At 65.3% G+C, this 57128-nt stretch carries 50 protein-coding genes, 1 other RNA gene and 1 riboswitch (1 of these 52 running past the window's edge); of the genes, 27 read left to right on the top strand and 24 right to left on the bottom strand.

What is annotated here, in order from left to right:
• A protein-coding gene (locus tag AWB68_RS08410; RefSeq protein ID WP_087643893.1) for an FG-GAP-like repeat-containing protein crosses the window boundary here: on the top strand, window positions 1-2165 show its 3' portion. The gene continues 229 nt to the left of window position 1, outside the view; the window shows 2165 of its 2394 coding nt (coding positions 230-2394); its start codon lies beyond the left edge, outside the window; the stop codon is at window positions 2163-2165.
• Between the two features lie 95 nt (window positions 2166-2260).
• Here the strand turns inward: AWB68_RS08410 and AWB68_RS08405 are convergent, their stop codons facing one another.
• The 3 genes from AWB68_RS08405 to AWB68_RS08395 all read right to left on the bottom strand — a co-directional run bounded on the left by AWB68_RS08405 (window position 2261) and on the right by AWB68_RS08395 (window position 5209).
• On the bottom strand, window positions 2261-3334 hold the full coding sequence (locus tag AWB68_RS08405; RefSeq protein ID WP_087643892.1) for a glycosyltransferase: 1074 nt from the start codon (window positions 3332-3334) through the stop codon (window positions 2261-2263).
• Window positions 3335-3720: 386 nt separating this feature from the next.
• A complete protein-coding gene (locus AWB68_RS08400) occupies window positions 3721-3987 on the bottom strand; it encodes a hypothetical protein (protein WP_087643891.1) in 267 nt (88 codons plus the stop codon).
• Between the two features lie 148 nt (window positions 3988-4135).
• Window positions 4136-5209 (bottom strand): substrate-binding domain-containing protein, encoded by a 1074-nt coding sequence (locus AWB68_RS08395; protein ID WP_087643890.1) that lies wholly within the window; start codon window positions 5207-5209, stop codon window positions 4136-4138.
• Between the two features lie 128 nt (window positions 5210-5337).
• Here AWB68_RS08395 and AWB68_RS08390 point away from each other — a divergent pair, with 128 nt between their 5' ends.
• The 4 genes from AWB68_RS08390 to AWB68_RS08375 all read left to right on the top strand — a co-directional run bounded on the left by AWB68_RS08390 (window position 5338) and on the right by AWB68_RS08375 (window position 10759).
• The gene (locus tag AWB68_RS08390; RefSeq protein WP_087643889.1) at window positions 5338-5835 is read left to right on the top strand and encodes an NAD(P)H-dependent oxidoreductase subunit E; all 498 of its coding nucleotides are present in this window, start codon (window positions 5338-5340) and stop codon (window positions 5833-5835) included.
• Window positions 5832-7388: an NADH-ubiquinone oxidoreductase-F iron-sulfur binding region domain-containing protein gene (locus tag AWB68_RS08385; RefSeq protein ID WP_087643888.1), complete on the top strand. Its 1557-nt coding sequence runs from the start codon at window positions 5832-5834 to the stop codon at window positions 7386-7388. The genes AWB68_RS08390 and AWB68_RS08385 overlap by 4 nt, the downstream gene beginning before the upstream one ends.
• Window positions 7389-7565: 177 nt before the next feature.
• Window positions 7566-10511: a formate dehydrogenase subunit alpha gene (fdhF, locus tag AWB68_RS08380; protein WP_087643887.1), complete on the top strand. Its 2946-nt coding sequence runs from the start codon at window positions 7566-7568 to the stop codon at window positions 10509-10511.
• Between the two features lie 2 nt (window positions 10512-10513).
• A complete protein-coding gene (locus AWB68_RS08375) occupies window positions 10514-10759 on the top strand; it encodes a formate dehydrogenase subunit delta (RefSeq protein WP_087643886.1) in 246 nt (81 codons plus the stop codon).
• 29 nt (window positions 10760-10788) lie between these two features.
• On the opposite strand, the gene AWB68_RS08370 is transcribed toward AWB68_RS08375, so the two are convergent.
• The 3 genes from AWB68_RS08370 to AWB68_RS08360 all read right to left on the bottom strand — a co-directional run bounded on the left by AWB68_RS08370 (window position 10789) and on the right by AWB68_RS08360 (window position 13926).
• The gene (locus AWB68_RS08370) at window positions 10789-12510 is read right to left on the bottom strand and encodes an FAD-dependent monooxygenase (RefSeq protein WP_087643885.1); all 1722 of its coding nucleotides are present in this window, start codon (window positions 12508-12510) and stop codon (window positions 10789-10791) included.
• 91 nt (window positions 12511-12601) lie between these two features.
• Window positions 12602-13597: a cation diffusion facilitator family transporter gene (locus AWB68_RS08365; protein WP_087643884.1), complete on the bottom strand. Its 996-nt coding sequence runs from the start codon at window positions 13595-13597 to the stop codon at window positions 12602-12604.
• A complete protein-coding gene (locus tag AWB68_RS08360) occupies window positions 13594-13926 on the bottom strand; it encodes an ArsR/SmtB family transcription factor (RefSeq protein ID WP_087643951.1) in 333 nt (110 codons plus the stop codon). Before AWB68_RS08360 ends, AWB68_RS08365 begins: the two co-directional genes overlap by 4 nt.
• Window positions 13927-14051: 125 nt before the next feature.
• Between AWB68_RS08360 and AWB68_RS08355 the strand changes: the two genes are divergently transcribed.
• From AWB68_RS08355 to AWB68_RS08340, 4 genes are all read left to right on the top strand, one after another.
• Window positions 14052-15902, top strand: a complete 1851-nt coding sequence (locus AWB68_RS08355; protein ID WP_087643883.1) for a tetratricopeptide repeat protein — start codon at window positions 14052-14054, stop codon at window positions 15900-15902.
• A 291-nt stretch (window positions 15903-16193) separates the two neighbouring features.
• Complete coding sequence (locus AWB68_RS08350) at window positions 16194-16730, top strand: GNAT family N-acetyltransferase (protein ID WP_235028257.1); 537 nt, start codon at window positions 16194-16196, stop codon at window positions 16728-16730.
• A 243-nt stretch (window positions 16731-16973) separates the two neighbouring features.
• Window positions 16974-18155: a hypothetical protein gene (locus AWB68_RS08345; RefSeq protein ID WP_125482900.1), complete on the top strand. Its 1182-nt coding sequence runs from the start codon at window positions 16974-16976 to the stop codon at window positions 18153-18155.
• Between the two features lie 107 nt (window positions 18156-18262).
• Complete coding sequence (locus AWB68_RS08340) at window positions 18263-18994, top strand: DUF2968 domain-containing protein (RefSeq protein ID WP_087643950.1); 732 nt, start codon at window positions 18263-18265, stop codon at window positions 18992-18994.
• Between the two features lie 112 nt (window positions 18995-19106).
• Here the strand turns inward: AWB68_RS08340 and AWB68_RS08335 are convergent, their stop codons facing one another.
• The 4 genes from AWB68_RS08335 to apbC all read right to left on the bottom strand — a co-directional run bounded on the left by AWB68_RS08335 (window position 19107) and on the right by apbC (window position 24001).
• Window positions 19107-21395, bottom strand: coding sequence for an arginine/lysine/ornithine decarboxylase (locus AWB68_RS08335; RefSeq protein ID WP_087643880.1), 2289 nt, complete (start codon window positions 21393-21395; stop codon window positions 19107-19109).
• 119 nt (window positions 21396-21514) lie between these two features.
• The gene (gene dcd / locus AWB68_RS08330) at window positions 21515-22084 is read right to left on the bottom strand and encodes a dCTP deaminase (protein ID WP_087643879.1); all 570 of its coding nucleotides are present in this window, start codon (window positions 22082-22084) and stop codon (window positions 21515-21517) included.
• Between the two features lie 184 nt (window positions 22085-22268).
• Window positions 22269-22802 carry a superoxide dismutase family protein gene (locus AWB68_RS08325; protein ID WP_087643949.1) on the bottom strand — a complete coding sequence of 178 codons (534 nt, stop codon included), beginning with the start codon at window positions 22800-22802 and terminating at the stop codon, window positions 22269-22271.
• Between the two features lie 110 nt (window positions 22803-22912).
• Window positions 22913-24001: an iron-sulfur cluster carrier protein ApbC gene (gene apbC, locus AWB68_RS08320; RefSeq protein WP_087643878.1), complete on the bottom strand. Its 1089-nt coding sequence runs from the start codon at window positions 23999-24001 to the stop codon at window positions 22913-22915.
• A gap of 267 nt (window positions 24002-24268) precedes the next feature.
• Between apbC and AWB68_RS08315 the strand changes: the two genes are divergently transcribed.
• Entirely contained in the window at window positions 24269-24925 is a 657-nt protein-coding gene (locus AWB68_RS08315) for a YiaD family glycine zipper/OmpA-like lipoprotein (RefSeq protein ID WP_087643877.1), read from the top strand.
• Window positions 24926-25148: 223 nt separating this feature from the next.
• Here the strand turns inward: AWB68_RS08315 and AWB68_RS08310 are convergent, their stop codons facing one another.
• Both AWB68_RS08310 and AWB68_RS08305 read right to left on the bottom strand, forming a co-directional pair.
• Window positions 25149-25568, bottom strand: coding sequence for a type II toxin-antitoxin system HicB family antitoxin (locus AWB68_RS08310; RefSeq protein WP_087643876.1), 420 nt, complete (start codon window positions 25566-25568; stop codon window positions 25149-25151).
• Between the two features lie 73 nt (window positions 25569-25641).
• Complete coding sequence (locus AWB68_RS08305; RefSeq protein WP_235028256.1) at window positions 25642-25776, bottom strand: type II toxin-antitoxin system HicA family toxin; 135 nt, start codon at window positions 25774-25776, stop codon at window positions 25642-25644.
• Between the two features lie 276 nt (window positions 25777-26052).
• Between AWB68_RS08305 and metG the strand changes: the two genes are divergently transcribed.
• A complete protein-coding gene (metG, locus tag AWB68_RS08300; RefSeq protein WP_087643875.1) occupies window positions 26053-28203 on the top strand; it encodes a methionine--tRNA ligase in 2151 nt (716 codons plus the stop codon).
• A 93-nt stretch (window positions 28204-28296) separates the two neighbouring features.
• On the opposite strand, the gene AWB68_RS08295 is transcribed toward metG, so the two are convergent.
• Together AWB68_RS08295 and AWB68_RS08290 are read right to left on the bottom strand one after the other, a co-directional pair.
• Window positions 28297-32337, bottom strand: a complete 4041-nt coding sequence (locus AWB68_RS08295; RefSeq protein ID WP_087643874.1) for a translocation/assembly module TamB domain-containing protein — start codon at window positions 32335-32337, stop codon at window positions 28297-28299.
• A 24-nt stretch (window positions 32338-32361) separates the two neighbouring features.
• Complete coding sequence (locus AWB68_RS08290) at window positions 32362-34137, bottom strand: autotransporter assembly complex protein TamA (protein WP_087643873.1); 1776 nt, start codon at window positions 34135-34137, stop codon at window positions 32362-32364.
• A gap of 565 nt (window positions 34138-34702) precedes the next feature.
• Here AWB68_RS08290 and AWB68_RS08280 point away from each other — a divergent pair.
• The 4 genes from AWB68_RS08280 (at window position 34703) to panD (ending at window position 37098) form a co-directional block, all read left to right on the top strand.
• A complete protein-coding gene (locus tag AWB68_RS08280) occupies window positions 34703-34891 on the top strand; it encodes a DUF3460 family protein (protein WP_200828658.1) in 189 nt (62 codons plus the stop codon).
• A gap of 2 nt (window positions 34892-34893) precedes the next feature.
• Complete coding sequence (locus tag AWB68_RS08275) at window positions 34894-35790, top strand: segregation and condensation protein A (RefSeq protein ID WP_374729563.1); 897 nt, start codon at window positions 34894-34896, stop codon at window positions 35788-35790.
• A 76-nt stretch (window positions 35791-35866) separates the two neighbouring features.
• Window positions 35867-36700, top strand: a complete 834-nt coding sequence (panC, locus tag AWB68_RS08270; RefSeq protein ID WP_087643870.1) for a pantoate--beta-alanine ligase — start codon at window positions 35867-35869, stop codon at window positions 36698-36700.
• 11 nt (window positions 36701-36711) lie between these two features.
• The gene (gene panD, locus AWB68_RS08265; RefSeq protein WP_087643869.1) at window positions 36712-37098 is read left to right on the top strand and encodes an aspartate 1-decarboxylase; all 387 of its coding nucleotides are present in this window, start codon (window positions 36712-36714) and stop codon (window positions 37096-37098) included.
• 111 nt (window positions 37099-37209) lie between these two features.
• Here panD and AWB68_RS08260 read toward each other — a convergent pair whose 3' ends face one another.
• Window positions 37210-37833 (bottom strand): ParA family protein, encoded by a 624-nt coding sequence (locus tag AWB68_RS08260; RefSeq protein ID WP_087643868.1) that lies wholly within the window; start codon window positions 37831-37833, stop codon window positions 37210-37212.
• 153 nt (window positions 37834-37986) lie between these two features.
• Here AWB68_RS08260 and AWB68_RS08255 point away from each other — a divergent pair, with 153 nt between their 5' ends.
• Window positions 37987-38406, top strand: a complete 420-nt coding sequence (locus AWB68_RS08255; protein ID WP_087643947.1) for a PaaI family thioesterase — start codon at window positions 37987-37989, stop codon at window positions 38404-38406.
• Window positions 38407-38430: 24 nt separating this feature from the next.
• Here AWB68_RS08255 and AWB68_RS08250 read toward each other — a convergent pair whose 3' ends face one another.
• Entirely contained in the window at window positions 38431-39906 is a 1476-nt protein-coding gene (locus AWB68_RS08250; protein ID WP_087643867.1) for a cobyric acid synthase, read from the bottom strand.
• A 64-nt stretch (window positions 39907-39970) separates the two neighbouring features.
• Here AWB68_RS08250 and cobU point away from each other — a divergent pair, with 64 nt between their 5' ends.
• Genes cobU through AWB68_RS08230 form a run of 4 tightly spaced genes read left to right on the top strand, consistent with a single transcriptional unit; the run spans window position 39971 to window position 43370 of the window.
• The gene (gene cobU / locus AWB68_RS08245; protein ID WP_087643866.1) at window positions 39971-40519 is read left to right on the top strand and encodes a bifunctional adenosylcobinamide kinase/adenosylcobinamide-phosphate guanylyltransferase; all 549 of its coding nucleotides are present in this window, start codon (window positions 39971-39973) and stop codon (window positions 40517-40519) included.
• A 7-nt stretch (window positions 40520-40526) separates the two neighbouring features.
• Complete coding sequence (cbiB, locus tag AWB68_RS08240) at window positions 40527-41468, top strand: adenosylcobinamide-phosphate synthase CbiB (RefSeq protein WP_087643865.1); 942 nt, start codon at window positions 40527-40529, stop codon at window positions 41466-41468.
• Window positions 41461-42471, top strand: coding sequence for a threonine-phosphate decarboxylase CobD (cobD, locus tag AWB68_RS08235; RefSeq protein ID WP_087643864.1), 1011 nt, complete (start codon window positions 41461-41463; stop codon window positions 42469-42471). The genes cbiB and cobD overlap by 8 nt, the downstream gene beginning before the upstream one ends.
• Window positions 42468-43370, top strand: a complete 903-nt coding sequence (locus AWB68_RS08230) for a cobalamin-binding protein (RefSeq protein WP_087643863.1) — start codon at window positions 42468-42470, stop codon at window positions 43368-43370. Before cobD ends, AWB68_RS08230 begins: the two co-directional genes overlap by 4 nt.
• Here AWB68_RS08230 and cobC read toward each other — a convergent pair whose 3' ends face one another.
• Genes cobC through AWB68_RS08200 form a run of 6 tightly spaced genes read right to left on the bottom strand, consistent with a single transcriptional unit; the run spans window position 43371 to window position 49446 of the window.
• Entirely contained in the window at window positions 43371-43940 is a 570-nt protein-coding gene (cobC, locus tag AWB68_RS08225) for an alpha-ribazole phosphatase (RefSeq protein ID WP_087643862.1), read from the bottom strand.
• Window positions 43925-44686, bottom strand: coding sequence for an adenosylcobinamide-GDP ribazoletransferase (locus AWB68_RS08220; protein WP_087643861.1), 762 nt, complete (start codon window positions 44684-44686; stop codon window positions 43925-43927). The genes cobC and AWB68_RS08220 overlap by 16 nt, the downstream gene beginning before the upstream one ends.
• Window positions 44687-44690: 4 nt before the next feature.
• Window positions 44691-45740, bottom strand: coding sequence for a nicotinate-nucleotide--dimethylbenzimidazole phosphoribosyltransferase (cobT, locus tag AWB68_RS08215; protein WP_087643860.1), 1050 nt, complete (start codon window positions 45738-45740; stop codon window positions 44691-44693).
• Between the two features lie 18 nt (window positions 45741-45758).
• A complete protein-coding gene (locus tag AWB68_RS08210) occupies window positions 45759-46553 on the bottom strand; it encodes an ABC transporter ATP-binding protein (RefSeq protein ID WP_087643859.1) in 795 nt (264 codons plus the stop codon).
• A complete protein-coding gene (locus AWB68_RS08205; RefSeq protein ID WP_087643946.1) occupies window positions 46550-47551 on the bottom strand; it encodes a FecCD family ABC transporter permease in 1002 nt (333 codons plus the stop codon). Before AWB68_RS08205 ends, AWB68_RS08210 begins: the two co-directional genes overlap by 4 nt.
• A 26-nt stretch (window positions 47552-47577) precedes the next feature.
• Window positions 47578-49446: a TonB-dependent receptor domain-containing protein gene (locus AWB68_RS08200; protein ID WP_087643858.1), complete on the bottom strand. Its 1869-nt coding sequence runs from the start codon at window positions 49444-49446 to the stop codon at window positions 47578-47580.
• Window positions 49447-49536: 90 nt separating this feature from the next.
• Window positions 49537-49827, bottom strand: a riboswitch (cobalamin riboswitch).
• Window positions 49828-50057: 230 nt separating this feature from the next.
• On the opposite strand from AWB68_RS08200, the gene AWB68_RS08195 reads away from it, so the two are divergent.
• The 5 genes from AWB68_RS08195 to AWB68_RS08175 all read left to right on the top strand — a co-directional run bounded on the left by AWB68_RS08195 (window position 50058) and on the right by AWB68_RS08175 (window position 52353).
• Entirely contained in the window at window positions 50058-50432 is a 375-nt protein-coding gene (locus tag AWB68_RS08195) for an ATPase (RefSeq protein ID WP_087643857.1), read from the top strand.
• Window positions 50429-50743 (top strand): cell division protein ZapA, encoded by a 315-nt coding sequence (locus AWB68_RS08190; RefSeq protein ID WP_087643856.1) that lies wholly within the window; start codon window positions 50429-50431, stop codon window positions 50741-50743. Before AWB68_RS08195 ends, AWB68_RS08190 begins: the two co-directional genes overlap by 4 nt.
• A gap of 92 nt (window positions 50744-50835) precedes the next feature.
• A non-coding RNA gene (gene ssrS, locus AWB68_RS08185) (6S RNA) lies at window positions 50836-51017 on the top strand.
• A 61-nt stretch (window positions 51018-51078) separates the two neighbouring features.
• Window positions 51079-51537: an EVE domain-containing protein gene (locus AWB68_RS08180; protein ID WP_087643945.1), complete on the top strand. Its 459-nt coding sequence runs from the start codon at window positions 51079-51081 to the stop codon at window positions 51535-51537.
• Between the two features lie 81 nt (window positions 51538-51618).
• Window positions 51619-52353, top strand: coding sequence for an SIMPL domain-containing protein (locus AWB68_RS08175; RefSeq protein ID WP_374729562.1), 735 nt, complete (start codon window positions 51619-51621; stop codon window positions 52351-52353).
• Window positions 52354-52409: 56 nt separating this feature from the next.
• Here AWB68_RS08175 and lgt read toward each other — a convergent pair whose 3' ends face one another.
• Both lgt and AWB68_RS08165 read right to left on the bottom strand, forming a co-directional pair.
• Window positions 52410-53315 (bottom strand): prolipoprotein diacylglyceryl transferase, encoded by a 906-nt coding sequence (lgt, locus tag AWB68_RS08170; RefSeq protein WP_087643855.1) that lies wholly within the window; start codon window positions 53313-53315, stop codon window positions 52410-52412.
• A gap of 47 nt (window positions 53316-53362) precedes the next feature.
• Window positions 53363-54337 carry a LysR substrate-binding domain-containing protein gene (locus tag AWB68_RS08165; protein ID WP_087643854.1) on the bottom strand — a complete coding sequence of 325 codons (975 nt, stop codon included), beginning with the start codon at window positions 54335-54337 and terminating at the stop codon, window positions 53363-53365.
• Between the two features lie 106 nt (window positions 54338-54443).
• Here AWB68_RS08165 and ilvD point away from each other — a divergent pair, with 106 nt between their 5' ends.
• Complete coding sequence (ilvD, locus tag AWB68_RS08160) at window positions 54444-56117, top strand: dihydroxy-acid dehydratase (protein WP_087643853.1); 1674 nt, start codon at window positions 54444-54446, stop codon at window positions 56115-56117.
• Between the two features lie 144 nt (window positions 56118-56261).
• Complete coding sequence (locus AWB68_RS08155) at window positions 56262-56552, top strand: c-type cytochrome (RefSeq protein WP_087643943.1); 291 nt, start codon at window positions 56262-56264, stop codon at window positions 56550-56552.
• The last annotated feature ends 576 nt before the right edge of the window (window positions 56553-57128 follow it).

Here is a 57128-nt window from a genome sequence, read left to right as displayed (position 1 = left end):
ATTTGATCGGCGGCGCGAACGGCGCCAAATTCGACTACGTGCTGCTGCGCGAAACCGGCACCAAGCTCGCCTATGCACGGATGGCGGGGGTTCCGAACGAGTGGCTCGAATCGAACGCGACGTTCGCCGGCAAACCGGTACACGAACTCGTGCTGACCCATCAGCCGAGGGTGAAGCTGCTCGAATTGCGTCTGCCCGGCGGCGCCGTGCGCGGCGGCAAAGTCCCGCTCGGCCTCTTGTGGGACCGTGGCGAGACGCTCACCACCTATCCGATGAACACCGACGGCACCGGCGCCACAACCTACGACCGCCGCGCCCTCATCGCCACGCTGCGCGCGATCCTGACGCCGGCCATCGAGGTGTACACGCTCAACCCGGACACGGTTCCGTTCATCGAACATCCCGACCATATCTACGCGGCGCGGATCACACGCGTCGTCGCGCAGGGCCTGAACAAGAACCTGCCGATCGGCTATCACGTCACCTATCCGACCGCCGGCCTGCCGAAGAACCTCAGCACCGCCGAGACCTTGCGAAAGCGCGACACCGTCGGCAGCTACTTCGCGGTCGATGGCAACGATGCGGGACACGTCTTCGGCGAGTATCAGTGGGACGGCAACTGGGTCGCGCGCCGTTACTTCAGCGCCGCCCGCACGAGCGATCCCGGCGCGGAGTTCCAGCCGCGGCCGACGCGCCTCGTGAACGAATACTCCAGCCAGTGCCTCGATTCCGGCGGCGGCGCGGGGAAAAGCCCTCGTCTCGCGGTCTGCTCCGACTCCGCCTCGCAAGACTGGATCTGGCAGCCGCTGCCGGTCAAACCCGGCGACAAGAACGACGCGCAACTCGTCAACGACAGCACGCATCGATGCGTCGCCGAACGTGATGGCCGGCTTGTCGAGGAAGCCTGCAACGCGGGCGCCGCGGCCCAACGCTGGACACCGTGGGATTTCGGGCTCGTCTACACGCCGCTCGGACATTGCCTGGGAGCCGTGAACGGCGCGCTATCGATCGGACGCTGCTCGCTTCTGACCGCCGAATTCCGCTGGGCGACCACGCCCCGCTCGCAATGGTCCGACACGCGCGAGGAAGGCGCGCTCTATGGCGACGTCCGCGGCTCCGGCCGCGCCAGCACGGTCTACGTGCAACGCCGCAAGGACGGCCCGGGCTTCAACGTGTGGGTCGCGGAGATGTCGCGTTTCGAAGGTGCGATGCCGTGGTACCTGAATGCCGTGCCCTTCGATCCCGAAGCCACGGCGCCTACCTGCCGTGCCGACACGCTGTGTTTCGACGGCGCGCGCTTTCTCGTCGCGGATTTCGACGGCGACGGCCGCGCCGATCTGATGGTCGTCACGCCGCGCAATGGCGGCACGGCGTTCTGGCTGTTGCGCAGCAACGGCAGCCGCTTCGAGGCGCCGCGTCTCTGGTACCAGACGAGTTCCGCGTTCACGCCGGACACGGCGCAGCAATACGTCGCCGCCGACTTCAACGGCCACGGCCGCGCCGACGTCATGATCGCGCAAAAACGCGACGACGCCGGCCTCGACCTCTGGGTGCTGACCGGCAATGCCGCTACCGCGAACGCGCCAGTGCGCTGGCTCGAGGCGCCCCAACTCGACGCCGCCGCGCGCTTCCTGCCGGCCCGCCTCGCGGGTTCGTCGCGCGAGGGATTGCTGGCCGTCGAGAACGTGAACTCGGCGCTCGCCGTCACGCAGATCGCGAGCACCGGCAGCGCGTTCTCGGCCGGCGAGCGTGGCACGCCCTACCCGCAGTTCCCGCGTGCGTCGGTGAAAGTGGCGGCCGGCGACGTGGAAGGCACCGGCATCGACGATCTCGTCGTGCTTCAGCCACGCGGCGACAACGCCAGCATCGACGTGTGGAAGATGAAGGGCGGCAAGACCTTCGGCCCGCCCGTTCGCGTCGGGACGCTCGCCGATACGTCCTACGCCGATACCATGCCCGCGCTCATCCGCCGCAACGATCGCACGACGCTGATGCTGTTCAGGCGCGCCAACGCGACACTCGGCGAGTTCTATTTCACGGGCGGCGCGCCGAGCCTGTCGGGCTATGACTTCGACCCGTCGTCGAAGTTCGGGCCGGTGCAAATCTGGGGCAACCTGCCGGGTCTGTATTCCGAATCGCTCTGGCTCCGGTCGCTCGCGCAGTAGCCGATTTGCGCGGACAAAAAGACGCGGCGCCGTCCAGAACCTGGAACGGCGCCGCGTTTTTGCTATCCCGCCGCGATCATCGCGGCATCAGGGCTTCAACTCAATCCCACCCGCAAGTTCAGCACATCGCGCGCGATGGCGAGATATCGGTCGGCGGTGCTTTGCAGCGTGAGCCCGGTGAGCGGACGCGTCGCGCGCGGCTGCGACAGCGATTCGAGCAGCGCGCGGCCGTACGCGTCGGCATCGCTCGTATCGAGCAGTTGCACGCCGGGGAAATTACCCGCGAAAGCGAACGACTGAATCGCGTTCGCCACGACCGGAATGCCCGACGCCAGCGCCTCCAGAAAGCCGATGCTGTGCGCCTCGAAGCTCGACGGCATCGCGAACGCCGCCGATGCCCGCAGGATCTGCGCGACATTGGACTGCGGCCCCTCGATCACGACGCGCTCCTGCAGCCCGAGTTTCGCGACGAGAGCGACCACCGCCGCGTGATACGCGACGTTCTCGATCACGCCGCACAGCAGCAAGCGCGCGTCCGGATCGGCCTTCGCGACGCGCGCGAAAGCGTGGACCGTCTGCAAATGGTTCTTCTCCGGAATGTAGCGGCCGACCTGCACGATCTGCTTGTAGGCGACCGGCGTCACGGGCACGTCGTCGGTGAAGCGCGAGATGTCCACGCCGTTCGGCACCACGATCATCGACGGATGCAGGCCGATCTCCTTCACGTATTCGTCGATATTCTTCTGCGACACGCCGATCACCGCTTTCGCCCGGCCCGACAACAGGCGTTCGGCACGCAACAGCGCGCTGTTCGAGAAGTCGTTGGCGCCGGAGTGCATGACCCAGACGATAGGCACGCGCGTCGGCAGCGCGCGCACATAGAGCGCGGCAATGGTCGCGTGGGCGAAGATGATGTCCGGCTTGAACGTGCGGATTGCCTGAAAGAGGAACAGCAGCCTGCCCAGCTTGCGATAGTTGCGCTTCGGAAAGAGGCACGTCACACCATGCGACCGGAGCTCGGCGCTGATGTGTTCGAAGTCGCTGTGCTCCGGCATCAGGGACGCGATGCACACACTGTGTCCGCCCCGCTGGTGCCCGATCGCGACCCCCTTCGCGAGCACTTCTGCCCCCGACAGGCGTGGTGCCAGTATGACCTGGAGAATTCGCATTTATGCTGTCCCTCGGCAATTCCGAAGCGTCGCCCAGCGGCACGGCCGACGATGCGGGACGCCGTCGTCCCAATCGCCGAGAGCCGCGCTGGTTCGCGGATGCCGGGCACCGACGCGCTTCTTTTATTGTTTATGACGGAAGAGTCGCTTTATATGAGTATGTCGTCGAATACGCTCAACGACGCCCTGTTAAGGTACTCCAGCCGTCATACCAAACGCCCGCCATCTCGTAGTGTTTTTCGGTCCATGTGCACCGTTTGTTGAACGAAACGGACGCAATGCGTGCGGCTTCGCCGGCGCGCTGGACGGCTTGATCGGGGCGTGGAGTCGGGAGGGTGAAACGGCGGAATCGAGGTGACGTGGACCGCGATTCCGCGCTGGAAGTTCTACTCGGCGTCTTTCGGGCACTGCAGATTGCAGCCGCTCGAATCGCCGTTGTCAGCACGACGGCGCGCCTTCGACTTGCCCTGCTGATATTTGTCGCTGGGCGCCGAGGCGGCGAACTGCATTTGCGGGTGTTCGTTCAGGCGGAACTGGTCCTGCAGGATTCCGCCCGGAATGCCCGGCGAGTTTTGAGCGAAGGCAACGGGAGCGAGATAAACCGCGCCGGCGATGAGCGCGGCGCAGGTGGAAGCGGTGAGAAACAGTTTCATGGCAATGTGGCGCGGCGTGACCGGCGCTCCAGACGTAGACGGCAAGCCGCTAGGTTAACGTAATTTGGGACGCATGGCAGTTTCTGCGGGAATGCCAATTTTACCGTCCATTTCCGGCGCCTCGCGTCGACGGTCCCGGCCGGGCAATTCACGCGCCGCTCAAGCCCTTCTCCACGCCGACGAGTTCGCCGCAGCGGGCCGGGTCATAGCCTTCCAGATGCGCCACGCTGTCATTGAACGCATCGCTCTTCAGGATCTCGATGACCCGGCCGAGTCGCCCTTCTTCCAGGCGCGCGCGCTCGCAGGCGAAAAAATAGTCCTCGTCGATGACGGGAATGAAGTCCAGCGCGAAATGCTGCGCTGCGGGCTGCACGCCGAAGCCGAGATCGGCCATGCCGCTCGCGACGAACGCGGCAATCGCCGAGTGCGTGAGTTCCGTTGTCGCGTAACCGTTGATCTGGTCCGGATCGACGCCGATCTTTCTCAGCGACAAATCGAGCAGCATGCGCGTGCCGGAACCCGGCTGGCGATTGACGAAACGCACGTCGCTCCGCGCGAGGTCGCGCAATCCTTCGATGCCCTTCGGATTGCCCTTCGGCAAGAAGAGCCCCTGTGTGCGCCGCGTCAGATGGATCAACTGATACCGGTCCGGATCGAGCAACTGCCGGTAGACCTGCGCGCAGGTCGCACGGAATTCGCCGATCGGCAGGTGAAAACCCGCCAGTTCGCATTCGCCGCGCGCAAGCGCGCTCACCGCTTCGGCGCTCTCGCGGTATTTGATGTCGATCGGAATGTGCTTCGCGCCGAGCGCCCGCACGAGCGTGGCGACCGCGTAGCCATGCGACGCGTGGATGCGCAGATGAGCGGCATCGCGCGCAAGGCGGCGGTTCAACTCGCTCGCCACTTCCGACGCAACCGACTGGAGCGGCGCGACGAGCCGCTCGCCGGAGATGCGCTGCGCGCGCAGCACGGCCTCGCCGAGTTCGGACAAAACGGAGCCGCGTCCGCGCGACTTGGTGATCAGCGCGCCGCCGAGCCGCGCCTCGATTTCGCGCAACAAACCCCACGCGTGCCGATAGGACAAACCCTTAGCCGCCGCGGCGTTCGCGATGCTGCCGGTTTGCGAAACCAGCAGCAGGAGCGGCACAACCGCGCTGAGACTGGTTTCCCGGCCATCGGCGTCGCGCAGCACGAGTTCGGCACGGCATTGCACGTCGACCATATGCACTCCTTGTTCCTATTGCCAAGATATATCACGGGGCCTATTGTTCACTTCATCGACTCGGTGCAACGAATTATAAGTCTTGAATATGCACACGATAAACATATACCGAGCGCTGGAGGAGCCCCATGACTCACCCGCAACAAGCCGTTCCCGCACCCGACGAACTGGTGCGCCGCCACGCGACCCAGGGCGCCACGCTGATGGTCATCCTGCATGCGATCCAGGACGAAGTCGGGTATGTGCCGCCCGCCGTCGTCCCGGCGCTCGCGCGGGCGCTGTCGCTGTCGCGCGCCGAGGTTCACGGCGTCATCACCTACTACCATCACTTCCGCTCGGAGCCGCCCGCGCGCGTCACCGTGCAGTTGTGCCGCGCTGAAGCCTGCCGGAGCATGGGCACGGAAGCGCTCGCGCAGCATGTGGAAGGCCATACCGGTTGCAAGTTCGACAACGGTCATCACACCGAGACCGAGCTCGAATCGGTGTTCTGCCTCGGTCAATGCGCGCTGTCGCCATCGATGATGATCAACGGCGAGCTTTACGCGAAAGTCACGCCGCAGAAGTTCGACCGGCTGTACGCCGACGCCCGGGCGCGCACCAACGCCGGCACGGAGGAAACGGCATGACACGCATCTACGTTCCCTGCGATTCATCGGCGCTCGCGCTCGGCGCAGAAGCGGTCGCCGCCGCCATCGCGAACGAGGCCGCTCAGCGCGGCGTCGAAGTCCAGATCGTGCGCAATGGCTCGCGCGGCCTCTTGTGGCTCGAACCGCTTGTCGAAGTGGAAACGGCGCAAGGCCGCATCGGCTATTCGAATGTCGAGGTCGAAGACCTGGGCGCGCTGTTCGAGGCCGGTTTCATCGACGGCGGTGCGCATGAGAAAAACGTCGGCGTCGTCGATGAACTGCCTTACCTCAAGAACCAGCAACGGCTGACGTTCGCGCGGATCGGCATCACCGACCCGCTGTCCATCGACGACTACGTCGCGAACGGCGGCATCGAAGGCTTGCGCCGCGCGCTCGACATGAACGGCGACGCCGCTTGCGAGGCGCTCATCGAATCCGGCCTGCGCGGACGCGGCGGCGCGGCGTTTCCCGCCGGCATCAAGTGGCGCACGGTGCGCGGCGCGCTGGCGGACCAGAAGTACATCGTCTGCAACGCGGACGAAGGCGATTCCGGCACCTTCTCCGACCGCCTCGTGATGGAAAGCGACCCCTACGTGCTGATCGAAGGGATGATCATCGCGGGCGTCGTGACCGGCGCGACGAAGGGTTACATCTACGTGCGCAGCGAGTACCCGCACTCGATCACCACGCTCAACCGCGCGATCGACAAGGCGCGCGACGCCGGCTGGCTCGGCCAGAGCGTGCTCGGCACGTCGCACGCGTTCGAACTCGAAGTGGCGAAAGGCGCCGGCGCGTACGTCTGCGGCGAGGAAACAGCGCTGCTCGAATCGCTCGAAGGCAAGCGCGGCATCGTGCGCGCGAAGCCGCCGGTGCCGGCGCTCGTCGGTCTGTACGGCAAGCCGACCGTCATCAACAACGTCATCACGCTCGCGACCGTGCCGATCATCTTCGCGAAGGGCGCGTCGTTCTATCGCGACTTCGGCATGGGACGCTCGCGCGGCACGCTGCCGTTCCAGCTGGCGGGCAACGTGAAGCACGGCGGGCTCGTCGAACTCGCGTTCGGCGTGACGCTGCGCGAGCTGATCTACGACTACGGCGGCGGCACGGCGAGCGGCCGGCCGGCGCGCGCGGTCCAGGTCGGCGGCCCGCTCGGCACGTATCTGCCGGAGAGCCAGTGGGACATCCCGCTCGACTACGAAGCGTATGCGGCGGTCGGCGCGGTGGTCGGCCACGGGGGCCTCGTGGTCCACGACGACACCTCGAATCTCGCCGATCTCGCGCAGTACGCGATGCACTTCTGTGCGCTCGAATCGTGCGGCAAGTGCACGCCGTGCCGGATCGGTTCGACGCGCGGCGTGGAAGTGATCGCGAAGATCCGCGCGGGCGATACGTCGCCGAAACAGGTCACGCTGCTGCGCGATTTGTGCGACACGATGGTGTCCGGGTCGCTTTGCGCGATGGGCGGGATGACGCCCTTCCCGGTGCTGTCGGCGCTGGAGCATTTCCCTGAAGACTTCGGCCTTGCCAAAGCGCCGTCTCAAAAAGCGGCTTAAAGGAAGCGGCAATTACATTGCATGGGACCAGAGTAAGGCGCTAAACCGCCAACTCTGGTCGACCGCGAAGCATGGGACCAGAGTAAGGCGCTAAAGCGCCAACTCTGGTCGACCGCGAAGCATGGGACCAGAGTAAGGCGCTAAAGCGCCAACTCTGGTCGACAGGAGAGAGACAACATGTCCAACACGAACAACGGCTGCGGCTCCGGAAATTGCGCGTGCAAGAGCGCGGCATCGGTGCAGCGGCGCGATCCCTTCGACTTCACCGACTACGGCACGCCGCTGCGCCACGCCGACATCGACGTGACGCTCGAAATCGACGGCGAATCGGTCACCGTGCCGGCCGGAACCTCGGTGATGCGCGCGGCAATCGAAGCCGGCGTCAACGTGCCGAAGCTCTGCGCGACGGATTCGCTCGAACCGTTCGGCTCGTGCCGCCTGTGCCTCGTCGAGATCGAAGGCAAGAAGGGTTATCCGGCGTCGTGCACGACGCCCGTCGAAGCGGGCATGAAAGTGCGCACGCAAAGCGACCGCCTGCAGTCGCTTCGCAAGAACGTGATGGAGCTCTACATCTCCGATCACCCGCTCGACTGCCTCACCTGCCCCGCCAACGGCGACTGCGAACTGCAGGACATGGCGGGCGTCGTCGGCCTGCGCGAAGTGCGTTACGGCTACGAAGGCGCGAACCACCTGAAGGACAAGAAGGACGAATCGAATCCGTACTTCACCTATGACCCGTCGAAGTGCATCGTCTGCAATCGCTGCGTGCGCGCCTGCGAGGAAACGCAAGGCACGTTCGCGCTGACGATCGCCGCGCGCGGCTTCGAATCGAGGGTCGCCGCGAGCGAGAACGTGCCGTTCATGGAATCGGAGTGCGTGTCGTGCGGCGCGTGCGTCGCCGCGTGCCCGACCGCGACCTTGCAGGAAAAGACCGTCATCATGCTCGGCCAGCCCGAGCATTCGGTCGTGACGACCTGCGCGTATTGCGGCGTCGGCTGTTCGCTCAAGGCAGAGATGAAGGGCAGCGAAGTCGTGCGCATGGTGCCGAACAAGAACGGCCAGGCGAACGAAGGCCACGCGTGCGTGAAGGGCCGTTTCGCGTGGGGCTACGCCACCCACAAGGACCGCATCAAGAAGCCGATGATCCGCGCGAAGATCACCGATCCGTGGCGCGAAGTGTCGTGGGACGAAGCGATCAACTACGCGGCGAGCGAATTCCGCCGCATCCAGGCCAAGTACGGCCGCGATTCGATTGGCGGGATCACGTCGTCGCGTTGCACGAATGAAGAAACCTATCTCGTGCAGAAGCTCGTGCGCGCCGCGTTCGGCAACAACAACGTCGATACCTGCGCACGCGTCTGCCATTCGCCGACGGGCTACGGCCTCAAGACCACGCTCGGCGAATCGGCCGGCACGCAGACGTTCGCGTCGGTGGAGAAGGCGGACGTGATCGTCGTGATCGGCGCGAATCCGACCGACGGCCATCCGGTCTTCGCTTCGCGCATGAAGAAGCGCATCCGCGAAGGCGCGCAACTGATCGTGATCGATCCGCGCCGCATCGATATCGTCGACAACCCGCACATCAAGGCTTCGCATCACCTCGCACTGCGCCCCGGCACCAACGTCGCGATGATCAACGCAATCGCGCACGTGATCGTGACCGAAGGACTGGTGAACGAGCCGTTCGTCGCCGAGCGCTGCGAGGCGCGCGCATTCGGGCAATGGCGCGACTTCGTCTCGCACGCCGATAACTCGCCCGAAGCGATGGAACCGGTCACGGGCGTCCCCGCGCACCTGGTCCGCGAAGCCGCGCGCATCTATGCGCGGCCGGGCAACTCGGCGATCTTCTACGGCTTGGGCGTCACCGAGCACGCGCAAGGCTCGACGATGGTGATGGGCATCGCGAACCTCGCGATGGCGACGGGCAACGTGGGGCGCGAAGGTGTCGGCGTGAATCCGCTGCGCGGCCAGAACAACGTGCAGGGCTCGTGCGACATGGGCTCGTTCCCGCATGAATTGCCGGGCTACCGCCACATCAGCGATGCCGCCACGCGCGCCCTCTTCGAGGAAGCGTGGGACGTGAAGCTGCAATCGGAGCCGGGCCTGCGCATCCCGAACATGTTCGATGCCGCGACGCACGGCACGTTCATGGGCCTCTATTGCCAGGGCGAGGACATCGTCCAGTCCGATCCGAATACGCAGCACGTCGCGGGCGCGCTGTCGGCGATGGAATGCATCGTCGTACAGGACATCTTCCTGAACGAGACGGCGAAGTACGCGCACGTGCTGCTGCCGGGCTCGACCTTCCTCGAAAAGGACGGCACGTTCACCAACGCCGAGCGCCGCATCTCGCGCGTGCGCAAGGTGATGCCGCCGCTCGCCGGCTACGCGGACTGGGAAGCGACGATCCTCCTCTCGCGCGCGCTCGGCTACGAGATGAACTACACGCATCCGTCGCAGATCATGGATGAGATCGCGCGCCTCACGCCGACCTTCCAAGGCGTATCGTTCAAGCGCCTCGACGAACTCGGCAGCATCCAGTGGCCCTGCAACGAGCACGCGCCCGACGGCACGCCGACGATGCACATCGGCGAATTCGTGCGCGGCAAGGGGCGCTTCGTCATCACGAAGTTCGTGCCGACGCCGGAGAAGGTCACGCGCAAGTTCCCGCTGCTGCTGACGACCGGGCGCATCCTGTCGCAGTACAACGTCGGCGCGCAGACCCGCCGCACGGAGAATTCGCGCTGGCACGAGGAGGACCGGCTCGAGATCCATCCGCACGACGCCGAGGATCGCGGCATCAGGACGGACGACTGGGTCGGCATCGAATCGCGCGCGGGCCAGACCGTGCTGCGCGCGAAGATCACCGAGCGGATGCAGCCGGGCGTCGTCTATACGACGTTCCACTTCCCCGAATCCGGCGCGAACGTGATCACCACCGACTCCTCCGACTGGGCGACCAACTGTCCCGAGTACAAGGTGACCGCGGTGCAGGTGCTGCCGGTGGAACAGCCGTCGCAATGGCAGAAGGACTACTCGCGCTTCAACACGCAGCAGCTCGAATTGCTGGAAATGCGCACCGACGCGAAAGCGGATGCGCTCGTCACGACCTCGGGGAAATAGACATGGACGTGGACAACCTGATCGACATGGCGAACCGGATCGGCGAGTTCTTCGATTCGCTGCCGGACCAGCACGAAGCGACCGACTGCATCGCCGATCACATTCGCCGCTTCTGGGAGCCGCGCATGCGGCTCGCGATCCTCAACTCGCTCGATAATCCCGAAGCCAGCGCGGCGATGGAGCCGATCGTGCGCGAGGCCCTGATCGAGCATCGCAAGGAGCTGACGCCGGCATCGGCCACGGCCTGAGCGCGGCATAAGCGCGGCACAAGCAGCGCTCAGTCCTGCCGGTACTCGTGCTCCGGCGGCTCTTCGTCGGCGACGCTCGCGTTCGCGCTGAACCACGTCTCGCAGTGGCGCAGCAGGCCGTGAACGTCCGACGGGGCCCGCCCGCGCGCGGCGATGTAGCCGTCCGGGCGCATCAGGTAGAACGACGGCCGCGTGCGCCCGTAGTTCTCGGTCAGCGACTGCGCGCCCTCGCCCTGCATGATGTCGGTGATGCGCCATACGCGCACCGCGTTGGGCAATACTCTTTCCACCTGCTCCGCGAGTCCGTTAAGGTCCGGATCACGCAATGCGTGCGCGATCGTGATGGTCGCGGGCGCGAGTGCGACGTCGTCCGCGCCCTCGGGAAGAAGGAGCAGGAACAGCGAGAAATAGCCCGGATCGTGCAGGTCGTACAGGCAGCAAAATCCCGGCGCGCGCCCGAGCGGACCATCGACGACATGCACCCGCGCATCCGGCGCGCGCTCGCCGGCGCGCGGGCCGCCGTCGAGCAGGCGTTCGAGCGTGAGCGGACTGCGCCGGTACTGAATCGACAGTTCGCTCACCGTGCGCCGCATCGCGTCGCGCAGCGGGCCGATCGCGGAGAGCGCGGGCATCACGTGGTCGCGGATCAGCTTCATCGGACCGTGGTCGGCGCCGGCCATCTGCGTGAGCATGCTCGACTGCCGCAGCACGTCGCGCTCGATCGGATGACGCTCGACGTGATACGTGTCGAGCAGGCGGTCGGACGCGCCGCCGGAGAGCATCCGCGCGATCTTCCAGCCGAGATTGAGTGCTTCCTGAATGCCCGTGTTCATGCCCTGCGCGCCGGCCGGGCTGTGGACGTGCGCGGCGTCGCCGGCGAGAAAGATGCGGTCGACGCGCAGCCGGTCCACCATCCGGCTATTCAGCCGGAAATACGACGACCAGCCGATGCTCGACAGCGTCACGCGATGATGGATGCGCTGCTCGACGATCGCGCGGCAGTCGTCGAGCGTCGGGCCGTGGTCGGAGTCGGGCGGCGTGTGCAGGTCCGCGATCAGCCGTGCGCGCGAGTCGCCCATCGGGAACAGCGCGGCGAGGCCGGTGCCCGACGCGAAGATGTGGAACTCGTCGTCGGGCCAGTCGGAGTCGGCCTGCAGGTCGGCGAGCAGGAACGTCTGTTCGAAGGTCTTGCCGGTGAAACCGATGTCGAGCCGATGCCGCACCATGCTGTGCGCGCCGTCGGCGGCGATCATGTAAGACGGTCGCAGCACTTCGTCGCGTCCGTTCGGATGGCGCAGCGACGCCTGCACGCCCGCCGAGCCCTGCGAGAAATCGCACAACTCGACCCCGCGCTCGACCCACACATTGAAGGTCTTCAGGTGCTCGGTGAGGAGCCGTTCGGTTTCGGACTGGTCGAGGAAGAGCAGATAGGGGTAACGCGTCTGGAGCGGATCGAAGTCGAGCCGCGCGAGCCGCTGGCCGTTCGAATAGAGATTGGCGACCCGCGCGCGATGGCCGCGTTCGAGAAACGGCTTGACGATGCGGTGCTGTTCGAAGAGTTCGAGCGTGCGCGCCTGGATGCCGATCGCGCGCGAATAGGGAGACGGCTCGCGCGCCCGGTCGATGAGCCGAACCGGAATGTGCGCACGCGCGAGACTCATCGCGGCGGCAAGGCCCGTCGGTCCCGCACCGACGATCAGGACCGGCGCCACATCGAGCTTGTCGTGCGGATTCAGCTTTGGGGCGAACATGCACTCCTCCCTGAAACGTCACGTCCTCCAGTGTACGCCGCTCGTCCGCGGTTTCGTCGTACCGAGCCGTGCGCAGCGAATCGCGCGGAAATCAGCTCCGCGTGTGCAGCGCACAAGCGTGATGCGTCGTGCCGAGCTCGACCTGCAGCGTCGCGTGGTGCATCGCGTAGTCCTCGCGCAAGGTCCGCACGATGCCATCGACGAACGCGTCGCCCGGATGGCCCTCGCGCATCACGAGGTGCGCGGTCATCGCGTTCTCGGTCGTGGACAGCGCCCACACGTGCAGGTCGTGCACATCGTCGACGCCCGGAATGTCCGACAGGTACTTCTCGATGCGCGGCATGTCGACGCTCGGCGGCACGGCCGCCATCGCGAGGCGCATCGCGTCGCGCCCGAGGCCCCAGGTGCCGTACACGATCACCGACACGACGACGAGGCTCATCAGCGGATCGATCCAGCTCCAGCCGGAAAACAGGATGACGAGGCCACTCACCGCGACGGCGGCGGAGATCGCGGCGTCGGCGGCCATGTGGAGGAACGCGCCGCGCACGTTCAGGTCGTCCTTGCTGCCGCGCATGAAGAGCCAGGCCGAGAAGCCGTTCACCACCAGCCCGAGCGTCGCGACGATGAACACGTCGAGGCCCGCGACCGGCGCCGGGTTCAAGAGGCGCTGGATCGACTCGAGCACGATCGCGCCGCAGGCGAAAAGCAACAGCGCGGCGTTCGCGAGCGACGCGAGAATCGACGAACTGCCGAGGCCGAACGTGTAGCGCGGCGACGGCTGGCGCTTGCCGAGCCACACGGCGGCCCAGGCGAGCAACAGGCCCAGGACGTCGGAGAGATTGTGGCCGGCGTCGGCGAGGAGCGCGGTCGAGTGCGCGATGAAACCGTAGATGCCCTGCACGATGACGATCAACATGTTCAGCCCGACCGCCAGCGCGAACGTGCGGCCCTGGCCTTCCTGCGGCGCGTGATGGTGATGATGCTGATGGCCGCCGCCGTGACCATGGTCGTGGCTGTGCGAGTGGTCGTGGTCGTGGGCGTCGGCGTGCCCTTGCTCATGGGAATGCGGCGTATGCGTGGTCATGACTCGTTGTCCGGTCTGAAGTCGGTTTGCGGCTCGGCGACGTGTTCGAGCAACTCGCCGAGCATCGCGCTGATGTGCCGGTCGGCCGCGAGATAGAAAACCTGCTTGCCTTGCCGCTCGGCGCGCACGATCCGCGCCGCGCGCAACAGGCGCAAGTGGTGGCTGACGAGCGACGCCGAAAGCCCGAGCGTCTCCGCGATCGCGCCCACCGCCCGCTTCTCGTCGACGCACGCGAGCACGATGCGCAAGCGCGTCGGATCGCCGAGCAGGCGAAAGAGGTCGGCGAGCGGGACAACGCGCTCGTCGGAAGCGCTGAAGGGAGAGGCCACGGTGTGTCCATCCGATAACATATGAATACCTGTTCATATGTTAGATGCTTTGGACGCCCGCTGTCAATTCGGGCGAGGGGCGCCGAGTGTGTGGGAAAATGCGGGGTTTGCATTCGATTCCCGTCATGGACACTGTATTTGCCCGCGGTTTCGCGGCCCATCGTGACGGCCGCCTGACCGAAGCGGAACGCGACTATCAAGCCGCGCTCGCCGCCGAACCTCGCCACGTCGACGCCCTGCATCTGCTCGGCGTGCTGCGCCACCAGCAAGGGCAGCACGCGGAAGCGGCTGAACTCGTGCGTCGCGCGGTAGACCTGCGTCCGACCGACGCCGGCCTGCAACTGAACCTCGGCAACGCGCTGAAGGCGCTCGGGCGCATCGACGACGCCATCGAGCGCTTTCGCAATGCGCTCACGCTGCAACCGGGCTTTCCGCTTGCGCAATACAACCTCGGCAATGCGTACACGGCGGCGGGCCGGCACGAAGACGCCGCCGACGCCTTCGAAAAAGCCCTGCGCCTGCAGCCGAACGACGCCCCGACGTGGAACAACTTCGGCAACGCGCTATCGGCGCTGCGCCGCTTCGACGATGCCGCGAAGGCGTTTCGCCGCGCGCTCGCGATCCGTCCGCGGCATGCCGGCGCGCATAACAATCTCGGCATGGCGCTCAATGCGTTGGGCGACCTCGAAGGCGCGATCGGGCAGTTCCGTGCCGCCATCGACGCCGAGCCGAACTACGTCGCCGCGCATTTCAATCTGGGCAACCTGCTCGACGCGTCCGGCCGGCCGGCCGAAGCCGTCGAGGTCCTGGAAAAGACGGTCCGCATGCAGCCGCAATTCGCGCCGGCGCATTTCGGGCTCGGGCATGCGCTCGCGACGCTCGGCCGCCAGAAAGAAGCGCTGCCGCAATTCGAGCGCGCGGTCGGGCTCGATCCAAAATATGGCGTCGCGTGGCTCGGCCTGGGCAACGCGCATCTCGCGCTCGGCAATCATCAGGCGGCGATCCGCGCGTTCGACCAGGCGTTGCGCCTCGCTCCCGATGAACCCGCCGCGCGCCTGAACCGCGCGCTCGCCCTGCTGGCGCTCGGCGAATACGCGCGCGGCCTGCCCGCCTACGAAGCGCGCCTCGACACGCCCGGCAGCACGCCCGCGCCGCCGCTGCCGCGCTGGAACGGCGAGCCGCTGCCCGGCCGCACGCTCCTCGTGCGCGCGGAGCAGGGTTTCGGCGATACGCTGCAGTTCATGCGCTTCGCGCCCTACGCCGCGAAGCTCGCCGGGCGGCTGGTGCTGCAAGTGCAACCGGCGCTGCTGCCGCTGCTGGCGCCCGCGGCACAGGCGGCGCGCATCGAACTAACGAGCGCGGCCGACTCCGCGACGAAAGCCGACGCGTTCAGTCCGCTTCTCAGCCTGCCGCTCGCCCTCGGCATGACGACGCTCGACGCGATTCCCGCGCGAACGCCGTATCTGGTGATTCCGGCTGCGTACCGGCGCAAGTGGCGCGGCTCGATCGGCGGGCAGGCGAAGCGCAAGATCGGCATCGCGTGGTCGGGGCGCCTGCAGCCCGGCGAAACGCGTTCGATACCGCTCGCCATGCTCGATCCGCTCTTCGCGCTGGAAGGCATCGACTGGATCGCGCTGCAGCCGGTCCTGACCCGCGACGAACGCGCCGCACTCGACGCGCACCCGCACGCGAAGTCGATTCACCGGCTGGACGGCCGCCTCGACGATTTCGCCGATACCGGCGCGATCGTCGACCGGCTGGATGGCGTGGTGTCGGTGGATACGTCGGTGGCGCATCTGGCCGGCGCGCTCGGCAAGCCGCTCTGGCTGATGCTGCCGCACGCCGCGGACTGGCGCTGGGGCATCGACGCGCCGTCGAGCGCGTGGTATCCGAATGCGCGATTGTTTCGCCAGCCCGAGCCCGGTGGGTGGCGGGAAGTGATCGAAGAAGTGGCTGCAGCGGTGCGCACCGGATAAATGCCGCTCGTTTCCGGTGAGCTGCGCGCCGGAGCGTTCGATGGGTGTCCGACTGGGGCGCGGTTCACAGCGACGGGTCTTTCTTGTTTTCGGATCACTCCGTCTTGTCTTGATTCGATAGCCCGACGCGCACCGTCTCGATCAGAATCGCCGACAGCTTCAGTCCTTCCTTCGCCGTATCGGGCGTCGGAACGGGCCGTCTTTGAAATCCAACGCTAAGTGAGCGAGCGGTTTCCGCGAGGCGGAACATCGTCTAATTTCGTCGATACAATCGCCAACAGCAGCCTACAGATGTCAACCTCAAAGCATATGCAAAACATACCCGCCTTGCGCCTGCGCAAAGCAACGCCCGCCGACGCGGCGCTCGTCGCGCGGATGCACGCGCAAAGCTGGGCGGCCGCGTATCGCGGCATCCTTCCCGACACCTATCTCGACGACGAAGTGCCCCGCGAGCGCGCGGCCCATTGGGCCCGGCGGATGGACGAAATCGACGCGGGCGACGGCCTCGTGCTGATCGCGGAACTGGACGCCGCGCCAATCGGCTTCGTCTGCCTGGCGAATCCCGACGCGAACGGCAGCGCGCTCGTCGACAATCTGCACGCGCTGCCGGGCTCCCGGGGCGCCGGCGCGGGCAGCGCGATGCTGGCCGCAGCCCAGGCGTGGGCCCGAGAACGCGGCGCGCGGCAGTTGCACTTGTCGGTGCTGGAAGCGAACCGGCCCGCAATCGGCTTCTACGAATCGCGCGGCTGGCGATTCGCCGCACGCGAAAACGACCGGATGGGTGGAATCGACGTGATTTCGCTGGTCTATACGTTCGCACTCGACTGACTGAAACACCGGTTCCGTCACCTCTTTTCCGCTCGTCGTCAAGCGTCCCCGTTTCCGCAGGCGAACTCGGACGGTTCTGATCGTTTTCGACTTCCTTGCTCCGTATGATCGCGGGTTGCTTTCGTCGCTGGTCCGGGTGCTTTGCATCAGGTGCCCGTTGTCTGGCGGTTGGCCAGTTGACTTTACGGGCAGGCCGCTCGACCTACGCGGCCCCGACGCACGAATTCGGAATAGAGAAGACCCATGACCGCTCCCATGATCGATGTACAAGGCCATCTACTGCTGCCGACCTTGTATCCGCTGGCCAATCAGGCTGTTACTTTCGGTCGCGAGTGGGCATCGACTCATGCACGACCCGTATTCTCCGAATACGAAGTTCCGTTCTACGCGGCCAAATTGCTCACGGCCTATGTGAGCGCGCTGTCGATCCGCGAAGCAACTTTCCCCTACGCGCCCGCCAATCTCTGGCACAAGCTTTCCCGCACGGATTTCGAAGCCTTCATGCCGCGAGCCGCCGCGGCAGCGTTCGCGACAGCGGCGGCCGCACCGGCGCCCGCCGCGTTCGAGCCGTTCACGGCGGATGCTCATCGACGCAGCGCGATTCCGCCGGCGAAGCGCCCCGGTAACAGGAAGCTCGCGGGCGGCGCGATCGCGCTTGCGGGCGTGGGCCTGCTGGCCTGGCTGATGTTCGGCGCGGAACACAGCCCGAAGGTCGACGAAAGCACACGCACCCGGCCGATGCAGGCCGCAACGCCGGTGGTGCCAGCCAGCGCCGCGCAGGCGGTTGCGCGTGCCTATCCGGCGGCGACCGAACCGGTGGTCGCGAAGGTGACGAACAGCGTCGCGCAGGGCGCGCCGGCTCCGGTGAGCGTTCTTCCGAAAGCGACTCAGGCGACTGTTCGTGCCGCCGCCGGCGCCGTCGTGGCGCCGGTGGATTCGCAGCAGGCCATGCGCACCGGCAGCATCAGGACCGGCGTGGTATCGCAGCGCTCGAAGTCGAATGCCGACGAGGTTTATCCCGCGCCTTCGCGCAAGGCGACGAAGGCGGTGCGGACCTCGCGTCGCGCGGGTATCGAGCAGCTACGTGGTAAACGTCGCGGCGCGGCGACTTCGGCGCGCAACGCCGCCTACGACAGGCTCGTCGCCGTGCGCGACGCCGATGCCAACACTCAAGGCGCGTATCGCCGGCCGACGCAGTCCGCCGCGCGTCAGACGGAAGCGCCAGTGGCTCGACCAGCGGCCCGTCCGCAGATGAGCGTCGCCGAGATGTACAACATGCTCCAGCATTCGCCGACGCTCGACGACAACAGTTCCCTCGCGCGCTCCGCCTCGCGCAGCCACACAAGTGCCGGGGACGCGGCGAACGCGAACGTGCAACTCTCGAAGCGGCGCGTGACCGACGCGCCCGGCGATTTCACGAAGTGATCCACCCCTCGATGCAACCCGCTCTCGCCTGCCGTGATCGCCTCTCGGGCACCGGCAAGCGAGCGCGTTCCGACTTGCCTCTTCAACTCTTTCGGCGCCCGGCCACCATGACGTCTACCATCCATTTCCGGCACGCGACGCTTGCCGCCGTCCTCGCCGTGTGCGGAGCGCTCGCGCCCGCCGCTCACGCACTCGAACTGCTCGCTCCTCCGCTTCCGGCGCATGGCGCGGCTGCGTCGAAGGCCGGGTCGCCTGGGCCGGGTGCGTTCCCGTCCACCGACGCCGACGACACTTCCGACGACGTCTCCGCGTCGCAGGCGCAGGGCAACGTCGCGGAACTTAGGCAGATGGTGCAGACCGGCCAGTTGACCGAACTGCGCACGACCTACAACGCCAGCTACGGCGCCACGCTCTTTTTCTATCCGCAGGAGATGGTGTATTACGTCGCGCTGTTCCAGGAAAAGCGCTTCTGGCGCGTCGTGAAAACGCAGGACGACACCCGCGCCGACACCGTCTATGCCCAGTTCGCGCGCAAGAGCTACGATCTCGCTGCGAACGAAATCCGCCGCACGCAGTTGCAGGCGCAGAAGGCGCTGCTCGAACGCGTGATCGCGGTATCGGACGACCGCGCGAAGCGGCTCTCCGCCGATCTTTCGATCGCGCGGGCGCAGGACAGCGAAGTGTCGCAGCGACAGCAGTTGCTGCAGGCGGAATCGGTGGCACTGCAAGGCGACAAGCTTTCCGCCGAACGCAAGCTGCGCGCGTTGCAGCAGCAGGTCGAGCAGCTTCAGCACCAGACCGAAGCCGGCTTGCCGTCGCTGGGAACGTCCGAGCGCTGATCGCCTGACACCCGCAGGCTCCGCCAGCAGCCATTCAAGAAACCCGCCTATAAGCAAAAATGCCGTTCAGTGAAGCACTGAACGGCATTTTTTTGCTATGGGAGCAGGACTTTCAACTCCGCACGCAATCGACAAAATACTCGATGCGCCCGTTGATCATCTCGCCCACCAGCCCGTGGATATCCGTATGGAAGCCCGGGAAGCGCTCGTTGAACTCGCGCGCGAAGCGCAGATAATCGACGATCGTCCGGTTGAAGCGCTCGCCCGGAATCAAGAGCGGAATGCCCGGCGGATACGGCGTGAGCAGGATGCTCGTCACGCGCCCTTCGAGTTCGTCGATCGGCACCCGGTCGATCTCGCGGTGCGCGAGCTTCGCGAACGCTTCGGACGGTTTCATCGCCGGCTCCATGCTCGACAGATACATCTCGGTCGTCAGCCGCGCGATATTGTTCGCGCGGTAGACGCTGTGAATCTGCTCGCACAGGTCGCGCAGGCCGATGCGTTCATACGACGGATGCTGCGCGATGAATTCCGGCAGCACGCGCCAGAGCGGCTGGTTGTTGTCGTAGTCGTCCTTGAACTGCTGGAGTTCGGTGACCATCGAGTTCCAGCGGCCCTTCGTGATGCCGATCGTGAACATGATGAAGAACGAGTAAAGCCCCGTCTTCTCCACGATGATGCCGTGCTCCGCCAGATACTTTGTCACGATCGCGGCCGGAATGCCGGTCTCGCCGAACTCGCCGTCCACGTCGAGCCCCGGCGTGATGATCGTCGCCTTGATCGGGTCGAGCATGTTGAAGCCTTCCGCGAGCGGGCCGAAGCCATGCCAGCGGTCGTTCGGCTTCAGGATCCATTCCTCGCGGTCGCCGATGCCTTCTTCGACCAGCGCGTCCGGGCCCCAGACCTTGAAGAACCAGTCCTCGCCATATTCGGCATCGACCTTGCGCATCGCGCGGCGGAAATCGAGCGCTTCCGCAATCGATTCCTCGACCAGCGCCGTGCCGCCCGGCGGTTCCATCATCGCCGCGGCCACGTCGCACGACGCGATGATCGCGTACTGCGGGCTCGTCGACGTGTGCATCAGGTACGCCTCGTTGAAGCGATGGCGGTCGAACGTGCTGTTCTCGCTGTCCTGCACGACGATCTGCGACGCCTGCGAGATACCCGCGAGCAACTTGTGCGTCGAGTGCGTCGCGAACACGAGCGCGCCGGTGCGCGGACGGCCCGCGCCGATCGCGTGCATGTCCTGATAGAACGAGTGGAACTCGGCGTGCGGCAGCCACGCTTCGTCGAAATGCAGCGTGTCGAGCAGATCGCCGAGCAGGTCCTTGATCATCTCGACGTTGTAGACCACGCCGTCGTACGTGCTCTGCGTGATCGTCAGGATGCGCGGCTTCAGGTTCGGGTTCTTCGCCAGCGCCTCGCGCGCGAACGGATTCGCCTCGATCTTCTTGCGAATGTTTTCCGGCTTGAACTCGTCGCGCGGAATCGGGCCGATCAGGCCGAAGTGATTGCGCGTCGGCGTGAGGAACACGGGGATCGCGCCGGTCATCGTGATCGCGTGCAGGATCGACTTGTGGCAGTTGCGGTCGACCAGCACGACGTCGCCCGGTGCCACCGTCGCGTGCCACACGATCTTGTTCGACGTCGACGTGCCGTTGGTCACGAAGAACAGATGGTCCGCGCTGAAGATGCGCGCCGCGTTGCGTTCGGAGGCCGCGACCGGCCCGGTGTGGTCGAGCAACTGGCCGAGTTCGTCGACGGCATTGCAGACGTCCGCGCGCAGCATGTTCTCGCCGAAGAACTGGTGGAACATCTGCCCGAGCGGGTTTTTCAGGAACGCGACGCCGCCCGAGTGCCCCGGACAGTGCCACGAGTACGAGCCTTCCTCGGCGTACTGCACGAGTTCCTTGAAGAACGGCGGCGCGAGCGAATCGAGATAGACCTTCGCCTCGCGGATGATGTGGCGCGCGACGAACTCCGGCGTGTCCTCGAACATGTGGATGAAGCCGTGCAGTTCGCGCAGGATGTCGTTCGGAAGATGGCGCGAGGTGCGCGTCTCGCCGTAGAGGAAGATCGGGATGTCGGCGTTGCGGCGGCGCACCGCCGTGACGAAGGCGCGCAGCGCGACGATCGCCGCCGCGAGTTCCGGCGTATCGCCGTCGGCGACCACGACGTTCTCGGCATACGGCAGCAGTTCATCGTCGTCGATCGAGAGGATGAAGCACGACGCGCGGCTCGACTGCTGCGCGAACGAAGTCAGGTCGCCGTAACTCGTCAGGCCGAGCACTTCGGCGCCTTCGCGCTCGATCGCCTCGGCGAGCGCGCGGATGCCGGAACCCGAGATGTTCTCGGAGCGAAAGTCTTCGTCGATGATGACGACGGGGAAACGGAACTTCATGGGGCGAATCTCCAAATGGAACGACCGCTGGCCGGGCGTTCGATGCCTGGTTCCAGCGGTCTTTCGGCAACCGGTCGCGGTTGGCGTTGCTTCACTGCGGCTTCACTGCCTTGCGCGCGTCAGGTCTTCGGCAGCGTCACGCCGCGCTGCCCCTGATACTTGCCGCCGCGATCCGCATACGACGTCTCGCAGACCTCGTCGCTTTCGAAGAACAGGACCTGCGCCACGCCCTCGTTCGCGTAGATTTTGGCAGGCAAAGGTGTCGTATTCGAGAATTCGAGCGTCACGTAACCTTCCCATTCCGGCTCGAATGGCGTCACGTTCACGATGATCCCGCAGCGCGCATAGGTCGACTTGCCGAGACACACGGTCAGGCACGAGCGCGGAATGCGGAAATACTCGACCGTGCGGGCGAGCGCGAACGAGTTCGGCGGAATGATGCAGACGTCGCCCTTGAAGTCGACGAACGATTTCTCGTCGAAGTTCTTCGGATCGACGATGGTCGAATTGATGTTCGTGAAGATCTTGAATTCGTCGGCGACGCGGATGTCGTAGCCGTAGCTCGACGTGCCGTAGGAGACGATCTTGCGGCCGTCCTCGGACACGCGCACCTGGTCGCGCACGAACGGCTCGATCATCTTGTGCTCTTCGGCCATGCGCCGAATCCACTTGTCGGATTTGATGCTCATAAGGGACTCACTTGGGTCGGCTCATCGGGGTCGCGGCCCGGGGTCGCGGCACGTCCGCGAGCGGCCCGGGTCTGCAACCCCGGCCGTGCTTGGATCGGGCATGGCCGGAGGCGCTTCGGGCGGCGCCGGCCAAACGAAAGCGCGTATTTTACTTGAATGACGTGACAGCCCGCGTGTCGTCGCGCTATTGCCGGATGACGCCGCACGCGAGCGCGGGACCGGCGCTGTGCGGGGCCATCGCGTAAGCGTCGGAGGCGTCGCGATGGAGCAGGATCGCGCGCCCGACCACCGAGCGCACGCCGTCGAGCGAGACATCCGGCGCCACGATGAAGCCGGTCGCGGTGCCGTTCGCGTCGGCGCGGATATTGGCGAGGTCGCCTTCGAGACGCGAACCGGACTTCATGCGCTCCGCCGCCGGGGCGAACACCGGTCCGGCGTCCGGCTGATTGATGACGATGCAGTCGCCGCGCTCGTGCACCTGCAACGCATGTTCGCTGTTGGGCGGCATGCCCGAGAGGTTGTACGAGACCTGCACGCCGTCCGCACGTTCGATGAGCGTGACGGTCCCGCCCGAGGCATTGCCGGGCGTGGGCAGCAGGGTCGCGTCGGCACGCTTTTCGTGATTCTGAAAAATGATGCCGCAGCCGCTCAGCAGCAGAGTGCCTGCAGCCATCGCGAGCAAGGCGGACAGCGTCCACCCGTCGAATCCGTGTCTCATGCGATCCTCTTGGCGGCCGCGCAAGCCCAATGCATGCGCGCTGCCGCACCAATCGAAGGCGACATGATACCGCGAGCCGCGCGGCGCTTGGCTCACGTTGGAGGGACCTGTCAGGTGTTCTGCACGACGATGCTCGGGAACTTCGAGGTCATGTCGCGCTGGCGCTCGGCGATCGAGATCGCGACCTTGCGCGCGATCGCGCGATAGATCTCCGCGACCCGGCTGTCCGGGTCCGATACCACGCTCGGCGCGCCCGAGTCGGTGCGCTCGCGGATCGCGATGTCGAGCGGCAACTGGCCCAGTATCTCGACGCCATATTCCTTCGCCATGCGCTCGCCGCCGCCCGCGCCGAAGATGTGCTCCTCGTGGCCGCAGTTCGAGCAGACGTGCGTGCTCATGTTCTCGACGATGCCGAGAATCGGAATGCCGACCTTCTCGAACATCTTGAGCCCCTTCTTGGCGTCGAGGAGCGCAATGTCCTGCGGCGTCGTGACGATCACCGCGCCCGTCACCGGCACCTTCTGCGAGAGCGTGAGCTGGATGTCGCCGGTGCCGGGCGGCATGTCGACGACGAGGTAGTCGAGGTCCTTCCAGTTGGTCTGGCGCAGCAGTTGTTCGAGCGCGGACGTGACCATCGGGCCGCGCCAGATCATCGGGTTGTCCTGCTCGATCAGGAAGCCGATCGAGTTGGCCTGGATGCCGTGTCCGACGAGCGGGTTCATCGACTGGTTGTCGGGGGACTCCGGGCGACCGGTGATGCCGAGCATCATCGGCAGCGACGGGCCGTAGATGTCGGCGTCGAGCATGCCGACCGATGCGCCTTCCGCCGCGAGCGCGAGCGCGAGGTTCGCGGCCGTCGTGCTCTTGCCGACGCCGCCCTTGCCCGATGCCACCGCAATGATGTTCTTGACGTTAGGCAGCAGTTTCACGCCGCGCTGGACCGCGTGCGCGACCACCTGCGACGAGACCTCGACCTCGACCTCGCCGACGCCGCCGACCTGCCGCAGCGCATCCGCGACCAGCGCACGGATCGCGCCGAACTGCGACTTCGCCGGATAGCCCAGCACGATGCCCACGCTGACTTTCGCCCCTTGCACCGCGACGTTGCGGACACTCTTGGTGTCCGCGAACTTCCGATGGGTGTTCGGATCGATCAGCGTAGCGAGTGCGGTGTCGATCTGGGCGCGGTCAATACTCATCGAGACTCCATGGAACGGTGGTTGCTTGCGCGGCGTGGCCACACGCGACACCGCGAAAAAATGAAAGGAATTGTTAAGTGCGGTTGCGCATGACACGCTCGCATTGCACTATCCGACGCGGCAAGGTTGCAGGGACGTATCGCCCGGTCTCTTTGCGGATGCTAAAACCTTATTGTAGTGTCTGCGGCGTGTGACCGCCGGAAGACCCCTCGCGCCTCGTGCGCCGGTGTCGCCGGATCGATTGTTGATTATTGGAGAATATTGAAAATGAACGCAAAATTGTTGACCCGTATCTCGGTTTTCGCCGTAGCAGGCGCGCTCGTCGCAGGTTGCGCTTCGCAACAGGGGACCAACACGGCGGTCGGCACGGGCGTCGGCGCGGCGACGGGCGCGGGTCTTGGCGCGATCTTCGGCGGCGGCAAGGGCGCGGCGATCGGCGCGGGCGTCGGCGCGGCGGTGGGCGGCATCACGGGCTACAACTGGCAGGCCATCAAGGGCAAGATTTCGGGCGACGCGAAGGGCACGGGCACGCAAGTCACCGAGCAGCAGGACGGCTCGCTCAAGGTGAACATCCCGAATTCGATTTCCTTCGACACGAACAGCTACGCGATCAAGCCGTCGTTCGATCCGGTGCTCGATTCGGTCTCGCAGACGCTCACGCAGCATCCGGAACTGATCGCCTCGGTGGTCGGCCACACGGATAACACGGGTCAGCCGGCTTACAACCAGACGCTGTCGCAGAACCGCGCGCAGAGCGTCACGCAGTATCTGGCGGGTCACGGCGTGGCGGCGCAGCGCCTGTCGGCGCAGGGCATGGGCCAGAACCAGCCGATCGCGGACAACTCGACCGAAGCGGGCCGGGCGCAGAATCGTCGCGTGGAAATCTACCTGCGCGCGACGGCTCAGCCGGGTCAGGTGCAGTAAGGCGGCTGGCCGGAAAGGACAAAAGGCGAACGAAGCGGGCGCCGCGAGGCCATGTTCATCGGGTCGAAAAAAATTTGAAACTTGGCCGCGCGTTGTTTGTCTGTCTTTACGGTGGGTGGCTGGCGATGCCGCCACCCGCCATTCTCCTCTTGTCGTTGTTGCTCCGGGGCCGTTTAAAGCCCCGGTTTTTTTTGGGCGAGTGGAATTCAGCGAACGCCCGCTCTCAGGCAATCGACACTTCCAGCCGCTTGCCAAGCTTGTTGAACGCGGCTTCGATCGCATCGAGCTTCGAGGAGTGCCGGGGGTTCAGCAAGCGATCCACCTGCGGCATATGAACATCCAGACGCCGCGCGAGTTCGGCCTTGCGCACGCCCTGCCGGACCATCTCGTTGGCGAGCAACACCTTCGCCACCACCAGCGCCGGCAACCTCACGACGCGCTGACCCTTCTTCGGCTTCGATGGCGGTGGAACCTCGCGCTTTTCGTCGAAGTAGATTTCGATGGCGCTTTCGAGCGCATTGAGCGCGTTGAGCAACGCCTCCTCTTCCTCGTCTCCGACGGACACCGCCTCCGGAATGTCCGGGAACGTCACCAGCAAGGTGCCGTTGGAATCCGGCATCAGGTTCACGGGATAAGACAACATGGTTTCAATTCTCCGATTCTCGAATTCGATTTAACGCGCGACGAACCGCGATCCGCGCGCCGGCATCGCGCATTCATTTCAGTCCGAGTTGCTTCTTGATCTGCTCGACCAGACCCTTGCCGATTTCCCTGCTTCCGTGGTCAGGAAAGATCGTCGTCCTGCCGTTGAGGGTGACCCGGAAGTGGCTGCCCTTCGCTGGCGTGAACACGGCGCCCCTGGTTCTTGAGCCATTTTCTGAACTCGCTGTATTTCATGTGGCTCCCTCGACCTCGTCGGAGGAGCAAAAATACAACATTTATGTTGTATCAAGCGATGATTAAACGCAACATATTTGTTGTAAATAGTGACGCCCCGCCGCAGTCACGGTCGTCAAAGCCGAGACCGCGCCGCAAACCGCCTGCCGGCCCCCAACCCCCGCCCCTGCTAGAATCGTGATTCCGCTTTTCACGCAATCACCCCAACCAGCCCGCAGGCCCGCGCCTTTATGTCAGCACCGATCTCCGCCACCGCATCCGCCGCGGCCCCGGCTCACGCCGGCCGTCGCCAGATTCTCGTCACGTCCGCGCTTCCCTACGCGAACGGCCAGATTCACATCGGCCACATGGTCGAATACATTCAGACGGATATCTGGGTTCGGGCGCTGCGAATGCACGGTCACGAGGTCTACTACGTCGGCGCCGACGACACCCACGGCACGCCGGTCATGCTGCGCGCCGAGAAGGAAGGCATCACGCCGAAAGCCCTGATCGACCGCGTCTGGCAGGAACACAAGCGCGATTTCGACAGCTTCGGCATCTCGTTCGACAACTACTATTCGACCGACGCCGAGGAAAATCGCGTCCTGTGCGAGAAGATCTACGCCTCGCTCAAGGAAGCGGGCTTCATCGACGCGCGCGACATCGAACAGGCCTACGACCCGGTCAAGGAAATGTTCCTGCCGGACCGCTTCATCAAGGGCGAGTGCCCGAAATGCGGCGCGAAAGACCAATACGGCGACAACTGCGAAGTCTGCGGCTCGACCTATCTGCCGACCGAACTCATCAACCCGTACTCGGTGGTGTCGGGCGCGACGCCGATCAAGAAGATCTCGACGCATTATTTCTTCCGTCTCTCCGACCCGCGCTGCGAAGACTTCCTGCGCGGCTGGGTGAGCGGCCTCGCCCAGCCGGAAGCGACCAACAAGATGCGCGAATGGCTCGGCGACAAGGGCGACGCCAAGCTCGCCGACTGGGACATCTCGCGCGACGCGCCCTACTTCGGCTTCGAGATTCCGGGCGCGCCGGGCAAATACTTCTACGTCTGGGTCGATGCGCCGGTCGGCTATTACGCGAGTTTCAAGCAGCTTGCCGATGCGCGCGGCATCGATTTCGACGCGTGGGTGAAGCCGGATTCGACCGCCGAGCAGTATCACTTCATCGGCAAGGACATCCTGTATTTCCACACGCTGTTCTGGCCCGCGATGCTGCAGTTTTCCGGCCATCGCACGCCGACCAACGTGTTCGCCCACGGCTTTCTTACAGTCGACGGCGCGAAGATGTCGAAGTCGCGGGGCACGTTCATCACGGCGCAGAGCGTGATCGACACCGGCATCAATCCGGAGTGGCTGCGCTACTACTTCGCGGCGAAGCTGAACAACACGATGGAAGACATCGACCTCAACCTCGAAGACTTCCAGGCCCGCGTGAACAGCGATCTGGTCGGCAAGTACGTGAACATTGCGAGCCGCGCGGCGGGCTTCCTGATCAAGCGCTTCGACGGCCGCGTGCAGGACAGCGCGATGAACCATCCGCTCGTCGACCGCTTGCGCGCGGCGGTTGACCATGTCGCGGCGCTTTACGAATCGCGCGAATACAGCCGGGCGCTGCGCACGACGATGGAACTCGCCGACGCGGTCAATCATTACGTCGATGCCGCCAAGCCGTGGGACCAGGCGAAGGACCCGGCGAATTCCGTCGCGCTTCATGAGACGTGCAGCGTGAGCCTGGAGGCGTTCCGGTTGTTGTCGCTGGCGTTGAAGCCGGTGTTGCCGAAGCTCGCGGAATCGGTCGAAGCGTTCCTCGGCATCGCGCCGCTTGTCTGGGCGGATGCCGCGCAGCCGCTGAGTTCACAGCAGCCGATCAACGCCTACAAGCACCTGACCACGCGCGTCGATCCGAAGCAGATCGAGGCGTTGCTGGCGGCGAATCGCGAGTCACTGCAGCCGGGGCAGGAAGGCGCGGCGGCGGCGTCAGCGGCTACCGCTGCAACCACCAAACCCGCCAAGGTCGCGAAGACGAAGGAACCGGAAGCCGAAGGCACCATTTCCATCGACGACTTCGCCAAGGTCGATCTGCGGATCGCGAAGATCGTCGATTGCAAGGCGGTCGAAGGATCGGACAAGCTGCTGCAACTGACGCTCGATGTCGGCGAGGAGAAGACGCGCAACGTGTTTTCCGGCATCAAGTCGGCTTATCAGCCGCAGGATTTGATCGGCAAGCTGACGGTGATGGTCGTGAATCTTGCGCCGCGCAAGATGAAGTTCGGACTGTCTGAAGGGATGGTGCTGGCCGCGTCTGCCGCTGATGAGAAAGCCGAACCGGGCTTGTATATTCTCGAGCCGCACAACGGCGCGAAGCCGGGGATGCGGGTGAAGTAAGGTGCTAAGGCAGCACAACAAAAAAGGGCACGCCGAACGCGTGCCTTTCTTTTCGCGCCGGCGGCCCCGGTCAGCCCGGTTAAACCGCGCGGCTCACGGCCCGCCCCGCCGGAACCAGTGGTCAAACCGTCGCGTATACGACAAGTCGACTCCATCGAACGTGCCGCCGTAAGCCGTCACCGACCAGAACCGCGAGAGGCTGAGCGTCGCCTTGATCGCGTTGCTCGCCGATTGCAAACCCTGCTCGTAACCGAGCACGAGCCGCTCGTTGATCGCCTTCGAAATCATTACGACCTGCGGATCGGTCAGCCCGACCTCGCTCGTGCCGATCGAAAACTCGTCGAGCCCGAAGGTCTGCGCGATGCGCTTGCCGCTGCTGCTGCCGAGCAGCGCGAGCGCACTGGTCATCGCGCTCTGCTGGCCGATGTTGTTGCCCTGGTCGGTGCCATGCCCGAACAGCAGCCACGACAGCTTTTCGTTGTCTGGCACGTTCGGCTCGGAAATAAGCTTGGCGGTCGGCGACTGCACCGTGCCCGTCACCTGCACGCCCGCCTCGATTTCCTGATTGCGTCGCATCGCGAGAATGTTGATGCCCGGATTCGCCACCGGCCCGTTGAACGTGAAGAACCCGTTCTCGATATTGAGCTTGCGCCCGAACGCCGTGTAGGTCGAACCCGGCGTCACGCGCACGTTGCCGACCGCGCGCAGCGGCATGTCCGGCGCGCTGATCGCGGTGATCGTGCCCGCGAGACCCAGATCGGCACCCGCGCCCCTGAAGCGGAATTTCTGCCCGAGATCGATATCGATGTTGGCGTGCGGGGCGAACTTCACCGGCTTGTCGGTGGCCGCGACGACCTGCTGGTTCTTGTCCTCGCCCTTCACGGTGCCGTCGGGCCGCACGATCACGACGTCGTCGCCGAGGCTCGGTGCCGACTTCTCCGGCAAATCGATGAGCGCGTGATCGACGGTGAACTTGCCGTTGATCTTCATGCCGCCCAGCACGCCGCCGTTCGCGATGCTCGCGCTGCCCGACAGCGATAACTGCCGGTCCGGCGAGGCGAAGATTTCGAGCTTGTCCGCGATGACGCTCGCCGTCAGGTCCGGCTGGTTCTGGTCGAGACGCACCTTGCCGGTTGCACGCAGCGTGCCGCTCGCGCCGTGGAACTCGACCTGCTGCAAGTCGACGAGATTCTCGGAGAGCGCGATGCGGATCACGCCGTCCTTCAATTGCACGCCCTGGCCGACCAGCGTCGCGGACAGTTCATCGCCGGTCAGCATGCCGGAGAGATTCGGCTTCGCGACGATGCCCGCGATCGTGAGTTTCAGCGCGAGCCGCCCGCCGAGCAGGTAGCTCGGGCCGAACAGGCCGCCGGTCGTGCGCAGTTGCGGAATGTTCGCGTCGATGGCGCCGGTGAGCGGCGCTTCGTCGGCGACCGTGAGAATGCCGTCGCGCGCGACGAGCGGCGTGTGCACGTTGGCATCGATCGAGCCGATGCGGGTCGCCTGCGCGTGGAACGTCGCGTTCAGGCGATTGCCGTTGGTGAAGTCCGCGCGTGCGGTGATGTCCGAAATGCCGAGGGCCGCGACACCGCGCGCCGCGTCGACCGAGACGTCGCCGGTGCGGCGCTTGATCTGGATGTGGCCGGTCGCCGTCGTGCCGAGCGAGAAGTTCCAGTCGCCGTCGAAGACGAGATCGGTCTTGATCGGCGGCTCAGCGCCAGTCAGTTCCTGGCGGATTTCGAGAATGCGCGGGATCGACAGGTTCGTGAGCGTGCCCGCCGACTGGATGCGCCCGCCCTCGAAAGCGAACGACTTCAGGTCGAGCACGGCGCCTTCCGCCGACAACCGCGTCGCGCCGAGCACGATGCGGTTGGGCGCATAGCTCACGGTGAGCGGCGATTCGAGATTCACCGACGGCGTTCCCTTGTTCGTGAGCCGCGTGATCGTGCCGTCCCAGTGCGGGCCGTCGCGGGCGTCCGTGAGCTTGCCGTTCGCGGCTAGCGTCAGGTTGACCGCCTCGCCGCGCACCTTGCCGGTCGCGGTGGCGTCGAGCTTATGCTGCGCGCGCGTGCCGGTGAGGCTGGCGTCGAGCGTCGCGAGTTCGACGCCTTCGGTGCTGAGATCGCGCGCTTTCGTCGTGAAAACGAGCGCGCCGTTCGCGCCGTCGCGCATTTCAGCGTGGCCTTCCGCGTGGCCGAGCCGGTTCGGGCCGAACACGACGCCGTCGGCCTGATAGTTCGCCGCGACGTTCGGATGCGCGAACGAGCCGGTCAGGTCGCCATCGGCCTTGACGAGACCCGCGAGGCCGAAGCCCAGCCGTTCGAGCGCCGGCGCATCGACGCGAAAGCGCAAACGGTCGCCGGGCGCGCCGAAGCTGCCGTTCAGGTCGATGTCGTTGCCCGCCACCGAGAGCTTTGCGTTGCTCGGCAGGATCCGCGTGCCGGCGACCTGCACGGTGCCGGCGCCCGTCAGCGGCAGGTTGTCGTAGACGCTCTCGCCGAGCTTGAATTGCGCCTTGGTGGTGAGCGTCGGCGCGAGCACGCCCGCGGCCGTCAGCGTGCCGTTCACGCGCGCCTCGATCACGCGCGCGGGCGCGGCCTTCTTGCCCTTGGGCGGTGCGCTCGCCACCTGCTGCATCAGCAACAGCGGATTGAACTCGACGAGCGTCGCCTTCAGGTCATAGCTCGAATTGACGTCCTTCTTCAGCGCGCCGCTCAATTCGACGCGGCCCTTCCCCACCGAGAGCTTCACGCCTTCGAACGCGGTCTGCTTGGCGTCGAGCTTCACCTTGCCCTGCGCGCGGATCGCCGACTTCGGATCGTTCAGGTCGAGCACGATGGTCTGCGTGTCGCCCGCGAGCGTGATGCCGATCGGCCCGGCGAACTGCGTCGGCCGGATGCTCGACTGGATCGCGCTCAGGTCGAGTTTCGCGACCTTCAGGTCGAACTGGCCGTGATTGCCCTTGAGCGACCCGCCGCCGGTGATCGTCGCTTCTTTCACGAGCCGCACGTTCAGATCCGTGATGGATTGCGCGGCGGCGTCGAGGCGCACGTTCGCGTGGGCGTCGATGAGCGGGAGCAACTGCTTGTCGACCGGTCCCGGCTTCGCATTCACGATCGACACCGGCCCGGTCACGACGAGCGAACCCGCCTTGTCCGGCTCAGCCGGCTTCACTTCGGCGCGCACGGCGAGATCGGCGAACGGCGCGCTCGGGCTGAACGCCTGCGGATTGACGTGATCGACGGTCACGATGGCGTTTTTCAGCGGCACGTCGCCGAACGGCAGCGCTTCGACGTGCGCGCGGCCGTTCAGCTTCATGCCGCTCGCCTGCACATCGGCGACGAGGTTTTCGAGCGATCCGGTCAGATGCGCCGCGACCTGCACCGACTCGCCGTTCACCTTGCCCGAGTAGCCGGCGTCGCCCGTCAGCGGGAACGGCCGCGCGCCGCCGTCCATCTTCACGGCCGCGTTGACCGCGCCGAACGGCGTGTCGAGACGCTCGACGGTCGCTTCGTGATGACGTCCGTCGCTGCGTCCGTGGAACAGCAGCCGCGAGAGTTCGGTCGTCGTCGCGCCCTGATGCAGGCGCAACTTCGCCACGCTCACGTCGCGGATCGCAAGCTGGATCGGCAGGCGCAAATCCTTTGGCAATTCCGTCTTCGTCGTTTCCTTGGGCGACGGCGCGATGCGCGCGTCGATCGTCCCGACATGCAGATAGTCGATCGTGAAGCGCCACGGCTCACGCGTCAGTTCCCAACGGGCGGAGACGCTGTCGACGGCGATGTCGGTGCCCTTGCCGTCGAGGCTCTTCCAGTGGACGTTGCGCAGACGCAGGCCGGTCGCGACCGAGCCGCCGTCGAGCGTGCCGCTGAGCCGCCCATCGAGCAGCGACGTCGCCGCCTGCCAGACGTAATGCGTGCCGCGCTCGCTCATGAGCGCATAGAAAATCATCCCGACGCCGAGCGCCAGGCACAGCACGAGCGCGAGCACGATCCCGCCGAGCCACTTCGCGAGCCGCCGCCAGCCGCCCCGGCGCGGCGGCTGCGCGTCAGGCGCACCCGAAGCTCCGGGCGCGTCGCCTCCCCCGCCGTTGCCGGGTTCGTCTGCGTTCGGATGGACTGTGGGGTCGGTCATGCGTGGCGGGGTTTCGCAAAAAGTTCAGAAGGCGATGCCGAGCGTCAGATACGGCTTGATGCTCTTGTTCTTGAAACCATAGGCCACGTCAACGTTCACCGGCCCGACCGGACTGCGCCAGCGCGCCCCGATGCCGACGCCCGGCTGGAAGACGCGCTCCTTCCAGGTATCGGTGGCGGTACCGATGTCGAAGAATGCCGCGCCGCCCCAGTCGTGCGTGAACCAGTGCTGATATTCGGTGCTGCCGGTGACGAGATACTTGGTCGGCAGGATCGATCCGTCGACGTTGTTGCCGATGCTCAGGTAACTGTAGCCGCGCACCGAGTTCGCGCCGCCCGCGCGAAACAGCAGCGACGCTGGAATGCCGTTCGACGGTCCGCTCGTGAACACGCCGCCGAATTCCGCGCGGAACACGAACAGGTCGCGCTTGGTGATCGGGAGGTATTGCAGCAGGTTCGTGTAGAGCCGCGCGAAAGTCTGCTCGGTGGCTATGTTCTTGATCGCAAAGCCCGCTTCCGCGCGGACCAGGTTGCCGCTGCGCGGGAACAGCGGATCGTCGACGTTGCGCCGTATCCACTGCCAGGACGGCATCAGCGCGCGCGCACTCGACGGGTTCGGCGCGTTCTGCGTCAGGCGGTCGTCGTAGAACATGAGGGCATACGTCGTGTCGATGTTCTGCGTCGAGCGCGAACGCTGCACGCCGACGCGCGCGCTGTAGATGCGCGTGTCCGACACGTTGGTGTTCGTGTACGAGGCGAGCACGCTGTTGACCCAGCCGCGCGCGCCCGGTGGCATCGCGAGTTGCACCTGGCCGTATTGCTGCGTCTGGTCGAGGCGGCCGGAGATCGTGAACGGATAGGCCTTGCCGAACGTATCGAGATAGCTGTACGCGCCCTGGATGTGCGGGCCGGTGTCCGTCGCGTAGCCGACGCCGTAGCGCACGCTGTTGTACGGGTACTCGCTGACCTTCAGGTGGATCGGCGTGTTGTCGGGCTTGGTGACGTCGTTGTCGGCGTCGATCGCGACGCTCGCGTAGTACGGCGTGTTCTGCAACTGGCGCTGGAGTTCGTTCACGCGCGCGATGTCGTAGATGTCGCCCGGATGGATCGGGTTCACGTTGTGGATGATCGCTTCCGGATAGCGGCGCACGCCGCTCACGTCGAGATCGCCGAAGGTGAAGGTCGGGCCGCTGTCGAAAGTCACCGACAAATCGGCAATGTGCGTGCGCGGATTCACCCGCGCCTGCGAGCGCGTGATTTTCGCGCCGAGATAGCGGCGCGCCTGCAAGGCTTTCAGCGCGGCGTTCTTGGCGTCGCTCCAGGCGTCCTGCGAGAACGCGTCGCCTTCCTGCACCGAGAACGCGAAGCGCGCGGTGTTCTCCTGCTTGGGGTCCTCGGTCGTCACGGCGCCCTTGAACGTCAGCGAGACCGACGCGACGGTCGTCTGCGGACCCGGATCGACGCTCACGGTGACGGTTTTCTTGTTGTCGACGACCTTGACGTCCGTGCGCACGACCGGCGTGAAATAGCCCTCGGTCGCGACGAGATCGCGGACGTCCTGCGGCGTCGCGGTGACGAGGAACTGGAACTGTTCGTCGCTGACGTCGTCGCGCTTGGCGAAGCGCGCCAGGTCGAGATGGTCCTTCAGCAGCGAACGCACGCTGCGCGGCGCGTCGATGTCGACGGTGTACTTCGCCAGCGCCGACTGCGCCGCAGCCAGGAGGAAGAGCGCGCCGCAGATTCGCGCGATGCGGCGTCGTGGCGGCGCAGCGGGCCGTCGCGAGCCGTCCGGCCTGCGCATCGTCCGCAAGGAATCTAACAGGCGCCCCGCCAAACGTGACCTCCGGAATTGATTGGTGTGTTTATTGCAATTCACGGCATCGAACGACTTGCCGGTTTGCGACCGAGGCGCATTTTGCCTGTTTGCGTCGATGTCGATGGCGACGCGTGTTCGTCGCGTTCGAAAATCGCGCAGGCGCTATTTCACCACATCGACCGCTGGAGCCATCCCAAAATGACCGACGCACGCGCTGCGGCGACGGCGGCAAGGACATCGCGCAGCGCGCTTCGGAATGCGCTGAAAACGTTGGTGGAAACGCCGGCCGCCCGCCTTGGACGGCCCGAAGCGGCGCGGGTTCCGGCCGCGCAGGCCGTTCAGGCGCCGTAGCCGCCGTTTTACGACGATTCCGATAGGCCATTCGGCCAATCAAGCGGATTGCAACCGCCGATATCGAACCGCGCCGGAGCGCTTGCGGTAAAATTGCATCGAAATCGCAGCTGCCAATGGACAACCCAACGGACTACCCAACGGGCTGCCCACCGGATTGCCGCCCCCGTCGAATTGCCCCGATCCCAACGGAAGTCGAATCATGTACCAGTCGGACATCACCCAGTTCATCAATCAGTTGAAAGCGCAGAAGCCGTCGCTGGAAGAAGAACAGCGCAGCGGCCGCGCGCTCCTGTGGGACAAGCAGCCGATCGACCTCGACGAACGCGCGAAGCAGAAAACGTCGCGCGTGGAACAGACGCCTTACGTCTACTACCAGAACTTCTGAACGTGAGCGCCGCCCGCGAGGCGCATCCGGCATCGGACCAGGCCGTGCAGGAGGCGCGCGAGGACAGACGCGCAAAGCTCGCCGCGCCCGCGACCGATTCTACGCCCGACGTGATTGACGGCGTCGCGTTCGCGCATCTGTACGGCGAGCCGCTCTGGAAGCTGCCGACGGACCTCTACATTCCGCCGGACGCGCTCGAAGTCTTTCTGGAGGCTTTCGAAGGTCCGCTCGATCTCTTGCTGTACCTGATCCGCAAGCAGAACTTCAACGTCCTCGACATCCCGATGGCGGACGTGACCAAGCAGTATCTCGGCTATGTCGACCAGATCCGCGAATCGAATCTGGAACTTGCCGGCGAATACCTGCTGATGGCTGCGATGCTGATCGAGATCAAGTCGCGCATGTTGCTGCCGGTGAAAAAGGCCGACACCGGCGAGGAAGCCGAGGACCCGCGCGCCGAACTCGTGCGTCGCCTGCTCGAATACGAGCAGATGAAGCTCGCCGCGCTGAGGCTCGACCAGTTGCCGCAACTCGGGCGCGACTTCCTGCGCGCGGACGTCTATATCGAGCAATCGCCGGCGCAGCGCTTCCCCGACGTCGAGCTGATCGATCTGCGCGCCGCCTGGGCCGATGTCATCAAGCGCGCGAAGCTCGTCCAGCATCACAAGATTTCGCGCGAACAGTTGTCGGTGCGCGAGCACATGAGCGTGATCCTGCGGCGCCTTCAGACCGCGCGCTTCATGGAATTCTCCGACCTCTTCCAGACCTCGCGCGGCGTTGCGGTCGTCGTGGTGAATTTCATCGCGATGCTCGAGTTGTCGCGGGAATCGCTGATCGAGATCACCCAGGCCGAGCCGTATGCGCCGATTTACGTGAGGCTCGCGTATTCGCCGGCCTGAAGGCTCCCATTTCCCCTTCCCTTACCCTTGCCTCGGAGCAGCCGGATAAAGCTGCCCGCCAGGAGACAACCGCTAGATGAAAGTCATCAGCTCCATCCATGAACTGCGCGACCAGTTGCGCGGACAGAACCGAACCGCCTTCGTCCCGACGATGGGCAACCTGCACGAGGGCCATCTCTCGCTGATGCGGCTCGCGCGCCAGCACGGCGATCCGGTGGTCGCGAGCATTTTCGTGAACCGGCTGCAGTTCGGCCCGAACGAAGATTTCGACAAATACCCGCGCACGCTGCAGGACGACATCGAGAAGCTGCAAAAGGAAAACGTCTACGTGCTGTTCGCGCCGACGGAACAGGACCTGTATCCGCAGCCGCAGCAATACCGCGTGCATCCGCCGCACGATCTCGGCGATATCCTCGAAGGCGAATTCCGCCCGGGATTCTTCCAGGGCGTGTGCACGGTCGTGATGAAGCTGATGTCGTGCGTGCAACCGCGCGTCGCGGTGTTCGGCAAGAAGGATTACCAGCAGTTGATGATCGTCCGGCAGATGTGCCACCAGTTCGCGCTGCCGACCGAAGTGATCGCCGCCGAAACCGTGCGCGACACCGACGGCCTCGCGCTCAGTTCCCGCAACCGCTTTCTCGCGGCCGCCGAACGCGCCGAGGCGCCGGTGCTCGCCGCGACGCTGAATCGCGTGCGCGATGCCGTGCTGGCCGGCAACCGCGACTTCCAGGCCATCGAAAAAGACGCGATGGATTCGCTGGCGGCGCGCGGCTGGAACCCCGACTACGTCGCTGTGCGCAAGCGTTTTGACTTGCTGCCGCCCGGCCCCGCCGACGCCGACGCGCCGCTCGTCGTGCTCGCCGCCGCGAAGCTCGGCACGACCCGCCTCATCGACAACCTGGAAATTTGAGAGACGAAGCCATGCAGCGAACCATGCTGAAATCGAAGATTCACCGCGCGACGGTCACGCACTGCGAATTGCATTACGAAGGCTCGTGCGCAATCGACGAAGATTTGCTCGAAGCGGCGAATCTCGTCGAGAACGAGCAGATCGACATCTGGAACGTGAACAACGGTGAGCGCCTGACGACTTACGCGATCAAGGGCGAGCGCGGCAGCGGAATGATTTCGCTCAACGGCTCGGCCGCGCGCCGGGCGCAACTGGGCGACCTGGTGATCATCGCGGCGTTCGCTTCGGTCGACGAGGCGGAATTGAAGGCGGGCTGGAAGCCGGATCTGGTATTCGTCGACGAGAAGAACCGCATCAAGGGCAGCCGCGATCACGTGCCGACGCAGAACTGGACGTAGAGAGCGCGGGTATTTTTTCTGCGAAGGAGATTTTAAGAAGTCTCCGAAAATCCCTCTAATACCATGCGGCGAAACGAAAGATCGCAAACAGACAATGGCCGGCCTCCCTCTCTACTTCCCCGCCCACTCCACGATCGGCTGCCACTGTTCCAGGTCCTTCTCCACGCGGCTCTTCGCGACATCCCAGATCGTGAGCCCGTGCGCCGCAAGCTGCACATAATTCTGCGTATCGCGCACGAACCCGAGCACCGGCAGTTCGAGCCCCTCGACGAACCGGTGCAACTGGTCTGCCGAGCGTGTGCGGGCATCCACCCGCATCCCGACCACGCCGATCTCGATCGCGCCCTTGCGCACCGCCTTTTCCTTCGACAATTTCTGCAGGAAGTCCTGCGTCGCGAGGATGTCGAACATCGACGGCTGAAGCGGCACGATCACCTTGTCCGCCAGTTCCAGCGCGAGCGCGAGCCGGTTGCCGTGAATCCCGGCCGGCGTATCGACGACGGCTTTTTCCAGACCTTTCGGCGGCTTGGACGGCGCGTCGATGTCCACTTGCCACTCTTCGATCCTCGGCAGGGTATCCGCCCGCAATGTGAGCCAGGCGTGGGCCGAGCGCTGTTTGTCGAGATCCGCGAGCGCGACCCACTCGCCGTTCGCCGCGAAATACCCCGCCAGATTCGTCGCGAGCGTGCTCTTGCCGACGCCGCCCTTCGGATTCGCCACCACGATCACCGTCATGAAGTTTCCCGAAATGTTCTGCCCGACAGCCGGAAATGGTGAAATCCCGCTGGCCGGATCGTTGTTTTGAAACCTGCAATGTTCGAGCCGTTGATATTATCGGTAAAACCGGCCGCGCCGGATATCTTGCAAACAGCCAACGTTCTCCTGCCCATGACGACACTACGCCCCGATGTCACCCTCGATTTCCTGCGCAATCGCCAGCGCGGCTGCCTGCCGGAGCTGCTCGGCATCGAACTGGTCTCGCTCGACAGCGGCGCGCTGGTCGGCGAATTGCCGATCCGGCCCCAGCTTCTCGCTCCGAACGGCTTCCTGCACGCGGCCAGCGTGATCGGTCTCGCCGATACGTGCTGCGGCTATGCGTGTATCGCGCATCTGCCCGAGGGCGCGAAGAACTTCACGACCGTCGAGCTGAAAAGCAATCATCTCGGGACGGCGCGCGAAGGGAAGATCGTCGCGCGGGCGACGGCCGTGCATCTCGGGCGCAGCACGCAAGTGTGGGACGCGATTGTGACGAACGCGGACGGCAAGACCGTCGCGCTGTTTCGCTGCACGCAGATGATCTTGTATTGAGGCGAGCGCGGGCAAAGCGCGGCGTCAGCCGAACGCCGCGCCAACCGCATCCAGATCGAGCGATTCAGCGAGCGCATCGGCCAGCCGATCCAGCGACGCTTCCCTGAGCGCCGGATAATCGAGCGCTTCCGCTTCCCCGACGCCCGCCCATTCCAGCAGCGCCGCGCAGGCTTCCGGCGTATCGAAGAGGCCGTGCAGATACGTCGCCGCGATCTGGCCGTCGTCCGAAACGGCGCCGTCCGGCCGGCCGTCGTCGAGCAGCACGGCGGGCCGCGCGAGTGCCGCGCCGCTCGTGCGTCCCATGTGAATTTCGTAGCCGCGCACGGGCGCCGTTGCGTCGCCATCGAGCGCAAGTCGCCCGGTCACGTTTTCGAGCAGCTTGTGCGGCGTGAGCGTCGTCGACAGATCGAGCAGGCCGAGCCCGTCGATCCGTCCCGCCGGACCTTCGATGCCGTCGGGATCGTCGATGTCGCGCCCGAGCATCTGCATCCCGCCGCAGATGCCGAGCAGCTTGCCGCCATAGCGAAGATGCCGCGCGATCGCGCGATCCCAGCCGTTATCGCGCAGCCACGCGAGATCGCGCTGCACGCTTTTCGAGCCGGGCAGCACGATCAGATCGGCCGGCGGCGGCGCGATCCCGGCTCGCACGTATTGAAAGTCGACCTGGGGGTGCGCGCGCAGCGCATCGAAATCCGTGTGATTGCTGATGCGCGGCAGCGCCGGCACGATCACCTTCAGCGCGTCGCGGGCGCCGCGCGTGTGCTTTTCGCTCGGCAGCATGTCTTCGGCGTCGAGCGTGAGGCCGTGGAGGTAAGGCACGACGCCGAGCACCGGTTTGCCGGTACGGGCCGTGAGCCAGTCGAGCCCGGGCTGCAGCAAGCCGATATCGCCGCGAAACCGGTTGATCACGAAGCCGCGAATGCGCGCCCGCTCGCTTTCCGACAAGCACGCCAACGTGCCGACCAGATGCGCGAACACGCCCCCGCGGTCGATATCGGCAACCAGCACGACCGGGCAATCGACGCGCTCCGCAAAGCCCATGTTCGCGATGTCGCGCTTGCGCAGGTTGATCTCCGCCGGGCTTCCCGCACCCTCGACGATGATCGAATCGAAAGCCGCCTTGAGCCGCGCATACGAAGCCAGCACGGCCTCGAACGCGACGCTCTTGTATTCGTGATACGCCCGCGCATCGAGATTCGCGTGCGCGTGGCCGTGGATGATGACCTGCGCGCCGCGATCGCTCGTCGGCTTGAGCAGCACCGGATTGAAGTCGATCTGCGCATCGACGCCGGCCGCGATCGCCTGCAACGCCTGCGCACGGCCGATCTCGCCGCCGTCGACGGTCACGGCGCTGTTGAGCGCCATGTTCTGCGGCTTGAACGGCGCGACCCGCACGCCGCCGCGCCGCGCGAGCCGGCACAGGCCCGCGACGAGCGTGCTCTTGCCTGCATCGGAGGTCGTGCCCTGGATCATCAGCGTGCCGCGCGGCGCGAAGTGCATGAGGTCGCTTTCCCTATAAGGCCATGGATGGCCCGTTATCTTAGCCCGCCGCTACAATACCCCGATGACCTCCTCTGCTCCATCGCGGGACCTCACCTTCATCCTCGGCGGCGCGCGCTCGGGCAAGAGCGCGCATGCCGAACGGCTCGCTGCCGAAAGCGGCCTGCCCGTCACCTACGTCGCGACCGCGCGCATCGGCGATGCGGAGTTCGGGGAACGCATCGCGCATCATCGTGTGCGGCGGCCGGCGCACTGGTCGCTGCTCGAAGCACCGCTCGATCTCGCGGGCGCGCTCTCCTCGGTGGCCCGCGACGGACATTGCGTCTTGATCGACTGCCTCACGCTGTGGCTCGCCAACCTGCTCTGCCCCGCCGATTACACCGAAGCGCACCCGGCGCCGCACGAAGCCCTAAACGCTTTCGACGCCGCCGTGTCCGACGCGCGCGGCAAGATCATCATCGTCAGTAACGAGATCGGCCTGGGCGTGGTGCCGCTCGGCTCGGTGACGCGTCGCTACGTCGATGAACTCGGGCGCCTGAACCAGCGCGTCGCCGCCGCGAGCACGCGCGCGACGCTGATGGTCGCGGGCCTGCCACTCGCGCTCAAAGGCTGAGCGCCCCATGCTCCTCCTCTCCTTCTACGCGATGGCGATGCTCGCGATTGCCGGCGTGATCGTCGATCGCGTGATCGGCGAGCCGAGTGCGCGTCATCCGCTCGTCGGTTTCGGCACGCTCGCGACTCGGCTGGAAGCGCGCATGAACAGCGGCTTTCGCGCGCGGCCGGCCGGCATTCTCGCGTGGCTCGTCGCCGTCGTGCCGCCGGTCGCAATCGCCTGGCTGCTGGTGAGCATCCTGCCGTTCACGGCCGCGTGCATCGTGCACGCCGCGCTCCTGTGGTTTGCGCTCGGCGCGAAGAGCCTGCGCGATCACATCGCACCGATCGCCCGCGCGCTCGGCTTGGGCGACCTCGCCACAGCGCGCGAGCTGACGGCGCGCATCGTGTCGCGCGAAACCACCGACGCCGACGAAGGCGCGCTCTCGCGGGCAGCGGTCGAATCGGCGCTCGAGAACGGCAACGATGCGATCTTCGGCGCGCTCTTCTGGTTCGCGGTCGCGGGCGGCCCGGGGGCGCTGGCGTTTCGCCTCGCCAACACGCTCGACGCGATGTGGGGCTATCGCACGACGCGCTATCTGCGATTCGGCTGGGCGGCAGCCCGCTTCGACGACGTGCTGAACTTCATTCCTGCCCGCCTCACGGCCGCGAGCTACGCGTTGCTCGGCGACACGCGCACCGCGTGGCATTGCTGGCGCACGCAGGCCGCATCGTGGGACAGCCCGAACGCGGGGCCCGTGATGGCGTCGGGCGCGGGCAGCCTGAACGTGCTGATCGGCGGCCCGGCGGTTTATAACGGCACGCTGGAGTCGCGCCCCGTGCTCGGCGCGGGACGCTCCGCGATGCCGGTGCATGTCGTCGCGGCGTTGCGGCTCGTCGAACGCTCGACGCTGCTCTGGCTTGCCGTGTTCCTGATCGCGGCTTTTCTCAGCGTGGGCGCTCATGGCTGATCCGGTCGAACCGATCCGGCACGGCGGCAACCTGCGCGAGGCAGCGCGCCGTTATTCGATACCGCTCGAAGACTGGCTCGATCTCTCGACCGGCATCAATCCGCGCGGCTATCCGGTGCTGCCGGTCCCGCCGGATGCGTGGCGCCGTCTGCCCGAAGACGACGACGGTCTCGCCGCCACGGCCGCGCGTTACTACGGTGCGGAGGCGGTGCTGCCCGTCGCGGGGAGCCAGGCTGCGATTCGCGTGTTGCCGTCGCTGTTGCGGCGGGGCGTGGCCGCCGTCGCGCCGCTGACGTACGCGGAATATGCGCCTGCGTTCGAACGCGCGGGGCATCGCGTGGTGACGCTCGATGTCTCCGCGCGTGACCTGCCCGCGGAACTGGATCACGTGATCGTCGCGAACCCGAACAATCCGACGACCGAGCGCATCGCGCCCGATGTCCTGCTTCGCTGGCATGAACAACTCGCGATGCGCGGCGGCACGTTGATCGTCGATGAAGCCTTCGCCGATGCCGACGAACCCGGTGCATCGCTCGCAGGGCAAGCGGACCGCGACGGTCTCGTCGTGCTGCGTTCGGTCGGCAAGTTCTTCGGCCTGGCGGGCATTCGCGTGGGTTTCGTCCTCGCCGCCGAACCGGTGCGCCGCGCGCTGAACGATGCGCTCGGCGCGTGGACGGTGAGCGGTCCCGCGCGTCACGCAGTTCGGGCCGCGTTCGACGACCACGCGTGGCAGCGTGCGACCCGCGAGCAACTGGGCAAGGACAGCCAGCGCCTCGCGATGCTGATCGCGAGCCACGGTTTCGCCAGCGTGCATGCGACTCCGCTCTTCGCCTGGTTCGAGACGCTGGACGCAGCGTCGCTGCAAGACGCGCTTGCGACGCGCGGCATCTGGACACGTCTGTTCGATCGCGCCGGCACGACGCCGAGCCTGCGCATTGGCCTGCCCGGATCGGAAGGCGACTGGGCGCGTCTCGCGCGCGCGTTCGCGGAGCTTCGCGCATGACGTTGCGGTGCTTGCTGGCGATTGCAGTGCTGGGGATATCGGCGCATGCCAACGCTAACGCCACGCTCTCCGTCACCGACGACACCGGCGCCACCGTCACGCTCGACGCACCCGCGCAACGCGTCGTCAGTCTCGCGCCGCACGTCACTGAACTGCTGTTCGCGGCGGGCGGCGGTGCGCGCATCGTCGGCGCGGTGACGTACAGCGACTACCCGCGCGAAGCGCAGTCGATACCGCGCGTCGGCGATAACAAGGCGCTCGATCTCGAACGCATCGTCGCGCTGAGGCCTGATCTGATCGTCGTGTGGCGGCATGGCAATGCAGCGCGGCAGATCGACCGGCTGCGCGATCTGCACGTGCCTCTCTACTTCAGCGAACCTCGCAAGCTCGACGACATCCCCGTGACCATCGACAAGCTCGGCACGCTGCTCGGGACCGCGCAAACGGCAGCCGATGCATCGAATGCGTTTCGCCGCGACATCGCTTCGTTGCGCACGCGTTATGCGAGCCGACCAGTCGTCGGCGTGTTCTATCAGGTGTGGGACGAGCCGCTGATGACGCTCAACGGTGCGCACGTCTTCAGCGAAGTGATCGGCTTGTGCGGCGGACGCAACGTGTTCGCCGACCTCAAGCCGCTCGTCCCGACGGTCTCGACCGAAGCCGTGCTCGCAGCGAATCCCGAAGCGATCGTGACCGCGACAGCAGGCGCGACGCAGCCGGACCATCCGCTGCCCGCGCTCGACCGGTGGAAGCAGTGGCCTTCGATGACGGCGGTTGCACGCGGCAACCTGTTCGGCATCGACGGCGACCTGATCAACCGCCCGACGCCGCGTCTCGCGCTCGGCGCGGCGCGCTTGTGCGAAGACCTCGAAACGGCGCGCGAACGGCGCCCGAAGTGATCACGCGTTCCAGCGCACGAGCAACCATTCGTCGCGCACGCGTTTGAGCCATACGATCGCGCCATGGTCGAGCGGCCATTGCAATACGCTCGCCTGTTTCGCATCGAGCAAGCGCGCCGTCAGCACGCGGATTACGCCTGCATGCGTCACGACGTGGACGGACGTATTGCTTCGAGCGCACGTATCGTCGAACCAGTGCATCACCCGCTGGCGAAACTGCGCCAGACTCTCGCCACCGTGCGCGCGAGCGTGCTCCAGATCATCGGCCCATGCATCGAGCAGCGCGCGATCGATGCCGTCCCATGCGTGGCCTTCCCATCTGCCGAAATCGATTTCCTTGAGGCGCGCATCGGCGTGCGGGTCACCTAGCGCTCGTGCAAACAAAAAGCATCGTTGCAACGGACTCGTATGCCACGCTTCAACGCACTCCGGCACCTTCAACACGCGCATCCGCTGCAAGAGCCCGCGCGCCGATTCATCGACATCGCCCGCAAGCGGCACGTCGGTTTGCCCATAGCAGATGCCCGCATCGATCGCGACGGCGGGATGGCGTATCAGGATGAGATCCATCCGAGTCCGGTCAGGTAGATCGCGAGTTCGAAAAGCTGTTGCGCGAAGCCGAGGCAATCGCCGGTATAGCCGCCGATGCGCCGCACGAAATATCGGCCGATGAAAAAGCGCATCACGACGAGCACGGCCACGCATACGCAGCCTGCTTTCCAGTCCGGCCAGAACAGCCACGGCAGCCCGCACATCGCAGCGAGCGCGAATGCCGCGTAGCTCATGCGTTGCGCGACGGGTTTGGCCTTGCCCTCGGCGCGCACGTATTCGAGCGTGAGCAGATAGCTGATCGCGAACGTGCGGCTCGCGGCGTGCGCGGCGATCATCAGCCACACAGCGCGCATCGGCGGCAACGCGGCGAGCGTCTGCCACTTCAACGCGAGCGCAACGACGAGCGCAATCGCGCCGAATGCGCCGATGCGCGAGTCGTGCATGATCCGCAGCGCATCGTCGCGCGTGTAGGCGCCGCCGAATGCATCGAAGCAATCGGCGAGGCCGTCTTCGTGGAACGCGCCGGTCAGCAGCAAGGTCGCGGCCATCGAGAGCAGCACCGCGATGCTCGCGGGGAACACGCGCAACGCAATGAGATAGACGAGCGCGGCCACCGCCCCGACCATCAGCCCGACGAGCGGAAAATACCGCGCCGCCGCGTTCAGGTAGTGCCGCTCGAATCCGACCCAGCGCGGCACCGGCACGCGCGTGAAATAGCCGAGCGCGGTGAGGAAGTAGCGCAGTTCGTCGAGTGGCCGGAGCATCGCTTCAAGCGTCCTGGTTCGACACCCCCGCCGATTCGAAGCTCGCCATCTCGCCGATGAAGGCAACCGCCGCGCGCAACAGCGGCAACGCGAGCGCGGCACCCGTGCCTTCGCCGAGACGCAGGTCGAGTTGCAGGAGCGGCGCGGCGTCGAAGTATTGAAGCATCCGCGCGTGTCCCGCTTCGTTCGATGCATGCGCGAACACGCAGTAGTCGAGGACATCGCGCGAGATCGCATGCGCGACGAGCAGCGCGGACGTCGCGATGAACCCGTCGACGAGAATCGTCATGCGTGCTTTCGCAGCGGCGAGAAACGCGCCCGCGATCATCGCGATCTCGAAGCCGCCGAAGGTGGCGAGCGTATCGATCGGATCGGCGCTCTTTGCATGACGTTCGAGCGCGGCCGCGAGCACATCGCGCTTGTGGCTCACGCCTTCGTTCGACAGCCCGGTGCCGCGCCCGACGCACACGTCGATCGGCAATGCACACAGCCTGCTCATCAAGCACGCCGCCGCCGATGTATTCGCGATGCCCATCTCGCCGAAACCGATCACGTTGGTCCCGAGCGATGCGTGATGACGCACGCGTTGCGCGCCGCGTTCGATGGCCTGCAAGGCTTCGTCGCGCGTCATCGCGGGTTCGTGCGCGAAGTTGCGCGTGCCGCCGCGCCGGATCGCGATGTCGATCAGCGCATCGGATGCGGGCGATGCCGTCGCGACACCCGCGTCGACCACTTCGAGCGTCATGCCGGCCGCACGCGACAAAGCATTGATCGCCGCCCCGCCCGCCAGGAAATTCGCGACCATCTGTACGGTCACTTCCTGCGGATAGGAACTGACGCCCTCGGCGGCGATGCCATGATCGCCCGCGAACACGATCATCGCGGAACGTTCGATGCGCGGCTTCGTCGTCTGCTGGATCAGGCCCATTTGCAACGCGAGCGATTCGAGGCGTCCGAGACTGCCCGGCGGCTTCGTCTTCGTATCGATGACGTGCTGGAGTTCGGACTGAAGCGAGCGGTCGAGCGGTTGCGGCAAGTCGTGAATGAGAGACATCGTTTCGTCCTGTGAGGATTACAGTTCTGGCACGCGCATCACGGGCACGAGCGCCTCGTGATCGCCCTGGTGAATCAAGATGAGCGGATAGCCGAATGCAGCGCTCGCGCGCTCGGCACTGAGTACGTCGCGCGCTGGTCCCGCATGCGCGTGGCCCGCGCCGTCGAGCAGCAGCGCGTGCGTTGCGTAACGACGCGCGAGATTCAGATCGTGACACGAGAAAATGATCGTGCGCGAGTCGCTGCGATACCGCGCCCAGGCAGTGAGCACATCGAGGCATTCGATCTGGTGATGCAGGTCGAGATGCGAAAGCGGTTCGTCGAGCAGCAGCAGCGGCGCGTCCTGGCACAGCGTCGCGGCAAGCGCGACGCGTTGCCGTTCGCCGCCGGACAATGACAGCACGCCGCGCATCGCGAATGATGCAAGCCCGAGCACGTCCAGCGCCGCATGCGCGGCGTGCAGATCGGCATCGCTCTCCCAACCCCAGCCGGTCAGATGCGGGAAGCGATTGAGCATCACGATGTCGAGCACGGTCGCGTTGAACGCATCGTGCGTGCTCTGCGGCATCAACGCGCGGCGCCTTGCGAGATCGGCTGCGCGCCAGTCGCCTACGTCGATGCCATCGAGCGACACCGAACCCGCCGCAGGCTTCGACAGCCCGGCGAGTGCTGCAAGCAGCGTCGTCTTGCCCGCACCGTTCGGTCCCGCGATGCACCACACTTCACCGGGCGCGAACGCCTGCGTGAGTTCCGCGACCAGCGTGCGGCTTGCGGCGCGCAACGAGAGCCGGTCGACCCGAAGGCTCGCATTCATCGCGTCCTCCGCAGCAGCATCCACAGGAACACCGGAACGCCGATGAGCGCCGTCATCACGCCGACCGGCAACTGCGCCGGCGCGATCACCGTGCGCGCAACGAGATCGCATCCCATCACCGCGACACCGCCCGCGAGCGCCGCCGCCGGCAACAGCATGCGCTGATCGTTGCCGAACGCGAGCCGCAAACCATGCGGCACGACGAGCCCGACGAAGCCGATCGTCCCTGCCGTCGTCACGGCGGCGGCGGCCGCGAGCGAAGCCACCAGATAGACGCGCAAACGCAATCGCACGACCGGCACGCCGAGCGCTTGCGCCGTGGCATCGCCGCGCAAAAGGACGTTGAGTTGCGGCGCAACTGGAACGACGCACACAAGCGCGACGGCCATCGCGATCAACGCGGTCCACGGCGTCGCGACGCCATTCAGGTCGCCGGTCAGCCAGAAGACCATGCCGCGCAATCGGTTCTCGGGCGCGACGGCGAGCATCAGCGTGATCAGCGCGCCCCAGCCGGCAGCGATGACCGCGCCCGTCAGCAGCAGACGCGGCGATGCGTCCTGCGGCTCACCGCGCCAGAGTTCGCGCCGCGCGAGTCCGAGCACGAGCAGGATCGACAGGAACGCGCCGATGAACGCAGCCACGTCGACGCTCCACCACGGCAACGATGCGAGCATCGCTGCAAGCGCGAATGTGGCCGCGCCGCCGGATACGCCGAGCACGTAGGGCTCGGCCAACGGATTGCGCAACAGCACTTGCAGCAGCGCGCCGGCCATCGCGAGCAATGCGCCCGACGCGAAGCCCGCGAGCGCGCGCGGCAGCCTCAGGCTCAACACGATTTCATCGATGACATCGGACGAAGACGCGCGCGCATGCAGCAACGCATCGATCACGCGCGACGGCGCGAGCGCGATGCTCCCAAGCGCGAGCGACGCCACGAACACGACGAGCGCGGCCGCCGCGAGGACCGTCCATATCGCGGTGGCGCGGCTGACGGTCATGCCGTGCGAAAGCGCGCGCTCATCGATCACAGTTGCCGCCACCCGAGCGTGAGATACGCGCCGCGACGCGGCGTGTTGTACGAATAGGCGAGTTCATAGTCCTTGTCGAACAGGTTGTCGATGCGCGCATCCACGTACCATGACTTCGTGATCTCATAGCGCGCCGACAGATTCACAACGCCATAGCCCGCCAGCGTCGAGTCGTAATCGCTGCGCGCGCCGCTCACGATCCATTCGCCGCCCACGCGCCAGTCGCCGATCGAACGATGCGCGGTGAACGAAGCAAACCGGCGCGCGCGGCGTGTCAGGTCCTCGTGATTCGTTTCGTCGACGGGGTTCTGCAACGTGAAGCTCGCGCGCACGTCGGTGGCGCCGACGTGCCCCGCCCACGCGCCCTCGATGCCCTGCACCTTCGCCCGCCCGACGTTCTGGGCGATATAGAAGCCGCCGCCATCGGCGACATAGTCGATCAGGTTCGAATAGCGCGTCTGGAACGCCGTCAGACGCAGCACGCCGAGCCTGCCCGATGCATATTGCAGCGCCGCTTCGATCGAATGGCTCCGCTCGGGCTGGATCGACGGATTGCCGCTGAACGGATAGTACAGATCGTCGAAACTCGGCGCGCGAAACGATTCGGCATAGCTTGCAGTGACCTTCCAGTGGGCATCGAAGTAGTAGCCGTAGCCGAGATAGTAGCTGTTCGCTCCACCGAAATCGGAGTACTGGTCGTGGCGCACGTTCGCCTGCAACTCGTTGCCGCCAATACGGCCCACGTATCCCGCGAAAACGGAATTCACGTGCCGTGCGGGTGCGGCGAACTGGTCGGAATCGAGCGTCTGGTCGAGGTGCTCGTAGCCGAACAAAAGCTTGTGATCGGCGCCGAGCAGGAAGTCGTTCTGCCACAGGTATTGGCGATTCTCCGAATCGAACTTGCTCGTATAGACGCCGTTCTGTTCGATGTTCGCTCGGTCCTGTCCCTCTGCGACTGTTACGTGCGTCGTCAAGCGGTCGGTCAGCTTGCCGTTGGCGAACACCGACGCCGAACGCACCCGGTCGTGCGATTCGTTGAGATCACTCGGCACGCCGTATGCATCGTCGAAGCTGTTGATGCCATTCGACCGCAAGAATCGTACGCCGCCGTCCCACTTGTCCGTGAACGCGTGCCGCAGCGTCGCCGCGACGCTCTCGTTCAAATAACCGTTGGCGTTCGGATTGGCGTTCGGCACGATGGCCGGATCGATCGACGAGAAGCCGTCGGTCTTTTCGCGCGATACGGTGACGTCGAACGTGGTGCGGCCCTCCTGGTCGAGCGCACCGTTCACACCGAACTGCTGACGCTGCGTGCGATAGCTGCCGTACTCGGTTTCGAAGTTGAAGCGCGGCGGATGGTTACCGCCCTCTTTCGTAAAGATTTGCACGACCCCGCCGATCGCACCCGAACCGTAGAGCGCCGACACGTTGCCGTTGACCACTTCGATGTGGTCGATTTCAGCGAGCATCATCTGCGAGAGCTGCGCGGCGCCGAGTCCCGCCGACTCGACGCGCACGCCGTCGATCAGCACGAGCGACTGCGCCGACGACGCGCCGCGCAAGAACATTCCCGACGACGCACCCGGCCCGCCGTTGCGCGTAATCTGCACGCCGGGCGCGAACGCGAGCAGGCCGATTGCATCGGTGGAATTTGTGTCGGCGATGTCCTGCGAATCGAAGAGCGTGGTCTGCGCGATCGCATCGGCGAGGGGGGCGGGCGCACGCGTCGCGGTCACGACGACGGGCGCCAGCGCGGAAGGTTCTACGGTAGCAACAGATTCAGCGGGCTCAGCAAACGCCGCGTGCGGCAAGGCGCCGGCGAGCAGCAACACCGGCCCCGCGGCACGGACAAACGGTGAAGACATGTGTGAAGCGTTTCCTGTCGATGGCAAGCGCGGCCCGCTCCCCGCAGGCTTCATGCGCAATCCGCGCGGCGCCGTGCATGAAGCTTGGGGCGACGCGCGTGACCATTGGCCGGTATCCGGGCTGGCGACGAGATCGTCCCGCCTTCCCGCGCATTCGCGCAGTGGCGTCGACACGTGTGCCGCGCATGCGATCTTCGATGACGAAATCTGAAGTGCGATGGCGGACAAACGCGTCCGGGACGACTTGCAACTTGCGTTGCGGTCGCTTACCGTTGCGGGGGCAGCACAGGTTGGCTCGGCCCTGGGGCGTCGCTCCCTGTTTCCCGTTTGACTGCGCACGCATTGAATGCGCGCGCGAGCACCAAAAGTGCGGCAAGTTTAGGAGCCGCACTTGAGAGCGTCAAGGAAACGAATCGGCGCGATTGGTGCATGGCAAAGACATGGCAAAGGTTTGCATGCATGCAAAAAGACCTGCGCTTTCCACACACGAATTGCACGGGCAAGGCCGCTTTTAGCGCATCAATCGCGTGCTGTTACGTCTCGAAACGAGACAATTGTCGGAAGCCCGGTTGAACCGCGCTAAAATGCGAGGTCTTTAGAGGACGCAGCACATGCTCAACGAACTCGAATCACTTTCACAGAACATCGGCCGGCTGATCAAGATCAGCGAACGTCATCATCAGGCGCGGCGCGCACTCGAAGAGCAACTCGAACAGTTGCGTGCCGAGCACGCCGGCGTGCAGAGCGAACTCGCGCAAGTGCGCGAAGAACGCGACACGCTGCAGGCCGAACGTGACGGTCTCTCGGCGAAAATCGACGACGCGCAGGTGCGCCTGAACGCCATCCTCGAAAAACTGCCGCGAGCAAAAGCCGCGCCCGAACCCGACAACCAACTGGATCTTCTTGGCCCCGATGCCCACGATGCGCATGAGCACGCGCATGCGGGCGAGATGCACGGTGAGCACAGCCACGGAGAAAAAGCATGACGACCAAGCAGATCGAAGTCTCCATCCTCGGCCAGCCGTACCGGCTTGCATGCTCGGCTGAAACCGAAGACGCGCTGCGTGAAGCCGTGGCCCGCGTCGATGCCGAGATGGGCAAGGTGCGCACTGCAAGCAACGTGCGCGGTACGGATCGCATTGCGGTCATGGCGGCGCTTTCGCTGGCGTCGGAATTGCTTAAGCTGCAAAACAGCGTGCGTCACGGCGAAGCGTTCCCCGCCGAAGAGATTCGCCATACCGTGCACCAGATGAACGAACAACTGGGCGCCGTCATTGCGCAATATGAAGCGCAATGATGTAAGCATGCATGTCGTGGGTGCGGATCGTCCCTGATTCAAGAAAGATTAAAGTCGTTGCTGCATCCGGCACACGATTGGTGTAGAGTTAGTACTCCCTGCCTGGTTCGCCAAGGTCATATATTCCTTGAACCAATGCCATTGTGCACGGTTGCGGAAATTTGTAGCACGGGCGCGCGCGTCACTCTGTCTGATGTACCCGAAGTGCTGCCTACTGCGACCAATCTTGAACCCAGGTTCAGGATGCCGGCCTAGCGGCTGAGGCGGGGACCTTCTTCAACGGCATCGGTTTTTCCGATGCCGTTTTTCTTTGGTCGCTCACTCGTCATCACATCATGCGTTACTGGCTGATGAAGTCCGAACCGGACGAAGCAAGCATCGATCATCTCGCTCACGCGGCGAAGAAAACCCTGCCGTGGACCGGCGTGCGCAACTATCAGGCGCGCAACTTCATGCGCGATGCGATGCAGGTCGGCGACGGTGTGCTCTTCTATCATTCGAGCTGTCCGCAGCCGGGCATCGCGGGCATCGCCGAGGTCTCGTCGAGCGCTTATCCCGATCCCACGCAGTTCGATCCGAAGAGCCCGTACTTCGATCCGAAGTCGACGCAGGAAACACCGCGCTGGCTCCTCGTCGATGTTCACTTCGTGAAGAAGACGCCGCTCGTGCCGCTCGCGACGCTGCGCGAGCACAAAGAGCTTGCCGACATGCAGGTGCTCGCGAAGGGCAATCGCCTGTCGATCACGCCGGTCACCGAGGCGCAGTGGCGCTTCATCACCGAGCATCTCGTCTAGTCGCGGAGGGAACTTCGCGTGCACGCGAAACGCCTAAGTGGCGTCGCGAATCACGCGAATTCATGCCCTTGGAGTTCCTCGATGATCAAGAAGAAAACCGCGTTCGCGCTTGCAGCAGCCGCCCTTTCTTGTGCGGCCCTCACGATGTCCGCTTCAGCCACCGCGCAAACCGTCGTCACGCAGCCGCAGCCTGCGGGCGTGCTGTCGCTGTCGGCCGAGGCGAGTGCCGAAGTGCCGCAGGACACCGTTAACATCACACTGTTCTACGAGCAGCAGGCACCGGATGCATCGTCGCTCACGACGACGCTGAACCAACGCGCCGATGCCGCGTTACGCCAGGCAAAGGGCGTCGATGGCGTGACGGCGCGCAGCGGTTCGTTCACGGTGTATCCGTCGACGGATCGCGATGGCCGCATTTCCGCATGGCGTGGCCGCACCGAAGTCGTGCTGGAGTCGCATGATTTCGCGGCAGCATCGAAGCTTGCGGGCAAGATGAGTTCATCGATGCAGGTCGGCAATGTCGCGTTCTCGCTGTCGCCGGAAGCGCAGCGCGCCGCCGCGCAGAAGCTCTCGACGCAGGCGATCGACTCGTTCCGTCAACAGGCGCAGGCGTCCGCGCAAGCGTTCGGCTACAGCAGCTATACGATCCGCGAAGTCAGCGTCAATCACGATGGCAGCTCGCCGCCGCGTCCGGTCATGATGATGCAGGCGCGCGGGATGAGCGCCGACGCGAAGATGGCTGCGCCCATGGCCCTGGAAGCGGGAACGTCGACGGTGACGGTCAACGTGTCGGGATCGGTGCAGATGGGGCGTTGATCGAACGCCTTGCTTCAAGCAAAAACGCCTCGCTGTGGCGAGGCGTTTTCGTATCATCAGGCCGCGTTGGCGGGCGCGGAAGGCAGCCGCCGGTCGCGCCGATAAGCCCATACCATCAAGCCGATCCCCGCGACGATCATCGGCATCGAGAGCCATTGGCCCATCGAAAAGCCGAACGTCAGCAGGCCGAGGTAATCATCGGGCTCACGCGCGAATTCCACGGTGAAGCGTGCAAGGCCATAGCCGATCAAAAACAGCGCCGAGCCCGCACCCATCGGCCGCGGCTTGCGCGAGAACGTCCACAGCAGGATGAACAGCACGAAGCCTTCCAGCGCGATCTCGTACAACTGCGACGGATGGCGCGGCAGCATGTGATAGCGCTCGAAGATCTCGGTGAGGTGCCACTGCAGGTCGGCTTGCGAATGCTTCGCGAGCCAGATCGCATCGTCGTTCGATGCGCCCGGGAACAGCATCGCCCACGGTGCGTTCGGATCGGTCACGCGGCCCCACAGTTCGCCGTTGATGAAGTTGCCGAGGCGCCCCGCCGCGAGCCCGAGCGGCACCATCGGCGCGACGAAATCGGTGACTTGCAGCCAGGTGCGCTTTCTCTGGTACGCGAACAGGATCATCGCGAGCGTCACGCCGAGAAAGCCGCCGTGAAACGACATGCCGCCTTCCCAGACCTTGAAGATGTCGAGCGGATGCGCGGCGTACCAGCTTGCCTTATAGAAGATCACATAGCCGAGCCGGCCGCCGAGAATCGTGCCGAGCACGCCGTAGAACAGCATGTCGTCGATGTCGCGCGCGGTCCAGCCCTGGGCGGCGACGTGCGGCAGCCGCAGCCGCAACCGGCCGACGACGACCGCTGAAACGAATGCGACCAGGTACATGAGGCCGTACCAGCGCACGGCGAGGGGCCCCAGGTGAATCGCGACGGGATCGAAATTGGGATGAATGAGCATCGTAGATTGAATAAGCGGTTCGAGATGCGCGAACTATGAAGCGCGAACTATATTGCAGGCATCGTCGCGCCATAGGCGCGAACGATGTCGATGAAGCCGGCGAGCACGGGGCTCACCTCGGCCGCGCGCCACACCAGACCGGTTTCCACGAACGGTCCCGCGTCGCTGCCGGGCAACGACCCGGACTCGCTGAGCGGACGATACACCACGCCCGTGCGCCGCAGATGCCTGAGCGACTGCGGCACGAGCGCGACGCCCATGCCGGCGGACACGAGGCTCACGATGGTCTGCATCTGGATCGCCTCCTGCCCGATGCGCGGCGTGAGGCCGGCCGCGCCGTAGCAACCCATAATGATGTCATAGAAACCGGGCGCGAGCCGTCTCGGGAAGACGACCAGCGGCACGGATGCGAGTTCCTGCAGGCTGACGGGCGTCTCGGCCCATTCGTTCGCGCCCTGCCCCAGTTGCGCGGCGAGATCGGCGGGGAGTGCCGCCACCAGCGGCTCGCGCGCGATCGCCAGATACGACAGCGCCGCCGCGTGGCGCGGCGGCAGCGGCGGGATCACGAGCCCCGCGTCGATGCGGCCGGCGACCAGTTCCTCGATCTGCACGTCGCTCGTCGCTTCGGTGAGTTGCAGGCGCACGCCCGGATAGCGCGCGCCGAAATCGCGCAGCAGCGACGGCAACAGCCCGTAATCCGCCGTCGACACGAACGCGAGCGACAGCACGCCCGCCTCGCCGCGTGCGAGCGATTGCGCGAGCGGACGCAGCGCATCGGCGGCGGCCAGAAGGCGCCGCACCTCCGGCAGCAGGTCCGCGCCGACCGGCGTAAGCTCGACCGATCGCTTCGTGCGCACGAACAGCGCGACGCCAAGCGCGTCCTCGAGCGCGCGGATTGCCTGCGACAACGGCGGCTGTGTCATCGCGAGGCGCGCGGCCGCGCGGCCGAAGTGCATCTCCTCGGCGACGGTCACGAAATAGCGCAGCAGGCGCAGTTCGACAGGCGGATTCCGTTGCTCCATTGATACTTTCCGCGACCTAATAAAGCCTGAATAATATATTGGACAGACACTTGCCGACGCTGCATTCTTCCGGCACCAGACGAAAAAATCCTCAAGGAGCCCCCAAATGGCCTACAACCGCCGCTCGAAAAACATCACCCAGGGCGTGGCGCGCTCGCCCAATCGCTCGATGTACTACGCCCTTGGCTACAAGGAAGAAGACTTCGACAAGCCGATGATCGGCATCGCCAACGGCCACTCGACGATCACGCCGTGCAACGCCGGCCTGCAGCGTCTCGCCGACGCCGCCGTCGAGTCGATCAGGAAGTCCGACGCCAATCCGCAGATCTTCGGCACGCCGACCATCTCGGACGGCATGTCGATGGGCACCGAAGGCATGAAGTACTCGCTGGTGTCGCGCGAAGTGATCGCCGACTGTATCGAAACGGCCGTGCAGGGCCAGTGGATGGACGGCGTCGTCGTGATCGGCGGCTGCGACAAGAACATGCCGGGCGGCATGATCGGCCTCGCGCGCATGAACGTGCCGGGCATCTACGTGTACGGCGGCACGATCCGTCCGGGCAACTGGAAGGGCAAGGATCTGACCATCGTGTCGTCGTTCGAGGCGGTCGGCGAGTTCACGGCCGGGCGCATGTCGGAAGAGGACTTCAAGGGCATCGAGAAGAATTCGTGCCCGTCGACCGGCTCGTGCGGCGGCATGTACACCGCCAACACGATGAGTTCGTCGTTCGAGGCGCTTGGCATGTCGCTGCTGTATTCGTCGACGATGGCGAACCCCGATCAGGAAAAGGTCGACTCCGCCGCCGAATCGGCGCGCGTGCTGGTCGAAGCGGTCAAGAAGGACCTGAAGCCGCGCGACATCATCACGAAGAAGTCGATCGAGAACGCCGTCGCGCTGATCATGGCGACCGGCGGCTCGACCAACGCCGTGCTGCATTATCTGGCAATCGCGCACGCAGCCGAAGTGGAATGGACCATCGACGACTTCGAGCGCATGAGGAAGAAAGTGCCGGTGATCTGCGACCTGAAGCCGTCGGGCCAGTTCGTCGCGACCGACCTGCACAAGGCGGGCGGCATTCCGCAGGTGCTGCGCCTCCTGCTCGATGCGGGCATGCTGCACGGCGACTGCATCACGATCACGGGCCGCACGATCGCCGAGGAACTGAAAGACGTGCCGAGCAAGCCGCGCGCCGACCAGAAGGTGATCTACCCGATCGACCAGGCGCTCTACGACGAAGGCCACCTCGCGATCCTGAAGGGCAACCTGGCGCCGGACGGCGCGGTCGCCAAGATCACTGGCTTGAAGAACCCGGTCATCACCGGCCCGGCGCGCGTGTTCGAAGACGAGCAAAGCGCGATGGACGCGATCCTCGCCGACAAGATCAAGGCCGGCGACGTCGTGGTGCTGCGCTATCTCGGACCGAAGGGCGGCCCGGGCATGCCTGAGATGCTGGCGCCGACTTCCGCGATCATCGGCAAGGGACTCGGCGAATCGGTCGGCCTGATCACCGACGGCCGTTTTTCCGGCGGCACGTGGGGCATGGTGGTCGGCCACGTCGCGCCGGAAGCGTACGCCGGCGGCACGATCGGGCTCGTGCAGGAAGGCGACTCGATCACCATCGACGCGCACAAGCTGCTGCTCGAACTGAACGTGGATGCCGTGGAAATCGAACGCCGTCGTGCCGCGTGGAAGCAGCCGGCGCCGCGTTACACGCGCGGCGTGCTGGCGAAGTATGCGACGCTCGCGCTGCCCGCGAACAAGGGCGCGGTGACGGGCTGATCCTGCGGGTTCAAAGCGGATGAGAAGGGGCGCACGATGGGGATCGTGCGCCCCTTCTCTCTTATAATGCCGCGGAGTCAGGTCGGCGGAGACCGTATGCTTTCGATCAAGCCATCAAGCGCCCATTTTCTGGCATCGCTCGCGATGTGGTCGGTGTGCGGCGCAGCAAGCGCGCAGAACGAAAACCCGATGCTGTCGCTTGCGCAAAGCCGCAACTGCATGAGCTGCCACTCGGTGTCGCGCGTGTCGATGGGGCCGTCGTTCAGGAACGTCGCGGCGAAATACGCCGATGTCGAGGGCGCGCACGCGCAACTCGCGCGCAAGATTGTGGAAGGCGGTGTCGGCGTGTGGGGGCCAGTGCCGATGCCGGCGAATACGCAACTGACGCCCGCTCAGGCAAACGCCCTCGCCGACTGGATTCTCTCGCTTAAATAGGGTGCGCTGGCGCTTGGGGTGGGTTTGGTTGGGTTGGGTTGGGTTGGGTTGGGTTGGGTTACACCGTTTGATGCGCTTGGGCTTCCATGGAACTTGTTTTCTTCGTGGTTTATTTGCTCTGCCCCTGTCCGGGGCGGGACTCACTTTCTTTGCTGCTGCAAAGAAAGTAAGCAAAGAAAGCAGCTTTCAAACGCCAGCCCTAACACGTGTTCACTCGCATTTTGAACGGAGTGGTTCAACCGGGGGAGTGTCGTTAGCGGGGTTTCCCCGTTGTTGGCATGTAGAAACGGCGCGCGCGTCGCACCGCCATACGGGGTGGATCAGCAGTCATACATCCGGCTTCGCGCTACGCGCTCACCCGTCAGGCAAAACCAAAACCCATCGGTAAATCTGCGTCGTACTTCGTGCTGCCGCATGCTTCAATTCACCACCACTTGCAGACCTGTCGTCGGGCACGAAGTGCCAGGACGGATGAATGACTGCTGCTCCACTCCCTGTAGCGGTGCGACGTGCGCGCCTTTTCTACATGCCAACAACGATCAAACCCCGCTAACGACACTCCCCCGGTTGGACCAC

The sequence above is a fragment of the Caballeronia choica genome (assembly GCF_001544535.1).
In the GTDB taxonomy this organism is placed as follows: Bacteria; Pseudomonadota; Gammaproteobacteria; order Burkholderiales; family Burkholderiaceae; genus Caballeronia; species Caballeronia choica.
The sequence above is the reverse complement of the archived record's forward strand: the minus strand, read 5'-3'. Positions and strand labels throughout refer to the sequence as shown.

Coding starts and splice junctions, on each gene's coding strand:
- AWB68_RS08405 (WP_087643892.1), bottom strand. CDS start 3,334: ATGCGAATTCTCCAGGTCATACTGGCACCACGCCTGTCGGGGGCAGAA.
- AWB68_RS08400 (WP_087643891.1), bottom strand. CDS start 3,987: ATGAAACTGTTTCTCACCGCTTCCACCTGCGCCGCGCTCATCGCCGGC.
- AWB68_RS08395 (WP_087643890.1), bottom strand. CDS start 5,209: ATGGTCGACGTGCAATGCCGTGCCGAACTCGTGCTGCGCGACGCCGAT.
- AWB68_RS08390 (WP_087643889.1), top strand. CDS start 5,338: ATGACTCACCCGCAACAAGCCGTTCCCGCACCCGACGAACTGGTGCGC.
- AWB68_RS08385 (WP_087643888.1), top strand. CDS start 5,832: ATGACACGCATCTACGTTCCCTGCGATTCATCGGCGCTCGCGCTCGGC.
- fdhF (WP_087643887.1), top strand. CDS start 7,566: ATGTCCAACACGAACAACGGCTGCGGCTCCGGAAATTGCGCGTGCAAG.
- AWB68_RS08375 (WP_087643886.1), top strand. CDS start 10,514: ATGGACGTGGACAACCTGATCGACATGGCGAACCGGATCGGCGAGTTC.
- AWB68_RS08370 (WP_087643885.1), bottom strand. CDS start 12,510: ATGTTCGCCCCAAAGCTGAATCCGCACGACAAGCTCGATGTGGCGCCG.
- AWB68_RS08365 (WP_087643884.1), bottom strand. CDS start 13,597: ATGACCACGCATACGCCGCATTCCCATGAGCAAGGGCACGCCGACGCC.
- AWB68_RS08355 (WP_087643883.1), top strand. CDS start 14,052: ATGGACACTGTATTTGCCCGCGGTTTCGCGGCCCATCGTGACGGCCGC.
- AWB68_RS08350 (WP_235028257.1), top strand. CDS start 16,194: ATGTCAACCTCAAAGCATATGCAAAACATACCCGCCTTGCGCCTGCGC.
- AWB68_RS08345 (WP_125482900.1), top strand. CDS start 16,974: ATGACCGCTCCCATGATCGATGTACAAGGCCATCTACTGCTGCCGACC.
- AWB68_RS08340 (WP_087643950.1), top strand. CDS start 18,263: ATGACGTCTACCATCCATTTCCGGCACGCGACGCTTGCCGCCGTCCTC.
- AWB68_RS08335 (WP_087643880.1), bottom strand. CDS start 21,395: ATGAAGTTCCGTTTCCCCGTCGTCATCATCGACGAAGACTTTCGCTCC.
- dcd (WP_087643879.1), bottom strand. CDS start 22,084: ATGAGCATCAAATCCGACAAGTGGATTCGGCGCATGGCCGAAGAGCAC.
- AWB68_RS08325 (WP_087643949.1), bottom strand. CDS start 22,802: ATGAGACACGGATTCGACGGGTGGACGCTGTCCGCCTTGCTCGCGATG.
- apbC (WP_087643878.1), bottom strand. CDS start 24,001: ATGAGTATTGACCGCGCCCAGATCGACACCGCACTCGCTACGCTGATC.
- AWB68_RS08315 (WP_087643877.1), top strand. CDS start 24,269: ATGAACGCAAAATTGTTGACCCGTATCTCGGTTTTCGCCGTAGCAGGC.
- AWB68_RS08310 (WP_087643876.1), bottom strand. CDS start 25,568: ATGTTGTCTTATCCCGTGAACCTGATGCCGGATTCCAACGGCACCTTG.
- metG (WP_087643875.1), top strand. CDS start 26,053: ATGTCAGCACCGATCTCCGCCACCGCATCCGCCGCGGCCCCGGCTCAC.
- AWB68_RS08295 (WP_087643874.1), bottom strand. CDS start 32,337: ATGACCGACCCCACAGTCCATCCGAACGCAGACGAACCCGGCAACGGC.
- AWB68_RS08290 (WP_087643873.1), bottom strand. CDS start 34,137: ATGCGCAGGCCGGACGGCTCGCGACGGCCCGCTGCGCCGCCACGACGC.
- panC (WP_087643870.1), top strand. CDS start 35,867: ATGAAAGTCATCAGCTCCATCCATGAACTGCGCGACCAGTTGCGCGGA.
- panD (WP_087643869.1), top strand. CDS start 36,712: ATGCAGCGAACCATGCTGAAATCGAAGATTCACCGCGCGACGGTCACG.
- AWB68_RS08260 (WP_087643868.1), bottom strand. CDS start 37,833: ATGACGGTGATCGTGGTGGCGAATCCGAAGGGCGGCGTCGGCAAGAGC.
- AWB68_RS08255 (WP_087643947.1), top strand. CDS start 37,987: ATGACGACACTACGCCCCGATGTCACCCTCGATTTCCTGCGCAATCGC.
- AWB68_RS08250 (WP_087643867.1), bottom strand. CDS start 39,906: ATGCACTTCGCGCCGCGCGGCACGCTGATGATCCAGGGCACGACCTCC.
- cobU (WP_087643866.1), top strand. CDS start 39,971: ATGACCTCCTCTGCTCCATCGCGGGACCTCACCTTCATCCTCGGCGGC.
- cbiB (WP_087643865.1), top strand. CDS start 40,527: ATGCTCCTCCTCTCCTTCTACGCGATGGCGATGCTCGCGATTGCCGGC.
- cobD (WP_087643864.1), top strand. CDS start 41,461: ATGGCTGATCCGGTCGAACCGATCCGGCACGGCGGCAACCTGCGCGAG.
- AWB68_RS08230 (WP_087643863.1), top strand. CDS start 42,468: ATGACGTTGCGGTGCTTGCTGGCGATTGCAGTGCTGGGGATATCGGCG.
- cobC (WP_087643862.1), bottom strand. CDS start 43,940: ATGGATCTCATCCTGATACGCCATCCCGCCGTCGCGATCGATGCGGGC.
- AWB68_RS08220 (WP_087643861.1), bottom strand. CDS start 44,686: ATGCTCCGGCCACTCGACGAACTGCGCTACTTCCTCACCGCGCTCGGC.
- cobT (WP_087643860.1), bottom strand. CDS start 45,740: ATGTCTCTCATTCACGACTTGCCGCAACCGCTCGACCGCTCGCTTCAG.
- AWB68_RS08210 (WP_087643859.1), bottom strand. CDS start 46,553: ATGAATGCGAGCCTTCGGGTCGACCGGCTCTCGTTGCGCGCCGCAAGC.
- AWB68_RS08205 (WP_087643946.1), bottom strand. CDS start 47,551: ATGACCGTCAGCCGCGCCACCGCGATATGGACGGTCCTCGCGGCGGCC.
- AWB68_RS08200 (WP_087643858.1), bottom strand. CDS start 49,446: ATGTCTTCACCGTTTGTCCGTGCCGCGGGGCCGGTGTTGCTGCTCGCC.
- AWB68_RS08195 (WP_087643857.1), top strand. CDS start 50,058: ATGCTCAACGAACTCGAATCACTTTCACAGAACATCGGCCGGCTGATC.
- AWB68_RS08190 (WP_087643856.1), top strand. CDS start 50,429: ATGACGACCAAGCAGATCGAAGTCTCCATCCTCGGCCAGCCGTACCGG.
- AWB68_RS08180 (WP_087643945.1), top strand. CDS start 51,079: ATGCGTTACTGGCTGATGAAGTCCGAACCGGACGAAGCAAGCATCGAT.
- AWB68_RS08175 (WP_374729562.1), top strand. CDS start 51,619: ATGATCAAGAAGAAAACCGCGTTCGCGCTTGCAGCAGCCGCCCTTTCT.
- lgt (WP_087643855.1), bottom strand. CDS start 53,315: ATGCTCATTCATCCCAATTTCGATCCCGTCGCGATTCACCTGGGGCCC.
- AWB68_RS08165 (WP_087643854.1), bottom strand. CDS start 54,337: ATGGAGCAACGGAATCCGCCTGTCGAACTGCGCCTGCTGCGCTATTTC.
- ilvD (WP_087643853.1), top strand. CDS start 54,444: ATGGCCTACAACCGCCGCTCGAAAAACATCACCCAGGGCGTGGCGCGC.
- AWB68_RS08155 (WP_087643943.1), top strand. CDS start 56,262: ATGTGGTCGGTGTGCGGCGCAGCAAGCGCGCAGAACGAAAACCCGATG.